The 56655-nt window shown below is 32.5% G+C and carries 65 protein-coding genes, 9 pseudogenes, 1 riboswitch and 1 other annotated feature; of the genes and pseudogenes, 20 read left to right on the top strand and 54 right to left on the bottom strand.

What is annotated here, in order from left to right; all coding sequences use genetic code 11:
* A pseudogene (locus F8162_RS21810) lies at positions 1 to 819 on the top strand (collagen-like triple helix repeat-containing protein); the annotation flags it as partial.
* A gap of 70 nt (positions 820 to 889) precedes the next feature.
* Here F8162_RS21810 and F8162_RS21815 read toward each other — a convergent pair.
* Genes F8162_RS21815 through F8162_RS21860 form a run of 12 tightly spaced genes read right to left on the bottom strand, consistent with a single transcriptional unit; the run spans position 890 to position 5179 of the window.
* Positions 890 to 1372 (bottom strand): nucleoside triphosphate pyrophosphohydrolase family protein, encoded by a 483-nt coding sequence (locus tag F8162_RS21815; RefSeq protein WP_151630511.1) that lies wholly within the window; start codon positions 1370 to 1372, stop codon positions 890 to 892.
* A 19-nt stretch (positions 1373 to 1391) separates the two neighbouring features.
* Positions 1392 to 1643, bottom strand: a complete 252-nt coding sequence (locus F8162_RS21820; protein WP_098537854.1) for a helix-turn-helix domain containing protein — start codon at positions 1641 to 1643, stop codon at positions 1392 to 1394.
* A gap of 25 nt (positions 1644 to 1668) precedes the next feature.
* Positions 1669 to 1836 carry a DUF3954 domain-containing protein gene (locus F8162_RS21825; RefSeq protein WP_098520256.1) on the bottom strand — a complete coding sequence of 56 codons (168 nt, stop codon included), beginning with the start codon at positions 1834 to 1836 and terminating at the stop codon, positions 1669 to 1671.
* Between the two features lie 19 nt (positions 1837 to 1855).
* Positions 1856 to 2215 carry a cell division protein SepF gene (locus F8162_RS21830; RefSeq protein ID WP_151630510.1) on the bottom strand — a complete coding sequence of 120 codons (360 nt, stop codon included), beginning with the start codon at positions 2213 to 2215 and terminating at the stop codon, positions 1856 to 1858.
* On the bottom strand, positions 2208 to 2486 hold the full coding sequence (locus F8162_RS21835; protein WP_151630509.1) for an AbrB/MazE/SpoVT family DNA-binding domain-containing protein: 279 nt from the start codon (positions 2484 to 2486) through the stop codon (positions 2208 to 2210). Before F8162_RS21835 ends, F8162_RS21830 begins: the two co-directional genes overlap by 8 nt.
* 16 nt (positions 2487 to 2502) lie before the next feature.
* The gene (locus F8162_RS21840) at positions 2503 to 2697 is read right to left on the bottom strand and encodes a hypothetical protein (protein WP_098650617.1); all 195 of its coding nucleotides are present in this window, start codon (positions 2695 to 2697) and stop codon (positions 2503 to 2505) included.
* A gap of 15 nt (positions 2698 to 2712) precedes the next feature.
* Positions 2713 to 3588: an ATP-binding protein gene (locus tag F8162_RS21845; protein ID WP_151630508.1), complete on the bottom strand. Its 876-nt coding sequence runs from the start codon at positions 3586 to 3588 to the stop codon at positions 2713 to 2715.
* Complete coding sequence (locus F8162_RS21850; protein WP_151630507.1) at positions 3527 to 4273, bottom strand: DnaD domain protein; 747 nt, start codon at positions 4271 to 4273, stop codon at positions 3527 to 3529. The genes F8162_RS21845 and F8162_RS21850 overlap by 62 nt, the downstream gene beginning before the upstream one ends.
* A gap of 4 nt (positions 4274 to 4277) precedes the next feature.
* Positions 4278 to 4454 carry a hypothetical protein gene (locus F8162_RS28830; protein ID WP_192797651.1) on the bottom strand — a complete coding sequence of 59 codons (177 nt, stop codon included), beginning with the start codon at positions 4452 to 4454 and terminating at the stop codon, positions 4278 to 4280.
* A 29-nt stretch (positions 4455 to 4483) separates the two neighbouring features.
* Entirely contained in the window at positions 4484 to 4648 is a 165-nt protein-coding gene (locus tag F8162_RS28835; RefSeq protein ID WP_098230264.1) for a hypothetical protein, read from the bottom strand.
* Positions 4648 to 4914, bottom strand: coding sequence for a helix-turn-helix domain-containing protein (locus F8162_RS21855; protein ID WP_151630506.1), 267 nt, complete (start codon positions 4912 to 4914; stop codon positions 4648 to 4650). The genes F8162_RS28835 and F8162_RS21855 overlap by 1 nt, the downstream gene beginning before the upstream one ends.
* A gap of 40 nt (positions 4915 to 4954) precedes the next feature.
* Positions 4955 to 5179, bottom strand: a complete 225-nt coding sequence (locus F8162_RS21860; protein ID WP_001192731.1) for a helix-turn-helix domain-containing protein — start codon at positions 5177 to 5179, stop codon at positions 4955 to 4957.
* A 185-nt stretch (positions 5180 to 5364) separates the two neighbouring features.
* Here F8162_RS21860 and F8162_RS21865 point away from each other — a divergent pair, with 185 nt between their 5' ends.
* Positions 5365 to 5715, top strand: a complete 351-nt coding sequence (locus tag F8162_RS21865) for a helix-turn-helix transcriptional regulator (RefSeq protein ID WP_063224928.1) — start codon at positions 5365 to 5367, stop codon at positions 5713 to 5715.
* Positions 5716 to 5978: 263 nt separating this feature from the next.
* Here the strand turns inward: F8162_RS21865 and F8162_RS28840 are convergent, their stop codons facing one another.
* Together F8162_RS28840 and F8162_RS21870 are read right to left on the bottom strand one after the other, a co-directional pair.
* Positions 5979 to 6134 (bottom strand): hypothetical protein, encoded by a 156-nt coding sequence (locus F8162_RS28840; protein WP_192797670.1) that lies wholly within the window; start codon positions 6132 to 6134, stop codon positions 5979 to 5981.
* 26 nt (positions 6135 to 6160) lie between these two features.
* Positions 6161 to 7357, bottom strand: a complete 1197-nt coding sequence (locus F8162_RS21870) for an AimR family lysis-lysogeny pheromone receptor (RefSeq protein ID WP_151630505.1) — start codon at positions 7355 to 7357, stop codon at positions 6161 to 6163.
* 602 nt (positions 7358 to 7959) lie between these two features.
* On the opposite strand from F8162_RS21870, the gene F8162_RS21875 reads away from it, so the two are divergent.
* Positions 7960 to 9069 carry a tyrosine-type recombinase/integrase gene (locus F8162_RS21875; protein WP_151630504.1) on the top strand — a complete coding sequence of 370 codons (1110 nt, stop codon included), beginning with the start codon at positions 7960 to 7962 and terminating at the stop codon, positions 9067 to 9069.
* Between the two features lie 83 nt (positions 9070 to 9152).
* Here the strand turns inward: F8162_RS21875 and F8162_RS21880 are convergent.
* Together F8162_RS21880 and F8162_RS21885 are read right to left on the bottom strand one after the other, a co-directional pair.
* A pseudogene (locus tag F8162_RS21880) lies at positions 9153 to 9809 on the bottom strand (pPIWI_RE module domain-containing protein); the annotation flags it as partial.
* Positions 9810 to 10106: 297 nt separating this feature from the next.
* Positions 10107 to 10367 (bottom strand): annotated as a pseudogene (locus F8162_RS21885) (thiaminase II); the annotation flags it as partial.
* Positions 10368 to 10623: 256 nt separating this feature from the next.
* On the opposite strand from F8162_RS21885, the gene F8162_RS21895 reads away from it, so the two are divergent.
* Positions 10624 to 10902 (top strand): hypothetical protein, encoded by a 279-nt coding sequence (locus tag F8162_RS21895; protein ID WP_151630501.1) that lies wholly within the window; start codon positions 10624 to 10626, stop codon positions 10900 to 10902.
* A 156-nt stretch (positions 10903 to 11058) separates the two neighbouring features.
* On the opposite strand, the gene F8162_RS21900 is transcribed toward F8162_RS21895, so the two are convergent.
* From F8162_RS21900 to F8162_RS28855, 7 genes and pseudogenes are all read right to left on the bottom strand, one after another.
* Entirely contained in the window at positions 11059 to 11283 is a 225-nt protein-coding gene (locus F8162_RS21900) for a hypothetical protein (protein ID WP_151630523.1), read from the bottom strand.
* A 126-nt stretch (positions 11284 to 11409) separates the two neighbouring features.
* Positions 11410 to 11631, bottom strand: coding sequence for a hypothetical protein (locus F8162_RS29355; RefSeq protein WP_318826073.1), 222 nt, complete (start codon positions 11629 to 11631; stop codon positions 11410 to 11412).
* Positions 11632 to 11655: 24 nt separating this feature from the next.
* A complete protein-coding gene (locus F8162_RS29480) occupies positions 11656 to 11964 on the bottom strand; it encodes a tail fiber domain-containing protein (RefSeq protein ID WP_413226579.1) in 309 nt (102 codons plus the stop codon).
* A pseudogene (locus F8162_RS21910) lies at positions 11915 to 12157 on the bottom strand (phage tail spike protein); the annotation flags it as partial. The pseudogene F8162_RS21910 and the gene F8162_RS29480, both read right to left, overlap by 50 nt.
* 45 nt (positions 12158 to 12202) lie before the next feature.
* A pseudogene (locus F8162_RS28845) lies at positions 12203 to 12286 on the bottom strand (site-specific integrase); the annotation flags it as partial.
* Positions 12275 to 12379 (bottom strand): annotated as a pseudogene (locus F8162_RS28850) (ArpU family transcriptional regulator); the annotation flags it as partial. The pseudogenes F8162_RS28845 and F8162_RS28850, both read right to left, overlap by 12 nt.
* 27 nt (positions 12380 to 12406) lie before the next feature.
* Positions 12407 to 12577, bottom strand: a complete 171-nt coding sequence (locus F8162_RS28855) for a hypothetical protein (RefSeq protein WP_192797652.1) — start codon at positions 12575 to 12577, stop codon at positions 12407 to 12409.
* A 323-nt stretch (positions 12578 to 12900) separates the two neighbouring features.
* On the opposite strand from F8162_RS28855, the gene F8162_RS28860 reads away from it, so the two are divergent.
* Complete coding sequence (locus F8162_RS28860; protein WP_179866093.1) at positions 12901 to 13077, top strand: hypothetical protein; 177 nt, start codon at positions 12901 to 12903, stop codon at positions 13075 to 13077.
* A 908-nt stretch (positions 13078 to 13985) separates the two neighbouring features.
* Here F8162_RS28860 and F8162_RS21920 read toward each other — a convergent pair.
* The gene (locus F8162_RS21920; RefSeq protein WP_151630499.1) at positions 13986 to 14192 is read right to left on the bottom strand and encodes a hypothetical protein; all 207 of its coding nucleotides are present in this window, start codon (positions 14190 to 14192) and stop codon (positions 13986 to 13988) included.
* A gap of 15 nt (positions 14193 to 14207) precedes the next feature.
* Positions 14208 to 14924: an NUMOD4 domain-containing protein gene (locus F8162_RS21925; RefSeq protein ID WP_151630498.1), complete on the bottom strand. Its 717-nt coding sequence runs from the start codon at positions 14922 to 14924 to the stop codon at positions 14208 to 14210.
* A 204-nt stretch (positions 14925 to 15128) separates the two neighbouring features.
* Here F8162_RS21925 and F8162_RS29115 point away from each other — a divergent pair.
* From F8162_RS29115 to F8162_RS29360, 5 genes and pseudogenes are all read left to right on the top strand, one after another.
* A pseudogene (locus F8162_RS29115) lies at positions 15129 to 15330 on the top strand (hypothetical protein).
* A gap of 151 nt (positions 15331 to 15481) precedes the next feature.
* Positions 15482 to 15646: a hypothetical protein gene (locus tag F8162_RS28865; protein WP_192797653.1), complete on the top strand. Its 165-nt coding sequence runs from the start codon at positions 15482 to 15484 to the stop codon at positions 15644 to 15646.
* A gap of 170 nt (positions 15647 to 15816) precedes the next feature.
* Positions 15817 to 16536 carry an exosporium leader peptide-containing protein gene (locus tag F8162_RS21930; protein WP_151630497.1) on the top strand — a complete coding sequence of 240 codons (720 nt, stop codon included), beginning with the start codon at positions 15817 to 15819 and terminating at the stop codon, positions 16534 to 16536.
* 294 nt (positions 16537 to 16830) lie between these two features.
* Complete coding sequence (locus F8162_RS21935; RefSeq protein WP_151630496.1) at positions 16831 to 17688, top strand: exosporium protein D; 858 nt, start codon at positions 16831 to 16833, stop codon at positions 17686 to 17688.
* A 470-nt stretch (positions 17689 to 18158) separates the two neighbouring features.
* Positions 18159 to 18500, top strand: a pseudogene (locus tag F8162_RS29360) (exosporium leader peptide); the annotation flags it as partial.
* 368 nt (positions 18501 to 18868) lie between these two features.
* On the opposite strand, the gene tenA reads toward F8162_RS29360, so the two are convergent.
* The 5 genes from tenA to F8162_RS21965 all read right to left on the bottom strand — a co-directional run bounded on the left by tenA (position 18869) and on the right by F8162_RS21965 (position 24763).
* Positions 18869 to 19558: a thiaminase II gene (gene tenA, locus F8162_RS21945; RefSeq protein ID WP_151630495.1), complete on the bottom strand. Its 690-nt coding sequence runs from the start codon at positions 19556 to 19558 to the stop codon at positions 18869 to 18871.
* 124 nt (positions 19559 to 19682) lie between these two features.
* Positions 19683 to 19788: riboswitch (TPP riboswitch) on the bottom strand.
* A gap of 72 nt (positions 19789 to 19860) precedes the next feature.
* Positions 19861 to 20775, bottom strand: a complete 915-nt coding sequence (gene ddlB / locus F8162_RS21950) for a D-alanine--D-alanine ligase (protein WP_151630494.1) — start codon at positions 20773 to 20775, stop codon at positions 19861 to 19863.
* 4 nt (positions 20776 to 20779) lie between these two features.
* Positions 20780 to 22228: a PLP-dependent aminotransferase family protein gene (locus F8162_RS21955; protein WP_151630493.1), complete on the bottom strand. Its 1449-nt coding sequence runs from the start codon at positions 22226 to 22228 to the stop codon at positions 20780 to 20782.
* Between the two features lie 165 nt (positions 22229 to 22393).
* Positions 22394 to 23434 (bottom strand): homoserine dehydrogenase, encoded by a 1041-nt coding sequence (locus F8162_RS21960; RefSeq protein ID WP_192797654.1) that lies wholly within the window; start codon positions 23432 to 23434, stop codon positions 22394 to 22396.
* Positions 23435 to 23521: 87 nt separating this feature from the next.
* A complete protein-coding gene (locus tag F8162_RS21965; protein WP_151630491.1) occupies positions 23522 to 24763 on the bottom strand; it encodes an esterase/lipase family protein in 1242 nt (413 codons plus the stop codon).
* Positions 24764 to 25030: 267 nt separating this feature from the next.
* Here F8162_RS21965 and F8162_RS21970 point away from each other — a divergent pair, with 267 nt between their 5' ends.
* The gene (locus tag F8162_RS21970; RefSeq protein ID WP_151630490.1) at positions 25031 to 25372 is read left to right on the top strand and encodes a DUF3914 domain-containing protein; all 342 of its coding nucleotides are present in this window, start codon (positions 25031 to 25033) and stop codon (positions 25370 to 25372) included.
* Positions 25373 to 25446: 74 nt separating this feature from the next.
* On the opposite strand, the gene F8162_RS21975 is transcribed toward F8162_RS21970, so the two are convergent.
* The 6 genes and pseudogenes from F8162_RS21975 to abc-f all read right to left on the bottom strand — a co-directional run bounded on the left by F8162_RS21975 (position 25447) and on the right by abc-f (position 32285).
* Positions 25447 to 26118, bottom strand: coding sequence for a lipoprotein BA_5634 family protein (locus F8162_RS21975; RefSeq protein ID WP_151630489.1), 672 nt, complete (start codon positions 26116 to 26118; stop codon positions 25447 to 25449).
* A gap of 66 nt (positions 26119 to 26184) precedes the next feature.
* Complete coding sequence (locus tag F8162_RS21980) at positions 26185 to 28116, bottom strand: ABC transporter permease (protein ID WP_151630488.1); 1932 nt, start codon at positions 28114 to 28116, stop codon at positions 26185 to 26187.
* On the bottom strand, positions 28091 to 28861 hold the full coding sequence (locus F8162_RS21985; protein WP_151630487.1) for an ABC transporter ATP-binding protein: 771 nt from the start codon (positions 28859 to 28861) through the stop codon (positions 28091 to 28093). The genes F8162_RS21980 and F8162_RS21985 overlap by 26 nt, the downstream gene beginning before the upstream one ends.
* A 307-nt stretch (positions 28862 to 29168) precedes the next feature.
* Positions 29169 to 29669: a DUF3267 domain-containing protein gene (locus tag F8162_RS21990; RefSeq protein ID WP_151630486.1), complete on the bottom strand. Its 501-nt coding sequence runs from the start codon at positions 29667 to 29669 to the stop codon at positions 29169 to 29171.
* Positions 29670 to 30044: 375 nt separating this feature from the next.
* Positions 30045 to 30636 (bottom strand): annotated as a pseudogene (locus tag F8162_RS21995) (GNAT family N-acetyltransferase).
* Positions 30637 to 30656: 20 nt separating this feature from the next.
* The gene (gene abc-f / locus F8162_RS22000) at positions 30657 to 32285 is read right to left on the bottom strand and encodes a ribosomal protection-like ABC-F family protein (protein WP_151630485.1); all 1629 of its coding nucleotides are present in this window, start codon (positions 32283 to 32285) and stop codon (positions 30657 to 30659) included.
* A 515-nt stretch (positions 32286 to 32800) separates the two neighbouring features.
* Here abc-f and F8162_RS22005 point away from each other — a divergent pair.
* Positions 32801 to 33790, top strand: coding sequence for an aldo/keto reductase family protein (locus tag F8162_RS22005; protein WP_151630484.1), 990 nt, complete (start codon positions 32801 to 32803; stop codon positions 33788 to 33790).
* 72 nt (positions 33791 to 33862) lie between these two features.
* On the opposite strand, the gene F8162_RS22010 is transcribed toward F8162_RS22005, so the two are convergent.
* Positions 33863 to 34762 (bottom strand): LysR family transcriptional regulator, encoded by a 900-nt coding sequence (locus F8162_RS22010; protein ID WP_151630483.1) that lies wholly within the window; start codon positions 34760 to 34762, stop codon positions 33863 to 33865.
* Positions 34763 to 35129: 367 nt separating this feature from the next.
* Here F8162_RS22010 and F8162_RS22015 point away from each other — a divergent pair, with 367 nt between their 5' ends.
* Complete coding sequence (locus F8162_RS22015) at positions 35130 to 35756, top strand: DUF6518 family protein (protein WP_151630522.1); 627 nt, start codon at positions 35130 to 35132, stop codon at positions 35754 to 35756.
* Between the two features lie 430 nt (positions 35757 to 36186).
* Here the strand turns inward: F8162_RS22015 and F8162_RS22020 are convergent, their stop codons facing one another.
* From F8162_RS22020 to F8162_RS22030, 3 genes are all read right to left on the bottom strand, one after another.
* A complete protein-coding gene (locus F8162_RS22020) occupies positions 36187 to 37170 on the bottom strand; it encodes a sensor histidine kinase (protein WP_151630482.1) in 984 nt (327 codons plus the stop codon).
* A complete protein-coding gene (locus tag F8162_RS22025) occupies positions 37167 to 37874 on the bottom strand; it encodes a response regulator transcription factor (protein ID WP_151630481.1) in 708 nt (235 codons plus the stop codon). Before F8162_RS22025 ends, F8162_RS22020 begins: the two co-directional genes overlap by 4 nt.
* Positions 37875 to 38001: 127 nt before the next feature.
* On the bottom strand, positions 38002 to 38916 hold the full coding sequence (locus F8162_RS22030) for an acetamidase/formamidase family protein (protein WP_151630480.1): 915 nt from the start codon (positions 38914 to 38916) through the stop codon (positions 38002 to 38004).
* Positions 38917 to 39072: 156 nt separating this feature from the next.
* On the opposite strand from F8162_RS22030, the gene F8162_RS22035 reads away from it, so the two are divergent.
* Positions 39073 to 39501, top strand: coding sequence for a cell wall hydrolase (locus tag F8162_RS22035; protein ID WP_151630479.1), 429 nt, complete (start codon positions 39073 to 39075; stop codon positions 39499 to 39501).
* A gap of 57 nt (positions 39502 to 39558) precedes the next feature.
* Here F8162_RS22035 and lysS read toward each other — a convergent pair whose 3' ends face one another.
* Entirely contained in the window at positions 39559 to 41112 is a 1554-nt protein-coding gene (lysS, locus tag F8162_RS22040) for a lysine--tRNA ligase (RefSeq protein ID WP_151630478.1), read from the bottom strand.
* A gap of 77 nt (positions 41113 to 41189) precedes the next feature.
* Positions 41190 to 41446: a binding site (T-box leader), on the bottom strand.
* Between the two features lie 65 nt (positions 41447 to 41511).
* Positions 41512 to 41682 (bottom strand): DUF2197 domain-containing protein, encoded by a 171-nt coding sequence (locus tag F8162_RS22045; RefSeq protein WP_142313113.1) that lies wholly within the window; start codon positions 41680 to 41682, stop codon positions 41512 to 41514.
* Positions 41683 to 41911: 229 nt separating this feature from the next.
* On the opposite strand from F8162_RS22045, the gene F8162_RS22050 reads away from it, so the two are divergent.
* Complete coding sequence (locus F8162_RS22050; RefSeq protein WP_151630477.1) at positions 41912 to 42613, top strand: class I SAM-dependent methyltransferase; 702 nt, start codon at positions 41912 to 41914, stop codon at positions 42611 to 42613.
* A 155-nt stretch (positions 42614 to 42768) separates the two neighbouring features.
* On the opposite strand, the gene F8162_RS22055 is transcribed toward F8162_RS22050, so the two are convergent.
* The 6 genes from F8162_RS22055 to F8162_RS29490 form a co-directional block, all read right to left on the bottom strand.
* Positions 42769 to 44247 carry a UDP-N-acetylmuramoyl-L-alanyl-D-glutamate--2,6-diaminopimelate ligase gene (locus F8162_RS22055; protein WP_151630476.1) on the bottom strand — a complete coding sequence of 493 codons (1479 nt, stop codon included), beginning with the start codon at positions 44245 to 44247 and terminating at the stop codon, positions 42769 to 42771.
* A 281-nt stretch (positions 44248 to 44528) separates the two neighbouring features.
* On the bottom strand, positions 44529 to 45158 hold the full coding sequence (locus tag F8162_RS22060; RefSeq protein WP_151630475.1) for a class I SAM-dependent methyltransferase: 630 nt from the start codon (positions 45156 to 45158) through the stop codon (positions 44529 to 44531).
* A 221-nt stretch (positions 45159 to 45379) separates the two neighbouring features.
* The gene (locus tag F8162_RS28870; RefSeq protein WP_192797656.1) at positions 45380 to 45544 is read right to left on the bottom strand and encodes a hypothetical protein; all 165 of its coding nucleotides are present in this window, start codon (positions 45542 to 45544) and stop codon (positions 45380 to 45382) included.
* 200 nt (positions 45545 to 45744) lie between these two features.
* The gene (locus tag F8162_RS22065; RefSeq protein WP_151630474.1) at positions 45745 to 46353 is read right to left on the bottom strand and encodes a zinc-binding dehydrogenase; all 609 of its coding nucleotides are present in this window, start codon (positions 46351 to 46353) and stop codon (positions 45745 to 45747) included.
* 121 nt (positions 46354 to 46474) lie between these two features.
* Complete coding sequence (locus F8162_RS29485; protein ID WP_115735470.1) at positions 46475 to 46525, bottom strand: KxYKxGKxW signal peptide domain-containing protein; 51 nt, start codon at positions 46523 to 46525, stop codon at positions 46475 to 46477.
* A gap of 8 nt (positions 46526 to 46533) precedes the next feature.
* A complete protein-coding gene (locus tag F8162_RS29490) occupies positions 46534 to 46671 on the bottom strand; it encodes a hypothetical protein (RefSeq protein ID WP_192797657.1) in 138 nt (45 codons plus the stop codon).
* A 111-nt stretch (positions 46672 to 46782) separates the two neighbouring features.
* On the opposite strand from F8162_RS29490, the gene F8162_RS22075 reads away from it, so the two are divergent.
* Positions 46783 to 47025 (top strand): hypothetical protein, encoded by a 243-nt coding sequence (locus F8162_RS22075; protein ID WP_151630473.1) that lies wholly within the window; start codon positions 46783 to 46785, stop codon positions 47023 to 47025.
* Positions 47026 to 47052: 27 nt separating this feature from the next.
* Here the strand turns inward: F8162_RS22075 and F8162_RS22080 are convergent, their stop codons facing one another.
* The 3 genes from F8162_RS22080 to F8162_RS22090 all read right to left on the bottom strand — a co-directional run bounded on the left by F8162_RS22080 (position 47053) and on the right by F8162_RS22090 (position 49146).
* On the bottom strand, positions 47053 to 47256 hold the full coding sequence (locus F8162_RS22080) for a hypothetical protein (protein ID WP_098094898.1): 204 nt from the start codon (positions 47254 to 47256) through the stop codon (positions 47053 to 47055).
* A gap of 151 nt (positions 47257 to 47407) precedes the next feature.
* On the bottom strand, positions 47408 to 47755 hold the full coding sequence (locus tag F8162_RS22085; protein ID WP_151630472.1) for a carboxypeptidase regulatory-like domain-containing protein: 348 nt from the start codon (positions 47753 to 47755) through the stop codon (positions 47408 to 47410).
* 11 nt (positions 47756 to 47766) lie between these two features.
* The gene (locus tag F8162_RS22090; protein ID WP_151630521.1) at positions 47767 to 49146 is read right to left on the bottom strand and encodes a PLP-dependent aminotransferase family protein; all 1380 of its coding nucleotides are present in this window, start codon (positions 49144 to 49146) and stop codon (positions 47767 to 47769) included.
* A gap of 127 nt (positions 49147 to 49273) precedes the next feature.
* On the opposite strand from F8162_RS22090, the gene F8162_RS22095 reads away from it, so the two are divergent.
* Together F8162_RS22095 and F8162_RS22100 are read left to right on the top strand one after the other, a co-directional pair.
* On the top strand, positions 49274 to 50212 hold the full coding sequence (locus F8162_RS22095) for a DMT family transporter (protein WP_151630471.1): 939 nt from the start codon (positions 49274 to 49276) through the stop codon (positions 50210 to 50212).
* Positions 50213 to 50229: 17 nt separating this feature from the next.
* Positions 50230 to 51921 (top strand): M3 family oligoendopeptidase, encoded by a 1692-nt coding sequence (locus F8162_RS22100; RefSeq protein ID WP_151630470.1) that lies wholly within the window; start codon positions 50230 to 50232, stop codon positions 51919 to 51921.
* A 14-nt stretch (positions 51922 to 51935) separates the two neighbouring features.
* Here F8162_RS22100 and F8162_RS22105 read toward each other — a convergent pair whose 3' ends face one another.
* Positions 51936 to 53030: a helix-turn-helix domain-containing protein gene (locus F8162_RS22105; protein ID WP_151630469.1), complete on the bottom strand. Its 1095-nt coding sequence runs from the start codon at positions 53028 to 53030 to the stop codon at positions 51936 to 51938.
* Positions 53031 to 53223: 193 nt separating this feature from the next.
* Between F8162_RS22105 and F8162_RS22110 the strand changes: the two genes are divergently transcribed.
* Complete coding sequence (locus F8162_RS22110; RefSeq protein ID WP_151630468.1) at positions 53224 to 54171, top strand: phosphotransferase enzyme family protein; 948 nt, start codon at positions 53224 to 53226, stop codon at positions 54169 to 54171.
* Between the two features lie 84 nt (positions 54172 to 54255).
* On the opposite strand, the gene F8162_RS22115 is transcribed toward F8162_RS22110, so the two are convergent.
* Both F8162_RS22115 and F8162_RS22120 read right to left on the bottom strand, forming a co-directional pair.
* Entirely contained in the window at positions 54256 to 55005 is a 750-nt protein-coding gene (locus F8162_RS22115) for an aminoglycoside phosphotransferase family protein (RefSeq protein WP_151630467.1), read from the bottom strand.
* A 116-nt stretch (positions 55006 to 55121) separates the two neighbouring features.
* On the bottom strand, positions 55122 to 55916 hold the full coding sequence (locus F8162_RS22120; protein WP_151630466.1) for a VOC family protein: 795 nt from the start codon (positions 55914 to 55916) through the stop codon (positions 55122 to 55124).
* A gap of 250 nt (positions 55917 to 56166) precedes the next feature.
* On the opposite strand from F8162_RS22120, the gene F8162_RS22125 reads away from it, so the two are divergent.
* A complete protein-coding gene (locus F8162_RS22125) occupies positions 56167 to 56610 on the top strand; it encodes a carboxymuconolactone decarboxylase family protein (protein WP_151630465.1) in 444 nt (147 codons plus the stop codon).
* Positions 56611 to 56655 lie beyond the last annotated feature (45 nt).

The following is a 56655-nucleotide window of genomic DNA, read 5'->3' on the forward strand; positions in this document are numbered from 1 at the left end:
ACTGGACCTACCGGGAATACTGGGCCCACTGGTGACACTGGACCTACCGGGAATACTGGACCCACTGGTGACACTGGACCTACCGGCGCTACTGGACCTACCGGTATAATGCAACCAAATCCATTTGAAGTATTCGTTCAGTCCGGAGCCGTTGGTGGGGATGGAACACAAGCAAATCCATTTGGCACTATCCAACAAGGTATAACAGCAGTATCACCAACAGGAATAGTGCATGTATTAGCAGGAACATATCCACTTTCTGTAACAATAGCAATTAATAAAACTGGAATTACCCTAAAAGGCTATCCAGGTACATTAATCAACTTACAAGCAGCCGTTATCCCTTTTATTGTTACTGGAAATGGAATTACTATTGATGGGCTAACAATAACAAGTGATAATCCATACGCTGTTGAATTTATTCAAATTGGTGGAACTAATCATAATATCATTAATAATGTTATCTTCGGTCCACCACAAGCTGGCCCCTCTACAGGTTGGGTCGTAAACCGGGGATTTGTCACTCAAATTGGTAATATGACTAATCTATTAGCTCGAAATAACATCTTTTACTCTCTACGCCAACCTGCTTATCTAAATCCAAATACTAATGGATATATTATTGATAATGTTGTTTACAATACAAGAGGGTTTGTTGTTGACCAATCTGTATTTCAATTTTCCGGGAATTCATGGGGGAGTCCAGTTAATGCCGTTGATATAGCATTATTAGTTGGAACTATTTCAGGGCCTCCATATGATCCACTAACAAATTTATCCACTAACAACAGTAGTGCTGTAATCAGTGACCAAAGATAAACTTGTAGAAGTCTCTTAAATTTTTAAAGAGACTTCTATTCTTTTTTTATAATAAAATTCAAATTTGATCTTACTTTACATCGACACGCGCTTGACTTGCTTCTCGACTAAATCCATCCGGATATCTTTTAGCTAATTTTGCAATATTCATTTCAGCAACATCTTGTAACGTATATCCTAATTCGTGCGCCATAATCGATACATAATACATAATGTCCCCAAGCTCTAAGGCTAATTTATAAGTGTTTCCGTCCTCTTCTCCTGGACAATGCGATGGTTGGAAGCCATGTCCATGATAAATTGCTTTTTTAACAATATCAGCAACTTCACCTGCTTCACCTGTAAGTCCTAAAGCCGCGTTTGAAACACGTCCTCCAAAATCAGTTTTGTTATTCCAAGTACGTAATGTTGCCTCTTGATAATCGTTTAATTCACCGATTGATAAAATGCTTGCAATCTGCAAAACCGTAGCTTCATTTATAACCTGTTCACCTTTTTTTGCTTCACTAATTAATTTAGTTGCTTCCAATACACCATTTTCCATAACGTTCATCTTGTTTTCCCCTTCCTATTTAGCAAATCCCTAACCCTATCGGACGATTTTTAATTAAATACTTATCAGCCTGATCTATTACAAGGAGCGCAACCTCAGCATGGTGTCTCCTTAGCGCTTCTGCCATCTCTGGTAAACTCATACCTTGATTCCACATTTCACGAAAACGAATTACATCTCTTTCATCCCAAATGAAGTTAGCTTCTTCTAAAGCGATGTATATTTTTAAACGCGATTCCTTCATCGCTTCGTGATTTCTTGCTACACTCATAAGCGAACCCACCTTCTAAAAATGATTATTTTATCTTTTCAGTAAACTTAGTATCCACACGATCAACTTTACCGTTTACCCAAACCGCGACTTGCTCACCGAATCCACTGATTGGTGGATTAACTGCCGTAACATTCCCATCCTTGACTATATAAAGTTTGTTGCTGGTAACATCAATTTCTATTTTTTTCATATGTCCATCTCCCTTTTTACTACCTCATGTACTCGACAACATCAGGTTTAAAACCACTTCCTAAATAAATCCGCACTGGAATAGTTTCTTTTTTATCTCTTGCTGCCTTACACAATTCCTCAGCTGTATCCCAATTGAAAAACTTATCTACAGCTCGTTGAAACCTCCAAATCGCCATTACATATTGTTCAAAGATGTCATAACGATCATCTTGTTTAGTAGTGCGTGGTAACTCATCCGTGCTCTTTGCATTCCTTGGAACTTGGACGCGTACATCAGCGTATGTATTGCGCCCAGTTCCTTTCTTAATATTTGCTTTCATTACATCGAACTTATAAGCTGCTGGCTCTACATCGAAAATATTTAGTTGCTTAGACATGTGCCTTCACATTCTTTTCAAGAACATCAAGTAACTCAATTGCTCCCACCTTACTCAAAAACATTCGACCGCCCAATAATTCCATGTTTGATTCGGAAACTTCACCTGTTACAAAGCATGACTTTTCTTGTTTGCTTAAAATGACGTTTTCCCCATCAACATGAAAGTCTAGTGCTGTTCCTTCAGCAATCCCCAAAGTTCTGCGTAACTCTATCGGAATTACTACACGCCCTAGCTCGTCCACTTTTCTTGCAACACCTGTATTTTTCATAGCTTTCTCCCCCTTGTTAACTAACTTTTTGTTGTTTATTACGTTGTAACTCTTGTTTCATTGATTCGAATTTTATTAACCATGCTTGCCAACGCTTATCATTTTCTGCTTGCTGTTGCCTTGCTACTTCGCAATTACAACCGTTCGTTTCAATTACACCTGGATAAGTTTCTTTACGAATAATTCCTGTATTACGGCATAATACACACATGCTTATTCCTCCTTATTAAAAACCTAAATTAGCAAGTCTTTGGTCAGCTGTCGTAAATTTCAATACCTTTGAATCACCTAATAAACGACTAACCGTTTTAGCATCGTATTTATTAAAAAGTTGTTTTCCCGTAAAGTTTGTTGTTGTAAATGTACTCATTCCCTGTCTAGCATTTGAGACCGCATATAACAGACGTTGTATGAAATCGGAAGCTTGTCTATTTGAATCTGTTGAACCACTTTCTGCCCCAAGATCATCTAATACTACAAAATCAGCTTGTCCAATTAATTGAACGAAATATTGAAGTGTATATTTACTGCTCTTATCATCGAAAGAATCCATAATCATTCTTGTTATCGCTTCTAATTCAACGTATAAGCAACTTCTCATAAGATGATAATTTTCTTCTCCCTGACTGATATCCCAGAAATATTGATTTAATTCATGAAGCATGCTGTATGCCAGAAAACTCTTTGCCGTCCCTTGATTTCCTGTAAATACAACTTTTCTAATTTCTCCGTTTTTTAAATCCTCCAAAGTTTCTTCTACAGCTTTCTTATGACTAATCGTTTCATCACACTCTATTCTGTAATCAGATAATCTTGAATGAGGAATTTTCTTATTTGTAATAACACTTGCCTTTTCCAGCATGTTGAATTTCTGCAAGCGATTAATCTTTTTATAGTGAGCATTAGCCTGTTCTTCCAAGACTTTGTTGTTTTGTTCAACTACACATCTAGGGCAAACAACTTGTCCTTTGTACTCAATCATTTGAACTGGCTTAATGATTTTTTGTCCACCTATTTCATAAGAGTGATTCATACATTGATCAGAATGGTAAGTCACCTTCGATTCCAGGGATTCCGCCAGTTTTTTCATTGGTGTTGCCATTTCTATTCGCTCCTTTTTTACCTTTGTTTTTAAACTCTATTTCTGCTACATTCACATCAGCTAAAGTACGAATGTTTTTGTTAACCCACTGTTTTAAAATGCCCTCAGCATAATTCCATTTCTTCTGCTGTTTCAAAGCACGTTCCATAGCTGCCTGTACAAGTTCTTCGCTTGTATCGTTTACCCAATGAGCAATACTTTCGGCTATGAATGAATTTAAAATACCGAAAGTATTTTCGTAGAAAGAGAAGATGCTACTACTACTTTGTTTATTAGTATTTTGTTTATTAGTACTTAGTTCTTTAGTACTTAGTAGTGTTGGATTTTCCACAAATGGAACTTCCACTTGTGGTTTTTCCATATGTGGATTTTCCATATGTGGAAAAACCACTTGTGGAACTTCATAAATAATCGTCTCCCAGTTAGTTATCTTTCCCTTTTCGTTTTTCACAGGAAATCTTCTAACGTAACCGTATTTTTTCAGTTCTTTCATTCCTACCCTTAAACTATCAATGCCATCTTTTGCATGAGTAGATATTTCCTCCATGTAAAACACCCAATCATCTGGTAACGATAAAATGTAAGCCAATATCCCTTTTGCTTTCCAACTTAAACGTTCATCTCGAAGACCTGTGTTATTAATGGTTGTGTAATTTTTACTTTTATTTACTCGAAATGTTGCCACCTGTTTACCTCCTCGTACAAACTGCAACATATGCTTGTCCACTTTTGATGATTCGTTGAATTTCATAATGCGAATAACCATTTTCGAAATACTGCTCAATTATTTGCTTCAACTCATCTTTGCTTTTTGCTAAGTCCCAAAATTTATTAGGTAATAGCACCTGATATTCAATTAAATTCATGTACTATTTCCCTACTTTCCGTGGTATACTTATAAAAATTTGTTTTTTCTAAAAGACCCACTGCCATGGGTCTTTTTATTTTGTTCTACATCACTCCAAGCCCATTTTCTTATTGGCTCATAAGTGATATAAAGTAGCCATGAACCACCTGTGATTGACAATCCAAATATAGCTAATGATATTGTATCTTCCACTAGTTCACCTCCTTTTGTGCTTCAAGCCAATCTTCTAAATCCTTTTGCAAGAAAAGAAGTTTACGCCCTTCTCTTATTACTGGGAACCTAGGGTGATTTGCTAATTCGTACATTCTACAAACAGCAATGTTGAGGTAAGCTGCCGCTTCTTTTACTCGCATAACCTTATTTGGTTGTGATTGTTGTTGTAAGTCAGCTATTGCTGATCTAATTTCCTCTCTTACAATTTCACGGATAGATTCTTTTATAAATTGTTCTAAACCCATTTTCTTTCACTCCTTTTAAATAAGTTTCATTGTATGAAACTTATTGTTTAAAATTTTTTTCTTGTTCCTTAAATAATATAGTTGTTTCTTTTCCCAATACTTTAGATATATTAACTGCTACATCATAGTAAACCCTTAAATTCCAGTTAATTATTTTATAGCAGTATGACTTCGATATCCCTACCCTTTTAGCTAGTTCATGATATTTAAGTCCAGATTCTTCAAATGCTTTTTGAAGTTCTGTTTTAGGCGTATCGGTTTGCATCTGATCACTCCCTTCTGATGCTTACAAGTCTATTATATGTTTCATTGTATGAAACTTCAAGTGTTTTTTATAAAAAATTTCAGAACAGGAAACTTTTTTGCTCTTTACGTTTCTTGTCAGGAAACTTTATAATAAACTTAATAGGATTTAGGATTACCGAAAAATCTTAATAAGGGGAGTTTTTTATGGATATGAAAGATAGAATAAAACAAATTCGTTTAGAACATAAAATGAACCAAGAACAATTTGGTAAAGAAGTAGATCTCACTAAAGGTACCGTTTCAAAATTCGAAAATGGAAAAGCCTTCCCAAGTCGTGAGACAATAGAAAAAATAGCGAAAAGATTTGCTGTTCCTGTGAATTACTTATATGGAGAAAATAACGAAGCAAACCAGGATGAGAATAAATACGAGAAATTTAAAGAGATTATGGCATGGTTAGAACCTCTTCCAAAAGATAAAGAAGATATGGCATTAGACCAGATGTTAGCTATCGCTCAAGCTCTGAATAAGCATCATAAGAAAATGGAAAAATAGCCTCTCGAATTAGGATCGGCTATTTTTTTTAATCTCCTCAATATATTCCTCTAATTTTTCAGGAGCGAATTCCTTTACTGTATTTAAGAATAGCATTACAATTTCTTCTTTTGTCACCACTAGTTCCCCCTTGCATCCTGTTATTTATACGTGGACTTTCTAAAAGTGGAAAGTTTTTGTCGTTACAATTAAAATGTTTCCATTGCCTTTAAAGCAGAAATGACACTATCTATTAGATAGTGTCATTTCTTGCATTTATATAATTATCCGCCTCCAGGACCTGGATCAATCATGTATAAAGTTGTTTTTTTCTCTTTAGCGCTTTGTATTTTATCTTTTTCTGTCACTTGAAAAGCTGTAATAGAAAGACAAGATACAGCCATAATAGATAACACTACTTTTACAAGCTTATTTTTCAAGTGTTTCACCACCTTTTATGTATAGTTTAATTATAGCATTCCAATGCTTCTTTTGGTAGAAACATATAGAAGAAATCACCTGATTTAGAAAAACTTTCAATAGATAATTCTAAGTATTTTTTCCCTTCTTTCCCTCCAACCGCGAGCCCCATATAGTACAATTGAAAACTACTAAGATATCCGTTGTTATTTTTTAAATTCTGTAAAATTTTAATCGCTTTTTCATTCTCACCTAACCTTACATATAAAAAAGCTCTCTCAGCTTCATCTAAATCTTCAAAATTAATAGTATGTAAATCTTTCTTATGGTGTATTCTTAAAAATAAAAGTGTATTAAGTACTTTTTCTCTCCTTATTTCTAGTTTCTTATTAGCTGGATTACCAATAACTTTTAGTGATTTTTCCATATACTCTTTAGCTTTCTGATAATCAGAGAAAACATAACTTTCTCCAATTTTACAATACGCTACTGCCTTAGTACTGACATAACAATTTGTCTCATCGTTTATTATGTCAAAACATAATTGACGAGATTCTTCTAACTTATTTTCATGAAGGTTCACAAAAATCTCCATTTCTTTTATTCTTAATAAAAATGAATCTCTTAAAGTGTGACATTTAATTTTTGTAATATCGGGTAGTAATTGTTGAATATATTCATTAACCATCTTGTAATTACCTAAATCAAAAAAAGAATATATTGTGTTTAGAATTGATATTATAACAAGTTCATTATCAGTGTATTTTTGATTTTTCCTCATTTTATCAACTTGCTCAAAAAACACCTTAGCCGTAATCTTATTTTCACTTCTCTCTCGCAATGTTTGGTATAAAGGAACCAAGCTTAAGTTTATTCTTAATGTTTTCGAAATACCCTTTTTCTTTTCTGTTTGATGGCCCTTAAATTTATATATCTGTTGAATAATCATATCTTGAAGTTCATATTCTCCAAACATGTCTAACACTTCTAATGCCAATTTTAAATTTTTGTGTGAAAGTGTTGGTATGCACTCTTTGATGCAGTTTCTTCTGAACTTAATATCTTTAGGCTTATATAACCTAAGTGCATCTACAAAGTGCATAAAATCAAATTTACCCTTTTTATTAAAATAACTATTCACAGTAGTGTGTGTTACTTTAAAACGCGTCGCTAACTTCCTATTTGTATAACCGGATGATTTTAGACTTTCTTGCATATCATTAAAATCCAATAAAACTTGCACAATTTTTGTCCTCCTTTTGGACAAAAGACACGTCACCCCTAGTATTTTACATTTACAGAGAAACGTGTCATTATATCTAAGTTGTGTGTTATACTGATGTACGAAGACTTATGACAGGTGTTTTCCCTACTGTGGTTAGGGAGACAGTATAAGGGTGTTGCAGCACTACTTACACAGTCATGGGTCTTTTTTATGTCCGTTTTTTAGTTATTTTCATAATATCACAAAAATTAAGAATTTTAGTTATGTGCCAATCTGAAAATTATTGAGAAAGTTTAATAATTAATATAAAAAAGTATTCTTTTATATTGTAAAACAATAATATCTCTTCCCCCCTCATTAATCAGCTTGACTTTAGTACTATACAATCACCTGTTAATCAATTAGTTATTCAGGCAGCTATTTATCAAACGCTTTTAATTTTATTTCCATGAATACAGCAAAGAAAAAGCCCCTATGGCTCTTTTTTTATTCCTTAATAACAATCTAAATATGGTAAAATATATCCATCGCTGATATGTCCAAACATGTAATTTTCATAGCAGCAAAATTACAACTAGACTTATACAACATGATTCAAAACAAATGAAGGAGTGTTTTAAGTGAAAGGACATATTCGAAAAAGAGGAAATAAGTATTGTATTGTTATTGATATCGGACCTGATCCAGAGACAGGAAAAAGAAGACAGAAATGGTTTTCTGGATATAAGACAAAAAAAGAAGCACAGGCTGATGTTGCGAAGAAGATTACAGAGTTGAATGAAGGGACTTTTATAGAGCCGTCTAAAGTTACCTTAGAAGACTACCTAAATCACTGGTTAGAAATTAAAAGTATGAGTATAGAAAGGAGTACCTTTGTCGGCTATAGGGCATTTATCAACCAACATGTTATACCTAGTATTGGAATAATCGCACTTCATAAATTAAATGTTATGCACATTCAAAAGTGCTATAAAACCGCGATAGATAAAGGTATTGCAAACAATTCTGTTCTGCTTATGCATAGAATTTTAAAGAGCGCTTTAAATCTCGCTGTAAAACAAAATATTATTTCTCGAAATCCAGCTGATTTTGCTGAGATACCTAAAAAAGAAAGAACCTCTATCCAAACTTGGACAGAGGAAGAAGTAAAAAAGTTTCTTTTGCATTCACAAGAATCACGATATCACATTGGGTATCTTCTTGCAATAACTACAGGTATGCGTATGGGTGAAGTTCTAGGCTTACGATGGCAGGACGTTGATTTTGAAAAACATACCGTTACAATAAACCAAACATCTGGCCATGACAATAAAGTCAAAAAAACAGCAAAAACAAATTCGTCAAAACGCACCATTCCTGTACCTAAAGAAACTATAGAATCCTTAAAAAAGCATAAGGTTTTAATTAATCAAGAGAAATTAAAGCTTGGTTCTGCTTATCAAGATTTTGATTTAATTAATTGTAATGAGTTTGGAATGATTATAAAAAAAGCAAATTTCAGAAAAAATTTTATTAGAGCGATACACAACGCAGGCGTAAAAGAAATTAAATTCCATGATCTAAGACATACACATGCAACTATACTATTAAAGCAAGGAGTTAATCCTAAAATTATCAGTGAAAGATTAGGTCATACAGACATTTCAATGACATTGAGTGTTTATTCTCATGTTTTACCGAACATGCAAGAAGAAGCCGTTAAAAACTTTGGTAAAAGCATCTTTGGATAACTTATGTTTGCAAAATGTTTGCAATTCATAAAAATAGGTCAAACAAACGTTGTTATATCAAGGTTTGTTTAACCTATCATCTTATATTCTTGATAAAATCTCCGAACTCCTATTGAAACATTTAATAATGGAATATTCTCGCCTCCGCGCGTTATACATTCAAACCGATATACATAGGCGAAATAATCTTGTGTTTTTTTGTCTTTAATAGGCTCTGACATAGCCTCACAAATATTTTGTGATCTAAGAGGAGAAAAATATATATTTTCTTCGTGTATGTTTTCTAATTGTAAAGGACGTTCACAAAACATATGTGAAATTAAAGCGGGCACCCACTTAGAATATATTTCATTATCATGTAATACTGTTAAATTAGAAATTAAATCGTAATGCCATTCATATTTTGGCGATTCTATTAATTTATTAGGTTTCCAATCATGAATAATTTCATACCAACTTTGGAAAATATAATCAAGTTGTTCTTTTCTAATAGGTTCTTTACATACAATCCACGGCGTATTTTCATTTAATACATATGGATTATGCTGAATAAATAATATATCAGAAAACATATCATATAACCTTTCATTCAATCGTTTCAACTTACTCGTTAATAGAAATGTCTTATAATGTATCTCTACAATATCAAGCCATTCAATAGGAAAATATATAAATGATACGCTTTCGTTTAAAAGAGGTTCTACTATATTTTCAAATGTTAACAACTTTAATTTTTCCATAAAATGATTACTTCCTCTCTTCATTTTTCTTGATCACAAAAAGCTAGAAAAATTATCACTTAATCTAATTATTTAAAAGAAAAGCAAAGACTGCTTATCTGAATAACATATGAATGAAACGACTCTTATAAAAGTTAAAAGTAATTATCATACATATCCCTCCTTTTACATCATAAATATATTACATTCGAATTATACAATATATATTACGTATTGCATTTGGAATTTACAATAATTTTACAAAAGAGTATAAAAAGAGGTATTGACCATACCTATGTATAGCAATACCTCTACTCTTTATCCTATTACATTTTTTACTTCTGTATTCACTGGCCACTGTTCTAACGTATAAACCATTTCCCAAAATCAATATTCATATTGACTACTAATAATAAAATGCTGTTTCATTCGCTTACGGTCAGACTCTGTCACTTTTTCAGCTATTGTATCTAACCGTGTAAGTTGCTCTTCAACTAATGTACGGAACCAATCAGATCCGTAAGCAGAAATCCATTCATTATAAATTGTCTCTTCTGGCTGACACTCTTTTAAACATTCATCAAATTAATAAGTATACATTAGAAAATCCGTCCATAGAATGGCGTTATTTTTCACTTCACATATACATTCGTTTTATTTACAATAAGGTAGATTTTATTTCCCATAAATATTATTATACTAATCTAAAATTTCCCAATTTATATTTTTTCTTTTTATCTCATAATTTAAATTGGGAAAGGGATACTGAATACCTTATTAAAGGAGAAATTCCTAGTAAATATTTTAACATTAAGAAGTGAGAGGGATATTTGCTATGAAACTATACTTTAAAGATATACATTTAGGAAACATTTCAAATGCAAATGGTGATGGTTTTTGGATGTATGGAAATATTAATTTCACTAATAACATTTCGGATTTCAAAGAGTTTCTTAACAAAATGGTAGATGAAAATAATCCACCTTTAGATGATGTAAATCCAATCCTATTGGATGAAAACAATTGGTTTGTATTTAAAAATAATCAATTAGAGGGAATTGGAATACCTGCCGTCTACTTTGGTTCAAATGAAATAGAATGGCGTTGGAGATAAATAAGCACCACCTTTTTGGCGATGCCTTTGAATCCCACCTTATAAAACTATAAATACTTTCAGTAATACATCGATACGATCCATCTTTTCACTCCTTATTTATAATAAAAAAGAGAGACGCTTGTCTCTCTATATAAGTACTTTTACTTTTATATTTTAAATCATCCCTTTTAATATTAAACCCAAAACTGACATAGTGATTGCGCTAATAATAATTCGCAAAATCCAAGTTGTATTCATGCTAATCTTTTCTAATTGCTTATTAATTGTTGCTATGTCTTTCTCATTAATTGTTGTGCGAGTTTCTAAATTACGAATATCTCGCATAATTTCTTTTTGCTCTGCTTTTAAATTGTCAATTTTTACATAAACATCTTCCAATACGTTCACATCCTTTTGTAATCTTAATAAAGCAATCTTTACATGATATGAGACAACCTTATTCATGGTGAATTCATCGCGGGAAATTCCATACAAAATCCGTATTTTGTGCAAAATAAAAACAGCTTACAGCTGCTCTGATTTCTCATCTATTAATTTTTGAACTAACTCTTCTAATGTTGCTATCTTGTTGTTCATTAATGTAATTTCTTTATTATGCTTACTTTCCATTTCTTCTATTTTCGCATTTTGATTTTCTTCAAGTTCCTGCAAAGCTTTGATTGTAAGTGACGCATATGAGTATAAGTGACGCATATGAGTATAAGTGAACTCCTTTACCACTTTCATCGATAAACACCTCATCAGATTCATCTACAATTGCCCCGTAGTATATTTTATCAATGGTGGGTTATTAGAATCTTTCGCTTCTCTCATTTTGTAAAGCTCGTTTACCACGTTCTTATAGTTAAATTGTCTCACTCGTACGTTCCTGATTTTTTCTAAGGAGGAAAATGATACATCACGAATATTAGACTTATATTCTCGTAGTGAAGGGCTCATGAAATTACCTTGAACAGACCCCCATCCATTCTGAGTAACAGGTGACTTAACTTGGATGATACCTGTATACGAACACACGACCAATTGATTGCGCTTCAACTTCATAAAAGACAGACGCATTTACACGTTTTTTTAACTCTGTATTCATAAGAGTCATTAAACGCTTTGGATTCATATCTTGGTCTTCTGTCTCCGGACTATAGAATCCAAATTTATGCTGCCCCTTCTCACTCCATCTTTGGAATGCATCGTTGTCCACAAGATAAGGGAGACCATTATTTATTTCTGTAATGGTAATAAACTCACTGTATTCGTTGGTGGCCTTCTCTGACGAATGGTTGAATATCTCCATGAGTTATGCTATGTTTTTCGTTTGCATGTACATATGATACCCGTACGTCTTTCTCAACGTATGTGTGCCTATTTCATCTAATCCAAACTGCCTATATAAACGTACACTTTCGAGAACACCTTCTAATTTTTTCTGTTTTGCTGCTCTATCGATTTTTTGTAAGAAAGATAATTGTTTAGTCATGTAAGACCACTCCTCTTTATTTTTAAATTACTTTTGTCTTAATGCTCCACGTCTAAGTTCATAACGTGGTCCATGAATTCCCATTAAACCTTCAATGTCACAAGTGCTTAACTTTTCTTTTCGTTTTTTCTTAGTTTTCTTTTTCGCTTGATTCGATTGCTTTTTCCATTCACGTAACTGATCCTTTAACACCTTCATTTCCTTATCTCCCTTTTCAAAATAAAAAGGACACCTATTCCTAAAACAGCTTTAATTGCTGCTTTAATGAATTGGTGTCCTCTAATTTTCTAGCCGGACTATACTCTGCTTGCTTTCACTTTATAATAATTATTTGTTAACTGTTCTATTAAATTACTCTATTCATCGTTCCCTTCCAATTCTGTTTATACTGTAACTTCAAGTTACATACCACTTATATTAAAAGGATTATTTTGTTTGAATTCTCATAAAACACTTTTTAAATCCCACAACATTGGAAATAGCTATATAATAAAAAAGATTCAATGTTAGGAGTATTATAAATGTCTGATTTAATTAAACTTTGTATTGTAATAGCCGTTGCCTTATTTTTAATGTTTTCCATAATATCAGAGTTTAGGAAACCTCAAAAAGATATGTTTTGGTTCTCAATTGACGTAATGTTTCTCCTTGCAGCTTTTTTACTAATAAAAGACTATATTGTCAAACATTTAACCTAATCGTCTGAATAAAACTCAATATTCCGTCAATAATATAGATAGGCGATGGCCAGAACTCATTTAATGAAGTCCCTAACCTTTCTCCTTTCCCCCTGTTGGAGAACCATCTGAGCAGTTAGTTTTTGCTAGCTGCTCTTTTATTTATGAAAAAAGATAAAATTCTTTATAATGATTCTTCTTTATTTCTCAATATAAAGAGCCTTGGATTTCCTTTAACAATCTTGTAGTATATGGCAAAGAGTAAGGTAAGAGTTACTCTTTGCCATTTTAGGGAAGGTCCTGTTGGTGACAACAGGGCCTTTTTACATATAGAGATAGTTTTGTTTAATTTTTCACCATTAACCGCAAAAATATCTTATAATCGTTATATATTAAATCAATCAATTGATTAGGAGTAGATCAAATGCCAGTTACACTAGAACTTATTCTTTTCATTCTTCTAGCAATTTGTGCTGTTGGCTATTTAGTAAAAGAATTTCAAAAAACTAGGAAAAGAACACTTGGAATTTCCCTAGAATTCTTGGTTCTTTTCTGGTCAATATGGAGAATATCGACTATCATAATCTGATTTATAAAACATGAAATCCTTCGAATAAAAATCAATATTATGTCCATAATGTTGATAGGCTGTATACCAAAATCCATTTAGTTTTCTCTGTATCTCCTTGTATTGAGCAGTTAGCTTTTGCTAGCTGTTCTTTTATTTATGAACTTTAGAGACAAGTTTTCATATAATGTAATCATTCCTTTCTTATAAATTAATCTCGTCACTTAGGCTATAAAAACAGGAGTATCTCCTATAACCTTTTCAAAAACCATTCATATTTTATTTCTGAAAAGGGTGCTCTGTTTTATAAAAAGGTGGTTGCGGAAACAGCTACCTTTTTATTTATGACAAAATGAAATTTTTATTGACTATTCCGTTCATCAAACTCACGCATCTTATCTACGTAATAATTATGATTAGCTCTTTCAGCTAATGTTGCTAACAAGTCCACCTTATAACCAATGTTAACATCCTCACTTTGTAAGAATGAAACTACTTCATTTACAACCTCATCATCTGTAGCGTCAGACCATATTAACTCAATTAATTTCTTAATATCTTTTTTCATCATCACTCTCCTTAATTAAGCGTATTGTTCGTATTCCTCGGCAAACATGAAGATATATCCACCGCTTGTCCGTGATTTATGATTACAGTTATCCAGTACTGCTTGATAAGAAAGATAACTTTTCCTTCCAACTTCTCTTGCTGACCTAAATTCCCCGATAATTTCTTTTGTTTTCATATCCAGCTGAACAACTGGTTTGCTACGAGATCTAAAACCTGTTAATTTTACTAGTTTTTCTTTTGAAATGTATTCAAGATTTCCAACAAATGTATCTGTCTTTATTCCGTTCTTATATCTAACTGACTCCCCTTGTTTGGGAGCTCCAAGAAAGTGGGCGGCTACTAATTGCGCTATTATATAATTCTTGTACACGCCTTTGTATTTCACCTTAATTTCTAAGTATCCGCTCTTCTTTTTAAGTATCGGGAGAAGGAACCACATTTTCTTCTTACCTATTCGCTTGAACCTGCCGTAATTAGAAATGAGAAATGCATCATCAGGCCCTTTAATCGTTTTCCAAGTTTCATTATGATACTTTTCCTTTTCATACCATTCTCGCCTCTGCTGCACCGTCAAATCATCTTTAGCAAGATAGCAACCAATACTCCTAATCCTCTTCCCTTTGCTCCGCGCACTCATAAGAGAACCTTTCATCATTCCTGTTAATTCAACTAAATATTCATAAATAGTTTCAGATAATATGTTTGTTTTAGAATCATATAAAAGGACCATCCTATCCCTCCTTTCTACTCAAATAGCGTTTTGGTTCAACTATCTTCTTCAATTCTTCACATTCTACAATTCAATATGCAATATTACATATTGTGTATGTTAGATTTATAAACATGTAATAATTTATAAAATATTTAAAATTAATATTGAAAGGAGAATACTAAATGTCTTTCTTTTCTTGGTCTCCTCTTATTTTCTTAATAGTTGTTGCAATCATCATTTCTATTAAAAAGGCTAAGAAACAATAGCTTTAGATGTTTACAATAATTTATTATTAGGAGGTGTAATTATGTCATTTGCAGCATGGAGTGCAATTTTTATGACTGTAATCGGAGCAATGTCCGGGGTAATCTTTGGTACAATTTCCTCTAGAAATAAAAGAAATAATGCCAACTTAAAAACCTAATAATAAAAATTAACATCTATTTTAGTGATAGCTGATACGACCTTAATATTTCAACTGTCATTTCCTGTTCAAATAAGGGTTTTATTAAAAACTTACATGTATTTATTTTTCGTTATATAATTAAAGTATCCACATATTAGGAGTGTTAATTATGTCAGGAACGATAATGATTTTGTTATACATTTGTTTCGGATTAAGTGCAGTTTTCAGCTTAATAAAAGAATTGAAAAAGCCACAGAAAAACCAGTTCTTGATTTTAGTTGATTCTCTAATTTTGCTAGGAGCCTTAATCTTAGTAGGTACTACCTTCATCTAAAATACATAACTAGAACTCCAGTTGGGAGTGGAGCAGTTAGCTTTCGCTAACTGCTTTTTATAAATTAACTATTTTGTTAGATTATATAAATACAAGCGCTTGTCCATTTCATTTTGTTCTCCTCCTACATTTAATATTAGTAATACTAACTCTTCAGAGGTGAAAATATATTGGACAACTTTTTATCTTCTGCTGCAATAAACCCTAATTTAATTGGACCGACTTTACCACCTGTTCCACCATTCACACTTCCGACTGGGCCAACTGGGCCAACTGGGTCAACTGGGCCGACTGGGCCGACTGGACCGACTGGGCCAACTGGACCGACTGGACCGACTGGGCCGACTGGGCCGACTGGACCGACTGGGCCAACTGGACCGACTGGGCCGACTGGGTCAACTGGGCCAACTGGACCAACCGGACCAACCGGGCCAACTGGATCACTCTCAGTAGCTTACGGAACTTTTTGGCAAACGGAATTCATTACAGTCCCTTTCGAATCCCCTTTTTCTTTTAATCAGGCTGACCCTATGGTAGGGGGAATTTCTCTGTTAAATCCAACCACAATTAATATCACACAAGCTGGGGATTATCGAATTTCTTTCATTTCCTCGATTAACTTGACTGTAGCCCTTTCATTCCCTTATTCGCCTACCATTTCTATACTATTAAATAACAGTCTGATTCCAAATTTCAAAGCTACTTTCGGTCTTTTAATACAAGATTCAGAGGATGTAGATTGCACTCAACTCATTGGGGACACTATTTTATCCATCCCAGCCAATTCAACACTTCAACTTATTAATAATAGCTTTGTAGGCGACACAGACATTCGTACATGCGATAATGGAATAAATGCTTTGGAATTAAACATTATCAAATTAAACTAGTACAAGTATTCCTTTAAAACTAGATGCTATTATGGCATCTAGTTTTCAGTTTCTAATGAAATTTTTGTACAAAGAATATACACAAAATCAAAAAAACTTCATAAAACATTTTATATTCTTTTGTTTTTAGAATGGATAGTCTTTACAGAGCACTTTCCCAAGTGCTCTTACATTTACATATCAAATAACGTTTTTAATTAATTACGAGAGCGGATTTTATTATTTTGTACAAGCAATCTATTCTTTTTTTAATAAAATATATAGATATCTCAAAGAAAGGAGAGCAACATAAGTATGGCTGATTATTTTTATAAAGATGGTAAAAAGTATTATAAAAAACAATTGTACACTCACCATCAAAAAGATAACTGTTTTATCGAAACCCATACAATAACTGGTTCGAATACAGCTTTAAATTTCAACGTACCAGCTAACACTACAAGAACTGCTTTTGAAGATTTCACCAATAACCACAATAAAACATTACTTGATCTTCGCATTCCCGGTACTTCCCAACCAATTGAAGTAACTATCCGAACAAGAAGTTCTCGTCTGCCGATTAATGTAACAATAGTTGCAGGTGAAACCAGGGTATTCCAAGTAGAAGATTTCCATAGCCTCACTCTCACAAATAATACTAATATCAATAGCAATATTGGTATATTCATTCAAAAAACATTTTGTATCTGTTGCAATAATCAAAATGATTATTGTAAAAAGTATTATAATGAACCATCATATTCTCACCGCCAAAAAAATAACTGCTATATCGAAACTCATACCATAGCTGGTTTAAATACCACTCCAACTGAAAATTCACCTTTAACTATTATCGTACCTCCAGCCGCTTCAAGAAGAGTTTTCGAAGATTTTACCAATAACCACAATAAAACATTAATTCAAATATCTGTTCCCAGTGATGTCAGCTCAATTGAAGTAACTATTCGAACAAGAAGGTCCCCGACACCAATTATCGCCATCCTTGTCCCAGGTGAAACAAGAGTATTTCAAGTAGAAGATTTCCAAAGTCTTACCCTCACTAATAATACTGAAATCCTTGATTTTATTGATATTTTGATCCGAAAAACATTTTGCATCTGCTGTAACGATAATAACGATTCATGTGATGAATATTACCACGAGTGCAATTAATAGATTAAATTACGAGAAGAACCCCTCATTTCGTATTAGAATTGCGTTTTCGTTCACTTTTTTGATACATTTATAAAACATTCACATGTTATCTTCAGTACGTTCTTTTCTTTTTATAATGTCGTGTGAGATATACCATGACTTGAAGCCCTAGACCCCTAATCCTAGGGCTTCTTCATTTAAATAAGGATTTTAGTAAAAATAAATTCACTATTTATTTACAAAGTCCATATACTTATATAGACTTTAAAAAATACAAAACATAGTTCTTGGTCCAAGAGCACCACACTCTCTGTTGGTGCTCTTTTCAATTAAATAATGCTTTTATGAAAATTCCGTTGTCTAATTTTTCACTTGTCCATTTCACTTTTCTTTATTTCCGCATTTATTATTAGAAACACAAATTTTTTAGAGGTGAAATTAGTATGGACGAGTTATTATCTTCCGCTTTAATAAATCCTGATTTACTCGGACCTACTTTACCAGCTATTCCACCATTCACACTGCCTACTGGACCTGGATATATAGAACCCCTACCAACTTTCACCCAAATCGTCTATGTAAACAAAGCTGGTGATGACGCTACTGCTGATGGTTCTGAATGTGCACCATTTCCGGATCCTTTAAATATAACTAAACGTTATGCAATCTCTATTGGACCTGGCAACTATATCGAACCATTAATTCATTTAAAGACTAACATTCAATTAGTAGGAACTAGTACTTTATTAACTAGATTACAAAGTCCTTTCGATATAAACGATCCGTCTTGGTTTGATTTGAACTTTTCCCAGGATCCTAGATCTGATTTTGATTATTTTTCTTGCTATGTAACACAAATTAAATTGTGCTATATGAATCACTCCTAACAATCATTAAGGCTTAACGCTTGTAGTTCTTGTTGAAACTTATTCATTTTCATGACCTCCGTTTATACATTTCAACCTTTTCAATTCTTTCCTATATTTCTGTTCGTTAAATCTAAGTAGAAATAGCACTATAAACAAAGTTCAATACGTACACCTACAAAATATGACCTATCAGTAGATGATACTCCTTGTTCATAAACCTATTTTTAGGTTATTCTTTCCATGGGCTCATTTTATAAATTGAAAAAAGACGCACTTAGAATGATGCGTCTTTTTGTGATACTTCTTTTGTAAAATCATATACATAGGTATTATCCAATTACATCTTTTACTTCTGTATTCACTGGCCACTGCTCTAAAGTATAAGCCATTTCCCAAAATGAATATTCATATTGACTACTAATAATAAAATGCTGTTTCATTCGCTTACGGTCAGATTCTGTCACTTGTTCAGCGATAGTATCTAATCGTGTAATTTGCTCTTCAACTAATGTACGGAACCAATCAGATCCATAAGCAGAAATCCATTCATTATAAATTGGCTCTTCTGGTTGACACTCTTTTAAACGCTCACCAATTTCATAATATAACCAATAGCAAGGTAAAATAGCTGCAATGATATCACCTAAATGTCCTTCATACGCAGCACGATACATATGTGAAGTATATGCGTATGCAGTTGGAGCAGGAGTAAAATTATCTTTTTCTTCTTGTGTAATCCCTAGTTTCTTCGCAAAATTCTCATGTAAAGATAATTCTGCTTCATATGTATTTTGAGCATGGTGTGCCATACGAGCTGTCGTTTCTAATTCCAGTGCTTTTGCAGCTCCTAACGTTTGTACTCTAGCGAAATGACTCAAATAATATGAATCTTGAAGGACGTAATAGCGAAAACTAGCTAAATCTAACGTTCCTTCACCAAGTTTTTTTACAAAAGGATGATGAAAACTAGCTTCCCAAATTGAATCTACTTCTTTACGTAATGATTGTGAAAAAGTCATGTAAATCCCTCCAAGTAATTTATTTAATAGAAGTATTTATCCACAGTTATTAAAGCTTTAAAATAAAAAAACTTTCTTTACAGACGTAAAGAAAGTGAAATTGACAGTGTTTATTCATGAAATAGCAATGTCTTTCCCACTTCCCTACGCTGGCATTAACCAGATCAGGTACTAAGAGTCTCAAATTTCCATTTGATCTCAGCCTATAATAGGCCCCCCTAGTGGATAAATATTTAATTTTCGTATTGTATTCATCATATCATACTTCATGTTACTGTCAAAAGTATTCATGATACCAGTGCTTAAAATCCTTCTTCTTTTCTTACTCTCAATGAAGTTTCAATAATCATATCTAATAATTTACTATAATGAATACCAGCTGCATCTGCACTTTTTGGTAGTAAACTTGCTTGTGTCATCCCTGGTAATGTATTAATCTCCATTACATATGGAATACCGTCCTTCACCATCATATCAACCCTTGCATAAACGCTGCATTTCAATGCTTTATAGCAAGCCAGTGACGCTTTGTTTACACGTTCCTTCAGTTCAGCTGGAAGTTCGATAACTTCTTCAATCGTACTAGCATCATCATATTTCGCATTGTAATCAAAGAACTCAGCCGCATGCCGAATTGAAATGATAGGTAACTGTTTCCCATCAAAAATGGAACATGTAATCTCGTCACCTTTTATATATTTCTCTATTACTACTTCAGAATCCCATTCGAACACAGTTTCCAGCATTGAAATTAATTCGTCTTTATTGTAGACAATCTTTACTCCAACACTTGAACCACCAGAGTTTGGTTTTACTACTAACGGAAATCCTAACTTATCTAATTCATCAACATTAAGATCCTCCATTTTTGTAAGTTCAATCCAATCTGGTGTTTCTATTCCTTCATAACGTAAAATCTTTTTCGAAATATTTTTGTCCATACATATACCGCTAGATAACATATTGCTGCCACTATAAGGAATACCTAAACTTTCAAGCGTCCCTTGAACTGTCCCATCTTCTCCGTATTTTCCGTGTAATGCAAGTAGCGCAAAATCAATGTCTTTCGCTTTTTCGATTAAATCCATTTTTTCATTTAATGTAATTGGTACGATTTCATATTTATTTTTATCTAAATTTGCAATCATTTCGTTTCCAGTCATAATTGATACTTGTTTTTCAGAGGATACTCCTCCCATAATAACGCCAATTCTCATTTCCTCAACTCCAAATTTCATTTTTTATTGTATCACCGATTATTTTGATTCCCCGAACTATTTCTTCTTCTTTCAGACGGGAAAATCCTAATCGAAACGTGTTTGCTCCTCCTCCATCAGAGAAAAAAACATCTCCAGGAGAAAATGTAACCCCTTGCTCATAACACTTTTGTAAAAGTGTGCGGGCATGAATTTTTTCTTCTAACTCTATAAATAAATGAAGTCCACCATCACCGGTCATTCTTTGAAACGGAATGTACTCGTTACACGCCCCAACAGCTAACTCATATTTTTTCTTATAAACAGACCTTGCCTTTTTTAAATATTTTTCAAAATATCCTTCATGTAAATATTGAAATAAAACCGCTTGATCTAGTGTTGATGTGTGTATTGTTCTTGCTCTTTTTACACTTTCTAAATGATGGATTAGCTCTTTATCTCCGATGATCCATCCTACACGTAAACCAGGGAAAAGTACTTTCGAAAAGCTACTAATATAAATCACATTATTACCAGCGCCAGCAAAAGTTAATAATGGCGCTAAATGTGAACCAGAATAACGTAGTTCTTCATTAAATCCATCTTCTATAATAGGAATTTTATATTTTGAAAATAAGCTCATCAGTTCTGTTCTTTTCTCTGAACTCGTAACAATACCGGTTGGGTTATGATAAGAAGGAATTAAATATGCAAAATCAAACTCTTTTTCACGCAAGCTTTTTTCAACTTCGCTCGTATCAATACCATCTTCATTCATATTCATTCCATGAACTTCAAGTCCATGTAAGCGAAACAGCTTCAAAGCAGCATGATGTGTCGGATTCTCACAAATAACTCGCCCTGATTTCTTCGATAACGAGGATAGTACAATGTCTAATCCTTCTGTAAATCCATTTGTAATTAATATATCTTTATTTGAAATATCTACACCTTTCATTTCCATATAGTGAAGTAGATAGTTCATTAACGGTCTATAACCTTTTGCGTAGCCGTAATTTAATACGACATCCCCTTCAATGGACATTCGAGTAAGAAAAGCTCTTTTGAAATTTTCCACATCAAATAGCTTTTCGTCCGGAGCAATGCTGTTAAAAACAATCATTCCTTTTTCCCAGCGAACACCATGTTTCATTAAATCTAATTCATCCGCTAATAAGGTAACGGTATTAAGTTTATTTTTCCAATCTATTTCAACAGACGAAGTGTTTGAAATATCAACCTTCGCAACAAAATTCCCTTTTCCTTTAACTGCATAAATGAGTCCTTCTTGTTCTAAATCCGCATAAGCAGCAAGAACAGTATTTCTGCTCACACTTAGTAATTCACTTAGTTCCCTTGTTGAAGGGATTTTTTGATCCCCGAGCAAATGCCCTTTCATAATCATCTTTTTTACATAATCTTTCAATTGTATATAAACAGGACGCTCTTTCACAACTTTAAAATCTTTAAACAATTCCTTACCCCCTGCATTCATTTTTGCATATTTATTACATTCTCAAAAGGTCCACTACATATGTATTTTTTATAAAGGGCGGTACGGTCTTATAGGGTGCAGCTTTAATCAATGGGAGATTCATGCCGCACATTTATTATTAACTCTCACCACTCAGGAGTTTTACTACCCGTTAATACGTGACAAATCTTTACGATATAAGTTAATTATATCTTTTAAAGCTGCTGCTGCGGCTCCGCGTGGATTAGAAGCACCACCAATTGTAGTAACTTGCCCCATCGTATCTGTAAAGAACGTAATCCCTTTTTCTGTCCTATTTACTTTTGCCAGCGGATGATCTTTATCTATTTCGCGCGGTTCCACATGAAGAGCCACATTTCCAAACTGATCCTTATATGCAGAAGCTATTAATTTAATATATTTATTATGTTCCTTAGCATTTCGAATTTGTTGTAGTGTAACATGTTCGATTCCTTTTATATGTATATCTGAAAGCGCATTCTCTGTTCCCATTAAACTGTTTGTTAAAAGTAACAATTTACACGCACTATCAGAACCACTTACATCTAATATTGGGTTCGTCTCAGCAATTCCTTTACTTTGCGCCTCTTTCAGTGCTTCTTCAAACGTAATATCTTCCTCATTCATTTTCGAGAGAATATAATTTGTAGTCCCGTTTAATATTCCTTCTATTTTTTCGATATGGCATCCAGCTAAACTAAATTGCCCAATATCTAGTGTCGGTAATGCCGCAGCAGTTGCACCACTATATCGAATTCGTACATTTGCGATTTTTGCTGCTTCATTTATTTCTCTCCAGTTTGTAACGAGCGCACCTTTTGAAATTGCTACTATATCCATATGTTTCTCAATCGCTTGTTTTATATATTGCTTTCCTGGATTTCCATCTTTAAGATTTGTAACAGTCGATTCCACCAGTACAGTACCACTTATGTTATCTGTTGCTCGTTCCTTCGGATAATGTTCAATATATTCTTCAATAGCAGAGCTACCGCCACCATACCTTAATAAGTGATGAATAGATAAGCCATCCTCATTATGAATTGCAACATTTCTACCTAACACGCCACTTACAATTAATTGAATCCCATATGTTTCATATATATATGAATATTTTTCGTTTAATAATTTTACAAACTCTCTGCCAACTGTTCCATATCCTGATAATACAACTTGAATTTTCATAATATCCCCCCATATTTTTCTACCAAATCCCTCTTTCAATATAATATAAAGCGCCCTCGAATTCCATCGAGAGCGCTTTATTATTATCTATTTTGGTAATCTTGATAACTTTTCTGCAATTGTTCTATAAAACTCTTGAATGCTAGAAAAACCTAACATGTCTGAAACACTAAGTCCTACCATATCGAGATGGTCCCAATTTGCTTTCGTTTCTATATGATTCCATTTTCCAATCTGTAAAATCTCATTATTATTTACATCAGTATTAGAAGAAGGCGCGATCATAGAATTTGTATTTACTACACCGTCATTTTGCCACCAAGAAGTATCAATGAATGGACGGTTTTCTTCATATCTTGCATAAGAACCTAAGAAAAATGCATTCCCCATTAACACTTTATTCATCGTTATATGAGGTAGATGTAAACCTGTTATAGGTGCCGCCTGTGATGCATGTCCACTATAGGATAAGTAATACACATCAGATTGCGTCTTTACCCAATTATTAAGCTCCTTTGCACCATCTGTACTTAAATCCCATTGACTTATATCTTTTGTATCTTTCCAAAGTGAACTATTTCCAATACGATCAGTGTATTGGAAAAAAGACTCTCCAGTATTCTTTTTTATACCCCATTGATCCAATTTAAAATCATATAACGATAAATTATTATTCCCTCCCAAACTTGCAGCTGTAATGAGCAAATCTTTAACGAACGGTACTAGAAGACTACCATCCGCAAGTGTCGTACCATTGTGAGGAGTTGCTAATGTTGTCACACTATGAACAAATGATTTCTTGCCCTCAAATAGTGGTGAAATATTCGTGTTCGGATGATTTTTTACATAATTTTTTTCTTCAAAACTACCTTCTTTTAATAGCTGTACTAATGTTCTAATCGTTTGTCCACCCATGCTATGCCCAACTAAATGAACTTTATTTGTTTCACTCCAATTCGATGCAAAACCACTATAAGTTCTGCCAAAACGATTATGTCCATGTTTCTCAGCATGTGCGGCACCGTAGTCTACTGTACCACCATTAATTTGCGCATATAATTCACATGCACGATCCCAGTTACTCGAAACAGGTCCAACAGCAGCAGTATGTACTGTATATCCACTTCTTTTTAAATCTTCTTGTATATCATGAACACCACCCCAATATTTAACCCCTAACATTTCCTCTCTACCCCACCCTGCAAATCCATTCACTAGTATGATAGGATAATTATTTTGTTGCTTCTCTTCAGCATATGTTGTTTTTACTGTGAACGAAAAAACAGTCACTAATGCGAAAAAACATATTTTTAAAATTAACTTCCCCATTCTTTTTCCCCCTTAATAAAACGTTTACATATTTCTATAAAAAAAGAGTTCTTAACTTAAACATAATGTAAAGTATTTTATATACATTGTATATATAGAAAACATACACAAATGTTGATAAATATTAAATCAAGTAAGTATTTACTTTTTAGAATACAACTTGCAAATCTTATTATTCGAATTTATAATTATATTTAGTTTCCTCAAGTTAAATAGCTTTAAAAATCATAAGAAAACTAATTCATTACTTTAGGAGGAGGAAAAGGCATGCAAATCGGATTAAATATTCATACATTATCTCAACCTACTAAAATAACTCCATCTAATCTTGAGCACAATACTATCTCTTCTACTAAACTTGAAGATAAAAAATCAAATGATCCAATCAAATTTGATATTCGTTCATTTGAAAAAGATATGAAACAACCTGAGCATAAATTTAATGAATTAGATTTATGGAAAATGTTAAAAGATAAAGGTGTTCCTTTATGGATCATACTTGAAATGCTACAAAAGGCTCGTAAAGAAAAAGAAGCTCAAAATAATTCAGTTCAAAATTCAAATGCGATTGAAGAAACGAGCGATACTCGATTAAATGAAGTAATGTAAACTATGTTATTTAAATGCCCTAAACTAAAAAGAGTTCGAGGTTGATAAAGTTTCTATCAACCTCGAACTCTTTTTTAAGATTTTTCTCCAATCGTTACAAACTGAAATGATACTTCCCCTTGATGATCTTTAATTAACTTTTCTACTTTTACTTTTTCATTTATTAATGTATTATCTGTCGACATTTTAGGTTTTTCATCACCTAAAGACTTGTTCAGGTGAAGAAGATGCATTTTCGTTTCATTTGCTTTTAATTCTTTATACACACTATCTTTTGCTACAAGTACATACGCTTGCGTTGGATATTTACGAGTGTTACCTATCCAAGCATCACTACCGTATTTAACAGCAATCTCCTTTCCTTCTAATTCAATACTTTTTAAATTTTTTTCATCTTCTTGTGCCAACAAAAGCGATCCTTCTTTTGGTAACTTTGGTAACGTATCTATAGGTCTAAATTTGGATCCATTCTCTCTTTCACGAAAAACCTTTGTTTTAATCAACGCTTGCGCTGTAGATTCATTTAAAATTACTACTTGTCCTATTCCAAATGTACCTGTCTTCACAGAAAACACTTCATTTTCTTTCGTAATTTCCTGATAACGATTCATAATTGATAAAGTATTATTTTCATCTCCAATGATTAATACACCGTTAGCCGGAAATCTGTTTTCATTTTTAGAGCATGCACTTAAACTTATTAACATTAATATACTTAAAATGAAAATAGATAATATTTTCTTCATCACAGTTCCTTTCATAACTCAAATTGTTTTTACATGCTTTTATGCAGTCTTACTTGCTCATATTCCCTACTGTTCCATAGTTTTATAAAGCTTTTGTAAATAACGCCAACGAGTTATATAGAAATATAAAACTTGTATACAGATAAATGAAATTAAAATTACAATAGAACTATTTAAAATAGAAAAATCGACTAATTGTTGCAATGCCATATAAGCAACCACTGTGTGTATTACTGCAATGATAATCGGTAAAAAGAACATTAATAATAACTGTCTCGTTACAACTTTTTTCAACTCTCGTTTACTTAATCCCATTTTCGAGATCATTTTATATTGTTGTTGATCGCGATCCAAATCAGTATATAACCGGAAGTAAATAAAACTAGCGGCAAATGTGAAGAAGACGATTCCAACTAAAACACTTGCCATAAGTAATAATCCATTCGTTTGTTTTGCCTCTAACAAACTTAAAGTCAAAGCTTGAAAATAGAAATTACCTTCTCTTGCATCTTCATCGAATATACTATTTAATTGATTTGAAATTTCTTTCGTCTTTATCCAGTCATCTACAACAAATCCGTATGTACGATGTTGAATAACTTCATCATCTTGATTGATTTTAAAAGGAATACCATCATATACACGATCTTGAACTGCAATAAAAATACCGCTAGTATCATGTGGTAAAACTAAATTTTCTACTGCTTTTTTCACACGAAATGTTTTTGTCCAATCTCCTTCAATGACTTCAATATTCTTTATATAATCACCATTTTTAAATTCTTGTTTTTGTGAAACCATTCCAGGGATTAGCAATATTTCATCTTCTTTTTCAATTATTTCTTGTTGATATCCTAGTGCTCTCGCAAGGTCGTTATATTCACTTAACTTCATTACATATACATTATTTTCTGTATATTTATAAGAAGATGAAGCCGTTCGATATGGAATATTCGCATCAGCAAGATGTTTTTTTATAATCGAGAGATGTTTATCCACCATTTTGTCTTTTTCAGGTCCTACATATAGAAACGTATATGGGTTTGTCATCCTTACCAATTCTTTATTCCCAATAGCAGCTGTAGTGCCAATTGCTGTAAAAGCAACCGCTGAAATAATAGACACTATAAAAAACATCGTTGCATTATCTTTCATACGGTAAATTAATTCTGAAAACGTTAATATATTTGTTCTCTTTAAAAAGAAAGATTCACTCCTTTTCGCAAGATGCAATATATAAACGCTACATTGTGTATATAAAAAGTACGTTCCTATAATTACTAAGAGCACACCCATTCCGAGCATAATAAAACTATGATTTTGAATAAAGCGAAATACTGAAATATATCCATACCCTATACTAATTAAAGAAAGTAACGATAATATTTTTGAAGCTTTCGGTTCAGGCTTTGGCTTTTCTCCAGCTTGAATAAGTTCCACAAGTTCGGTTACTTTAACCGTTTTAAATGTAACTAACGAAACGATTAAAAATAAGACAAGAAACGTGAAAACTGTTAATAATACAGCCTGCACTGGTATATAAAAAGGTAAGCCATTACTAATCATTAATACACTGGCACTGATTAATAAAACTAGTTTAGAAAATATGAGGCCGATGAGTATCCCAATACAAATCGAGCCAAGTCCGATTAACATATTTTCAATTAACAATAACTTCTTAAGCTGTCTCATTGACATACCTTGCATCATTAAAATGCCAAATTCTTTCTTACGCGTTTTTAAAAACGAGCTCACTGAATATAGAATGAAAAAGAATGAAAAGACAAAAATCAAACCTTGGGATACTTGAAATCCTAATGTACCAAATGTACTTATTGTTTTACTTGTCGATTTCAACTCCCCCTGTAAATCAGGATGGAATAATAAAAGTGCATATGTAAAGAAAATCATAATCGAAAATGCACTACTTAAAAAATGGGCAGCATATGTACGCTTATTTCGAAAAATATTATTAAATGCGAACTGACGAAAAGTCATGCCTTTTCCCTCCTAACAAAGACAGGACATCCATAATCTTTTGATAAAAGGTTTGCCGACTTTCACCACGATAAATTTCGTTATATAGTTGACCATCTTTAATGAAGATTACTCGGCTGCAAAAACTAGCTGCATACGGATCATGTGTAACTAACATCATCGTTGCCTTTTCTTCCTTATTAAGCGTATCGAGCATCTCCATTACATCATTTGAAGATTTAGAGTCTAAATTCCCGGTCGGTTCATCGGCAAGTAATAATTGCGGCTTATGAACAATTGCACGAGCAATTGCTGTTCTTTGAGCTTGTCCCCCTGAAATTTCAAACGTTCTTTTATTCAATATATCTGTAATATTTAACTTTTCTGCAATTTCTTCTACTCTTTTGTTCATTTCTGGCACAGAAACACCATCTAAAGTCATCGGCAATACGATATTTTCCTTTACTGTAAGTGTGCTAAGTAGATTAAATGATTGGAAAACAAATCCTAATTGTTTCCTGCGGAACAAAGCTAAATCCTCTGATGATAACTGGAAAGGATTTGTACCATTTATTAAAATTCCTCCTGAGGACGGAGAATCAATAGTAGATACCATATTTAATAGCGTAGTTTTCCCGCTACCGGATGGCCCCATGATTCCTATAAATTCACCTTCTTGAATTGATAAATCAATATCTACTAATGCTTTAAAAGGTATTTTCCCTTTATATACTTTACTAATATTTTTCGCATGTAAAATTTCCATTTCTATTCTCCCTTCATTTGCACTTCTCACAATAGAGTGTAAATGAATTCTCTTATAGCTCATATTGATTCATCTTTCATTTATCTTACACGCTTGTAAGATTTCTAAAAAAACTGACAATAACACTATTTACAAATTAAAATTAACGCATAACTATCTTATAATAATTGTATAGTGGTAGGAAATACAATATCCTATCTTTATTATACGAAAAAGAAAAGACCGATTACTTTATCGGTCTTTTCCTTCCCAAAGTTATATTTTTAACTTATGCCTTTTTTAATTGAAATGTATTTGACTCACCATTTTAATTCTCTTTCACTTTATAATACCCTCTACAAAAAATTGAGTGCTTCGGTTTAATCGCAATTAACAAAGAATTGTATATATCTGAAGCAGAAATCATTGCGTTTATCCAACATACAAATAATAAGATTGATTTAATATTTCCTGATACAAAAGATGAAATTATGGCCGGAACAACTGATAATACAATAATGGGTAAACTCATAAAGATCCAAAATCTCGCTTTGGATAGAATTGCATTCGTATTTAGCCAAAAAAATATTCCACTACGGGTTAAGCTAATATCACCTTTATTATTTATAACAATAATATGTAGACATTCATGAATGATGAAGACCAAAATGCCTATGATGATGAGATAAAATATATTAAGATCAGTGAAACTTGCCCTAAAATAATGCGGTATTAGAAAAATAATGATTTGAAGTACATATACAAACTTCATATAATGGTTCCTATGCCAATTATTCTGTATAAAAGGATTCCATTCTGATAAATCCATACTTATTTGTGGTAAGTTACGAAACCAAATTATAATACGCTTTCTCCCCCCTCTTTTAAACTATTTCATACTTTAAAAAATGTAATCCACTAAAGCTTTACCGTTAATTTTAGTTACAAACTCTTTTTTCCCTTTATGCTTTTATTAAAGCTTAAAGTAATTCATTTACAGAATAATTCGATTGAAAATTTAGTGTTTTCACAGATGAATACATTCGACAAAATTTCCTAAATCCCTTTTCGAATATATTGTTTATAAAATGGTTCTTGCTTGTACAACTTGATACATCTGTTTTTGGTGAAAAGCACACAATGTAAAAAAGCTTAGAGTTTTAGCTCTAAGCTTTTTAATGATTTCATTACATTTTCGCTCCTTTTAAAGAGCACTATTTTTTATCCATTCCGATTTACTCAATACATAATGATTATAAATTTGGTTTTCTATCGTCTGTTGACTCAAATAAGCAAACCCGCATTTTTCAATAACTTTATTTGACGGTACGTTAATAATTAATGCAATTGCGTTAAGGACATCCACATTTGTATTTTCAAACAAATAGCCGATCAAGCCTTTTGTTGCTTTCGTTGCATATCCATTATTATGATATTCACTTGAAACAGCATACATAATTTCTCTATTCGGTGCGGGAAGCTCATCTTTCATACTTGTGCAGCACCATCCAACAAATTCACTAGTCGTTTTCTTAAATATTCCTAGTCTTAATATGTGATCATCTATGTTAGTCGTAGTTCTAACTGCATGAAGAAACGCTTTGTTTTCTGGTATTTCATCATTTGTAACCCAATTAACTCTTTGTTCTTTCGTTGATTTCCAGTCCGGTAAAAACTTTTCTATCTCCGGTTGATTGGATATTTTATAAATACTTTCTGCATCTTTGAGCGTAAACTCTTGTAGATATATCTCCGCAATCTATTTTAAATAACTTAGTCAAACTCTCTTCTCCCAAATTAAGCCCCCTTACTTACGTTAAAGTGCCTTAATCTGCTTCGTAAGTTCCATAAACCGTTCATCTAGTTCTTTATATTCTTTGTCTTTAGAAGTTAAAAAGCTTAATTTCCCTAATACTTCTTGTCTTTCTGTTTCTAACGTTAAACGTAGCTCTTCAATTTCATCTCTAGTTTTCGTAGGTTCTTCGAGCTGCTTTTGTATCGTATTGTTTACAAATACGAGTTTTGCGGTAGTTGTTTTCTCCAGAAAATATCGATCGTGAGAAACGATAACGAGTGTTCCGTTATACTCAGCTAATGTGTCTTCAAGCTGTTCACGTGACGGCAGATCAAGGTGATTTGTCGGTTCATCTAAAATAAGTACATCTTTTTCATCTAAAATATAAGCCATGAGCTTACATTTTACTCGTTCCCCCATACTCATATACTCAATCGGCTCTTTCCATTGAGAAGCTTGGAAACCTAAATGTTTCATTAAATTTTGGACTTTTCCTCTTTCTTCAAATGTTTCTTTATAAAATAAATCTTCTGGTGTTTTATCGAGTGGTAAATCAAATACTTCTTGAGTTAAATAACCGATGTTTGCTACTGGTGAAATCCATACTTCTCCTTCAACAGTTTCTGTTCCCATAATCATCTTCAGTAAAGTTGTTTTCCCGCTGCCATTTGGTCCAATCATCGCAACCTTCTCACCGTGCTGGATTGTAAAATTAACATTTTCAAATAATGTTCGATTATTAAATTCTTTCCGTAATTGTTTCACTTCTAAGAAACGTTTTCCTACTTTTTTACTCGCTTGAATAGAAAATTCAACTGAATACTCTTCTTTCACACGTTCTACTTTCGTTTTCTCTAGCTCTTTTTCAAGACGTTTTCGTTTCGATTTAACTTGCGCGTCCATTCGCTTCGCCTTTACACGATAAAATTCTTTAACACCTTCTTGTTTTGTAGACTGCGCATGTGCCTTTTGTGACCATGAACTTAATTTTTTTATATGAGTTTCTACTTGTTCTATCTTCTTTTGTTGTTTTTCATATTCACGCTGCTGCGTCATTCTTTTATGCTCACGTGCTTTCATATAAGTCGTATAATTCCCGCTATGGTCAATTAATTTCTTATCCTCAATTGACCATATTCTACTTGCGACAACATCTAAAAAGTATCGGTCATGCGATACGACGATAACTGTACCCTTCATATTTTTTATTTGTTTAATGAGAAATTCCGTACTCATCTCATCTAAATGATTTGTCGGTTCGTCTAATATTAATACATTAGGATTTTCAGAAAATCCTTTTGCTAATCGAACTTTTAGCTTTTCACCACCACTTAAAGTTAGAAAATCGTTCGTTGGCACGCCCCATTTTGCAAGGAGTTCCGCTTCTTTTGCTACTATATCCTTACTAAAAAATGATTCTTTTTCTTGTTCAACATATGCTGTTGTCATATTCATTTGCATCCATTCAACAGTACCTTTTGATGGTTCAATTTTCCCATTTATTAATTGAAGTAACGTTGATTTACCAGCCCCGTTTTTACCAATTAACCCGATAACATCCCCTTGTCTTACTGTCACATTCATTTTCTCTAATAAAGTATTTTCCTTTATTTCAACATAAACATCATTTAATTTTAATAGTTCTTTCATAATACCGATCCCTTTCATTAAGGGAGAATAAAAAAATCCTCCCAAATAAATTTGGCAGGATTAGTCGTTAAAATATTTATACCCAAATATGCTATTGCGCAACATAAATAGCAATACCGTTGTATGGAAATTGGGCAGACTAATCCTATTTTTTAGAAATTGAAATTTATTGAATTTCAACATTTAAAAATAAGATTAGTTAATCATCGTCCACCCATCATTCCTTTCCGTCGTTAGTAACCATATTGTACCATACTAGTACTGTATGAGTAAATGCAATTATACGTGCTGTTATAAAGTTTGCTTTCTTCAAGGGCTATTTATCATTTCTTAACTTCAAATTGAACAAGTACAAATTACATTTGTTGTACTATTTGCTTTAGATTTCCCCAGTAAGAAACTTCTAACCACCCCTCCCATATAATTTTTATATAAATTTAAGGTTAATTATATATTATACAGACTACATTTCAGTTCTTATAATAAAGTTATCATTTTTAAGGAGGGACTCTACAATGGAATTTAGCAAACTCGGAAACAGTGGATTAACAGTAAGTAAGATTGCATACGGTAACTGGATAAACCATGGTGGAAAAGTAAATGAAGATACTGCAAATGAATGTGTGAAAGCCGCATTAGATGTTGGAATTACAACGTTCGATACTGCAGATGTTTATTCGGACACTATCGCTGAGGAAGTACTTGGTCGTTCTTTGAAAGGAATACGCCGAGAAAGTATAGAACTTTGTACAAAAGTATGCCATCCGACCGGACCTGGAAAAAATGATCGTGGATTATCACGAAAACATATTATAGAAAATTGTAATGCATCGTTACAACGGCTACATACAGACTACATTGATGTCTATTATGCACATCGATTCGATACTGCAACTCCTCTTGAAGAAACGATGTTAGCTTTCTCAGATCTTGTAAGACAAGGTAAAGTCCTTTATTTAGGTGTAAGTGAATGGACATCGGAGCAAATCACACGCGGTGCAGCACTTGCCCGAGAATTGAACATTCCTCTTATTGCTAGCCAGCCTCAATATTCGATGTTGTGGCGAGTAATCGAAACAAATATAATACCTACATGTCAACGTGAAGGACTTGGTCAAGTTGTGTGGTCTCCTCTCGCACAAGGTATTCTCACTGGAAAATATCAACCAGGTAAACCAATCCCTGCCCAATCACGTGCTAATTCAGATGCAGGAAAACCGTTTTTTAACAAACTAGTACAACGTTGGATGAGTGATAATGTACTTACCGCTATACAAAAACTTAATCCTATTGCAAAAGACAATAATCTCACCCTACCTCAACTCGCAGTTGCTTGGGTATTACAAAATCCAGCTGTTTCATCTGCGATTATTGGCGCTTCAACTCCGGAACAAATAAGAGAAAACGTTATTGCTTCTAGTGTTACATTGCAACCTGAAATTATGGATCAAATTGATAGTGTACTTAAAGGTTTCATTGAGTATGATCCAAGTAAAACAGGTTAAATCGACAGTGAGTTAACAATAAATATAGTACCTTTCCCAAATCACTACTGCCCATCCAATCAAGATGGGCCTTTACTTTTCAAATTCAAATTGTGAAGTCGTATAAACCTCTCTAACAACTGCTAAGAAGTTCTCGAGCACGACAGACTTTTCATCTTGTCTCCATCCAACATATAAGTTTATCTCCGGTGTATGTTCCTGAATGTCTTTATATATAACTCCCGATTTTTTATAACTTTCCACCGATGATGGAACGACAGAAATCCCCATTCCTGATGCAACTAAATTAACAATCGTTTGCATTTGAATTGCTTCTTGAACAATATTTAAACTTACTCCATGTCCCCAAAAGTAACTAATAATTAAATCATAAAAGTTAGTACCAAAATGGCGAGGAAATAAAATGAATGGTTCATCCACTAGTTCTTTAATAGAAATATTAGGTAATGGAACTAAAGGGTGATCTTCATGTAATACCAATTTTAAGCGCTCCTCAGAACAAACTTCGGAAGATAATATTTCATTATTTTGCTCAGAGCGAATAAATCCAATATGAATTTGTTTTTCATAAAGCGCTTTTATTTGCTGGTCTGTTGTCATCTCGCGTAATATGAGCTGTATTTTAGGAAAACGCTCTCGAAATTTTTTAAATATATCTATAACTGTTTCTGTAGAATCGACAAAACCAATGATTAAATGTCCTATCTTTCCTTCATCTGCAAGCTGTGTTTCTTTAATAGTTCTATCTACTTGAAGCAGCGTTTGTCGCGCACCTTCTAAAAATATTTTCCCGGCATCGGTAAGCTCAACCATTCGCTTTGTCCGGTAAAAAAGTTGAACCCCTAATTCATCTTCTAATTTACGAATCTCTTGGCTTAAAGGCGGTTGTGCCATCATGAGACGCTCTGCCGCACGGCTAAAATTTAATTCTTCTGCCACCGTTATGAAATAATTCATTTTTCGAATATCCATTACAATCCCCCTAACATTCACAACTAGTAAAAAAGCCCTCCTTCTAATAAATTGTAAATAAAAACAGGAGGAAACTACATCAATCCCTTTTCGTTTCTTTTTTATCATAAATCATTTCATCAAAATACGAGAGATTTACACTAAGTTGAATTACATGTTTTGGGCAATTTCATTACTTGCATATATTATTTGATTTACCAATTGCTTGAGTAACGAGTTCTTGATATTTTATTCACCTAATTATAAAAACAAAATGTTATTCGTTATCCAATAATCACTTATTGTTTTTCGATAAACTTTTATTGATTATTTCCGATTGATGAGCTATTATATGTTTGCAGAAAATATTAATGTAGGGATTGAATTTATGGACAGAACATTAAAAATCACAAAGTTAAATATGTTTTTAAGGATTTTTCTCACCCCGATTATAGTAGGGATAATTGTTGGTATACTAACTAAATTGGGGCAAGGTATACTTCCAGGAAATTGGAATTCATTAGCTAATCTAGGAAGCGTTTGGTTAGTTCCATCCTTTTTTGTGGCTAGCTTTAGTTATTCTAAGCGTACAGCTATACTTTCTGGTATCCTTGCACTACTCGGTATGGTAATAGGATATTATGGTTATGCAATAGTTATTAATAATGTAGCTCACTCTATTTATTTTATATCTGTATGGATTGTATGTGCATTTATAGGAGGAACTATCTTTGGAATTGCAGGTTTTCTATGGAAAGATACTACAAATCCACTTCATAAATTCGGGAGCGCACTAATTAGTGGCGTTTTTGTAACGGATGGACTTCACATTCTTTTAAATTTTGAAGACTATAGTCACATGTTACCTGTTGGATATACCGAAGTGATAGTCGGGATTATCTTGATTCTTGTATTAGAACGCTCTAATGCTACTCGAATTTCTTCTTTCTTAATGATGGTTCCTATCACTATTTTAGGATTAATTGGATATAAATTATTAAGTTTGTTTGCTTAATATCATGAAAAAAACAAAAGACTAATTCTATTATAATCCACAATACATATCACGAATTCAAACATTATACTTATTAATGTTGATACACTTATTCATAGGATGGATTCATGAAGCTATCTCTTTCAAAGAGATGGCTTTTTTTACAAAAACTATTCATCAGCTTTATACTAAATCCTTCTAACTTAACAATCGTATTTATTAGTGTGTCATTATACATACTAAGATGACTTTTTACCATTTCATATAATTGCTATCAACTACCCCCACTAATTATTAGCCCTCACCAATTGTACTTTTATGGGCAGCCCGTCCCCCACCTAACTTCTTTGCTTTCGCTGAATTTTGAAGTGGGGGTCTTACTGCCCATTAAAGCGGGATAAAATAAGGCTAAAAAACTTATCTCCAAAGTTCTTTAGCCCAGATCACTTATTTACACATTAAAAAATATAATTCGTACAATGGTACCTTTACCAACTTCTGAATGAATTTCTACACTATGTCCTAATTGTTTCGTAATTTCATATACAAGATATAGCCCCATTCCAGTTGATTCTTTAAAATCTCTACCATTTTCTCCTGTAAAGAAAGGCTTAAACACTCTTGGTAAATCTTGCTTCGGTATACCTACACCATTATCAGCAATTTCAAGTATGACTGTCTTACCTTCCTTACAAGCTTGCACTTTAATCTTTTCTCTACTACCTGATGAATATTTAATCGCGTTCGATAGTATTTGTCCAATTAAAAATTGTAACCATTTCGCATCACTTTCTACAGCAATGTCCTTATCTATTTTAAGCTCTGGATATACAAAGTTTCGGATAAAGAAGCGTTTATGTTCATGCACGGAATCATTCACAATTTTATGTAGCTGTACTTTCTTTACATAAAAATCTTGTGTAAATGCTTCAAAACGTGCAACATACAGAGCCATCTCTAACCCCTTTTTCAATCTATCTGTTTCCTCATTTATACTTTCAAAACGTGGATCGACTTCATCCTGTGTAATTAATTCTATTACAGATAAAGGTGTTTTCATTTGATGTATCCATTGATTCATAAAAGTTAAATGATCATTATTTTTTCTCTCTTGTATCTGGAGTTGATTTTGATAATGGCGATATTGTACCTCAAGCAAGTCTTGAAGCGCAGTAGATAAAACTGCAAAATCTGATTTTTGAACAGACTCATCTAAAGAGTGCAACGGATTTGCTAATCGTTCATAAAAAGAGCGATGTGTAAAGTAACGAAATACTAAATAACTCACCATAAAAAATGCACCTAAAAACATTGCATATAATGCCGTTGCAATATGGTTATGCCCATCAAACCAATATACAAGAAATATGGCTAGTAGTTGGATTGCTGTAAAACAAATAAGTGGTATATGATCTCGAATAAACAATCTTATCATTTTTCCATACCAGTATCCCAAGTAATATGTAATCTATAACCGACACTACGAATCGTTTCAATTGCATCTTCAATCTGTAACGTCTTTAACTTTTTTCGCACACGTGTTGTATTTACACTTAATGTATTATCATCAACATAGGATTCGCTATCCCATAATTTATTTAATAGCACTTCTCTACTCACAACACGCGGATAATTCTTCATTAATATTTCTAATAAAATAGCTTCATTTCTCGTTATATCAATTTCTTGATTCTTAAGCTTCAATACAAGCCTTTCGGGATATAAACAAAGACCTTGTTGCTCAATCATCCGTTCTTCTATTTTCGGTGCATAATCCCCATAAGCACGTCTTAAATGACTACGAATTTTAGCCATTACCACTTCGTAATGGAAAGGCTTCGAAATAAAATCATCGCCACCGTTTTCTAGCGCCATAACTTGATCCATTGTGCCTTCACGAGCCGAAATAAATAATATCGGACATGTAGAAACTCCGCGAATTTGACGACACCAATAATACCCATCAAAACTTGGTAAATTAATATCTAATAAAACTAACTCTGGTTGTTCATCTAAAAAAATGTCTAATACATTTTGAAAATCCGATACAATAATTCCTTCATACCCGTATTTCACAACATGTGTTGATAATAGTTCTGCAATTTTCATATCATCTTCTACAATCATAATTTTAACCATTGATTAACTCCTTTTTCGATCCACAATCTTATATTTAATTATATAAAATAAATACTACCTTTTTTTATATAATCCGTAAATCAAAAAAGGATACTTTTATACAAAAGCATCCTTCTTCTATTATTTCCTATTTAATATGAACTTCACTCAAAGTAAATCCCAATTTCTCCACATAATTCATACCTAGTTCCATCCGAGCAGTCTTCAGCGGATCCACAACTTGGCATACTTTTAAATCCCCGGCAGCTGATAATAAAAGTGTTGCATCAGCTTTAGACATTTCTAATTCTTCATGTAAAAATGTCACCATATTACGTACAGCACGATTCGCTGCATCATCTAACAATTTCTCTGAAGCAATCGTCATTACTTTTTCTTTTTGGATAGCCATTGGTAATGGCCATTTCTTTCCTTTTATAATCTGAACAGTTACCGTCACCTCACCAGCAACCTCTACTCCACTAACACCAATTTCACCATCACCCATCGCTGCGTGTAAATCACCTAATGCTAATAGAGCACCAGGAACATTTACAGGTAATAATAACGTTGTCCCTTCTTTTATTTCTTTACAATCCATATTCCCGCCGTGATCATGCGGTGTGCCACATGAAATGCTTTCTTCTTTCGGCGCAGTACCAATAACACCGATCATTAGATTAATCGGAATTTGTAGTTCATTTGAAAACAAAACATGTTCATTATGTATTGGGACAATTTTCACTGTATTTTCGTTTAGATCTTCACCCATTACGCCAAGATTCGTTCCTGTAGTTAAAACACCTTGCTCTGCAATATTAATCTTTTCAATCATTACAACTAATATATCACCAGGTTCTGCACCTTTAATATATACTGGTCCAGTTGCTGGATTTATGCGGTTCCAATCTAATTCTTGAAACGCAACATCTTCAGAGTCAATTTGATTTTCAAAACAATCATATGTTTCAAATACAAGACGACTCCCTTCTTCTACTTCCATACAAGGCTGATTATCTGGTGACATTGCGTAAATGATATGTTCTTTATGAATGCGATACATTTTATCTCTCCCCTTTTATATTGGTCTACAATTACTAATTAGCGTTTTTTATAAAAGCTCCTTTTAAAAATTAATAAATTTACATATAGAAAAGCACCTAGCTTATTTTCATACATACACTCTTTACTATAACAGGTAAAGAAAGGTGGTAGCACTATGCCCCTTATTCCATATAACGAAAGCGATGTTGATTTACTAGCTCGTTTAATTCGTGCTGAGGCTGAAGGTGAAGGACGACAAGGTGAACAACTTGTTGGCTGCGTAGTAGTAAATCGTGTATTTTGTGATTGCTTAGATTTTAAACAACTTCGAACTGTACGTGATGCAGTATATCAAAGTCCCGGTGGATTTGAAGCAGTTCAATACGGATATTTTTATCAGCGCGCTCGTGATTCTGAAAAAGAAATTGCCAGAAAGGTTTTACAAGGTGAATGGCGATGGCCAGCACGATGGGCTCTTTGGTATTTCCGTCCAGTTGGAGCTTGTCCGCCTGAATGGTATAACCAGCCATTTGCAGGGCAATTTAAAAGCCATTGTTTTTATGAACCACGTGGTGATGAATGTCCGAAAATGTATTCACGGTAGCAAAATTTGAAACGCAAGTACTTATATCTCTTAGTACTTGCGTTTCTTTTAGTTTTGTTAGAAATCTAATAATGCGATGAACTTTTCAACTCCTACAACATGTATTAATAACGGTATACGAGGGCCGCTAGACTGATTCATTATGAGTCTATAAATTATTATAAATAATTGTTTTTGATTTTCTTTCATTATTTTTTTATTTTCATGATGACAAATCGAATACAATTGTTCCATTAAGTTAGAGTAATCTATGTTAGAACGAAGTATTTTACAAACTTCTACTAGCCATTCTTTCTGTCTTTCATCTAATGTGTTATAAAACTCTGTATTTCTCTCTTGATTTACCGCAATTAATTTTTCAGATTGAAAGTTTCTTATCCAATACTCTACGCGGTTACATATCGCTATCATAGCATCTAATGTATAACTTCTATCTATTTTTTCTAATGTATCTTGTAAAATAGATGAATCAAAATTTAATAATGGTAAAGTTCCAGCTACTTGATTAAACTTTGGATATTCTTTAAACCCGCTATCAACTCTAGAGAGTTTAATTGCATCAAATAAACCTTCATTTTTGAGTGTTTTATTTTCATAACTATCTTTCAATCGTTCATATTCTGTATAATTGCGAATCACATCTTCATCAAGACCGATATGAAAAGCTGCGTTTGGTCTGTATTTAGCAAACATAAATAGAATCACTTCTGGTAAATACACTTTTAACAACTCATTAGGTGTAATACTATTCCCTGAAGAACTAGACATTTTTTCATGATGCCCTTTTATTCCAATGAAATCATACGCAACGTAATGAGGAGCTTCACGATTGAATATTTTCCTTGCAATTTCCTTGGATACATTATAACTACCCGTTTCCGATGAATGATCTCTTCCGCCCGGTTCAAAAATAACATCCTCTATCATCCACCTCATCGGCCAATCGATTTTCCAATTCAGTTTCATTTTATTTGTATTTAATACCGATAATTCATTTTGATTTCCACATATACATTCATACCGTACTGTTTTTAATACTTCATCAAAATGTGTAATCATTGTTGCATCTTTCTCGCATTTCTCACAATATAACGTAATAGGATAAAAACCCTCTCGCTCTTCTTCACTACACTCTCCAGTTTTAAAACTCATTAAAATATCGTATATTTCTTTTCTTCTATATAAAGCCTCTAATATATTTTTGTTATACCTTCCGCTTCTATACTCAGCATGTTGATATATGAATTCCGCTTCAACTCCAAATACTTGAAGTGATTTCTCAAACTCTTTTTCAAAATGCTCTGCATACGAATTATGACAGCCATATGGATCTGGAATATCACAGTATGGCATACCAATATATTTTGCGAAAGATGGATCAATATTTTTAGGGACTTTTCTAAACCTATCATAATCATCCCATGAAAAGATAAAACGAGTCTTTTTCCCTAAATCTTGAAGTGCTCTTACAACGAAATAAGTCGTTATTATTTCTCGAAAGTTCCCGATATGAACAGAGCCAGATGGACTGATTCCAGATGCGCAAACAAAAGTTTCTTTGCTTGGATGTTTTCTTATTAATTCATGCGCTACTTCATACGCCCAATGCATATACTCACCTCAATTTTTTTGTTTTCACTCTTTCAGTTTTATACAATAAAAAAACTCCCACCCCCAAGATTATTCATCTTGAGGACGAGAGTTGTTAGCTTCGCGGTACCACCTCAGTTTGTCAATACGTCGCCATATTAACCTCTTCAGGTACGGCAAAATATGCTTATACCCTATCTCTATAACGGGAGAACCCGTCGCACCATCCCTAAACAAATTAGTTCCTTGCGCAGCTCCAAGTCTTTTTTCATTAAGATGTATACCGCTCTTTCTCAGCTACCAGAGCTCTCTGTACGTATTCTTTCTTAACTACTCTTCTCTTCCATGCCATTTTATATATTAGTTTTTCATATAATAAATTATAATACTTTTACTGTCAAACTTTTCCGAATAAAATCACTATCTAAATAAATGCTTTATCGCTTCTAATTGAATTTTATGACTACATTCATCACAACAATATACACCTTTTGGCTTTTCTTTAAATCGCTTATATTTTTCACTGCCCTCGTAAACACGGAATATATTTTTACAAGAAAAACAAACAATTTCATAAAACATCATATGCATTTTCCTCTCCATGTTTATACGTTTTTTAATCACGTGAGAAAATCAGTTTTCCAAAGTACAAATCTTAATATCTTCCGACTAAAGGTTTATCTCTATTCTTATCGAATTATATAAATATCTTATAAAGCGAGGTGAACATCTTGCTCAGTAATATAGAATTAGTTTTAGATGCTAAAGCTAGTTTAGCTGAAGGGCCATGTTGGACTGAAAATATTGGAGCTGAAATTAAATGAATCGTATCGATCACATAAGAAACGAAGAAAAGAAATATCATGACCTTTGCTATGAACAATACAAACTATTTGAAACTGGCTCTTGGCTTTACAAACCTGTTAAAAACGTTATGGACTTGATGGATTACTTTGAAGGAAAAAATAACTGGCAAGTGCTTGACCTCGGCTCTGGCGTCGGAAGAAATAGTATTCCAATTGCACAAAAAATAAAAAATACTAGCGGCACTGTTATATGTGTGGACTTACTGGATTCCGCTTTAACAAAATTACAAACTTATAGTAAAGAACTTGATGTATTTGAAGTAATAAAAACAGAACAAGCAGCAATTGAAAACTACAACATCCAACCTAATACATATGATTATATCGTTGCAGTATCCAGTTTAGAGCATGTTAAATCAGAAGAAGATTTAAGAAACGTGCTCCATTCTATGAAAAAAGGCACAAAAACTGGTGGTATCAATTGTTTAATTATTAACTCGAACATACAAGAAATTGACTTACATACGAAAGAAGAATTAGATGCTTTAATTGAAATTAACCTTCCTACTGAAGATATGCTACATCTATTAAAAAGTATTTATAATGACTGGCAAGAAATAAAAGTTGAAATAAAAGAATTAGTCTATGATATTGTTCGCGATGAACGGCATATTCAATTAAAAACGAAGGCTATAACATTTGTTTTTCAGAAATAAAACTATAAAAGGTAAGGTTTTCCCCTCATATATTCATAGAAACACCCTTACCTTTCAATTATAAATTCTTCATACAATTGCTTCGTTATTAGTTTTAGTTTCATCTAAAACATTATTTTTATTAGATATACTATCCAGCTATTAATTGAATTCATTCATTTATTAATAATTGCTTGTCGAGCTTTTTCTTTATCATCAAAATGAATAGTTGAATCTTTTAAAATTTGATACGTTTCATGCCCCTTCCCAGCAATCAAAACAATATCATTAGAAGATGCCATGTTTATTGCATGATTTATAGCAAGTTCACGATCTACTTCTACTTTATAATTCAAATTATTATTCTGTGAAAATCCTTTTTCAATATCTTTCATTATTGCCTTTGGGTCTTCCGAACGCGGATTATCAGAAGTAATATAAACAAAATCACTATAACTTCCAGCAATTTCACCCATTATAGATCGTTTTTTTGCATCTCTATCTCCACCGCAACCGAAAACAGTAATAATTTTACCTTTTGAAAACTCGCTAATTGTAGAGAGGACATTTTCTAACGCATCTGGTGTATGAGCATAGTCCACGATTACAAGGAAATCTTGATTTTCGTCTATAATTTCCATTCTACCTTCAATGCTCTTTACACTAGATAAACTGTCACTAATGTTTGTAAGCGGAATACCTTCAACCAATGCAGCTGTTATTGCTGCTAATGCATTATATACATTAAAACGGCCTACCAGATTTAGATGGGTTTCTATTTCTCCATTAAAAGATGCAACTACAAAACGAATTCCTTTTGGGCTTAAAGTTATGTTCTTCGCTTGAACATCAGCTCTATTATGTATCCCATATGTAATAACCTCAGCTGAAGTGATTTTTTTAAAGTATTCTACCGACGGATCGTCTGCATTCAATACAACAAATTTTTTATCTGTAGTAGAAAAATCATTTCCTAATCTTGAAAATAGAAGACCTTTTACATGCTTATATTCCTCAAATGTTCCATGGTAGTCCAAATGATCTTGAGTTAAATTTGTAAAAACAGCGGTTTTAAAGTTACATCCTTTAACTCTTTCCATATGTAAACCTTGTGACGTAACTTCCATAACGCAATAATCTGTATTATGATTTTTCATCGTTTGCAAATTCCGCTGAAGTATTGGTGGTTCTTGCGTATTAATGTCAGTAGGGTACCATTTCGAACCAACTTTCACTCCGCTATTCCCCATAAGCCCTGTTTGAAATCCATAATCAGTCAAAATTTTTTCAAGTAAATATGAAGTAGTTGTTTTACCATTTGTTCCTGTAATTCCAATTAGCTTCATTTTATTAGATGGGTAACCATAGAAATGTGACGCAATAACTGCCATAGCATACCTTGCATCTTTAACAATTATTTTAGGTATTTCAATAGTTATATCTCTTTCTACAATTAATGCCACAGCGCCATTTTTCACTGCATCTTCAACAAATTGGTGTCGATCTTCAAGAAAACCATCGATGCCTGATACACATATAAATAGATTTCCACTAGTTATCTTTCTAGAATCCATTTCTAAGCCCGTAATTTCTACATCCATATCCCCAACTGTCTCTTTAATCAATAACAAATTCGCCAGTTCTTTAAGTTTCAAATCCCCCGTCCCCCTTATACATCCTCTTATTCATTTTACCACCTTACCCAAAGTTTATGGTATTAAATTCCATATTAGTTGAACGAAAGATAATCATCTTAAATAAACAAAAAATAAAAGAGCACTTGTTTCCGCAAGTGCTCTTTTTGGGGATTTTGAGATATCCTATTAACGAAAGTTAAGGTTACTTAAAGTTAAAAGGTATTTATATTATATGCTTGTCCTTTTTAGTTGTGCATAATCAATATATAAACATTTTTAATACTATTTAATAACTTTTTTTATAGTTCTTTCTTACATTTTATCATTAAGAAATTAATTGCAGGTTTATTTTCCATGATCTTATTTGGTTCATCAATCTCCGAAACTTGTACTAATCCATATTTATTAAAATCATTTTTTACAGATTCAGAGTCATAGAAGAACATTTTTACGCCCTCCATTACCTCATAATAGTCTTTATCCAACTGGTTTCCTTTTCCAAACATAGGAGCTTTTTTAGAAACAGTTGTGAACACCATATATCCACCTGGTTTTAACTGATTATAACAATCTTTAATAAATTTCTCTCTATCCTGCTCATTCAACAAATGAAGAAGTGCATGACTAAATATCCCATCATAAAGTTTATTATCAAAAGGCATTTCGTTTACCGAACCGTGATACATACTAACATCTTCTAGTCCGTTTTCTCTTGCTAAATCAATTGCAGTTTTTGAAATTTCAATACCAGTTACATTTATACCATTTTCGATAAATACCTTTGCGTTTCTACCATATCCAATACCCGGAACTAGTATATCTTTAACGTTCTTTTCTAGAAAAAAATCTTTTGTCAAAATTGCAGATTCTGTAGGTTCAAAACCCCACATCGTTTGTTTCTCAATAAAGCTTGATTCCCAAAATTCCATTTTATTTTTATCTCCTTATTCTTATCTCATGTATAGCATCACATGAAAGACCTATTAATTTTAACGCTGCTTTTTTCACCACAGTCACTATAGGTCCATTGAATATAGCATATTAATAAGCCTATATCTATTTTAAAGATTGGTTGAATATTTTTTCTAAATATTAACTTTTACATTTAGAAAAAATAAAAAGCACCCGGATGGATGCATATAAATTAAACTTATTCATTATTACTTTCTCCACTTTGATCTTCAACTGATTTCGAGTCTAACATGCTGCCTATATCAGGTGGTAAAGCTAACTCTATTCCAGCTACTGGCTGATTATCTTCATTAAACCATTGTTTCTTAAATTTACTCAATGCTTCTTTCTTATTTTCATCCATATTACCCCGCCTTTTACGTACATGATATTAAACACTTTACTTAATATGTACATCGAGAAAGATAATATACTATTTGTTCATAATGAAAGAGCAAAAGATCTTCTCTGTTTACAAAAAAATCCCCATAAATGTTACTCCTCGTTTTGTTATCATATTAATAACGAAACATACGTGAGCTATGTGACATGTACCTGATCATTTTATTCATATGAGACAAATACTTTTAAGGGGGTAATTATCCCTTCACTCAATTCCTCAAAACATTTTTCAAGTGCAGTATAATGAATATCATGTTGAAAAATCTCTTCTATCCATGGAGTTCTTTCTATTTGACTAAAAAACCAATCTGCATGTTTTTGATAATCATATCCGTCACTTGAACCAATGATCTGCAATTCTTTTCGATAAAAGTCGTCGGTTAATGTTAAGTCTTCTATATTACCATCAGAAAGAATACATATTGCCCCATTACTATTAATAGCCTTTTGCAATATGTGAAACCCTCTATTTGTAGCAGAACATTCCAAACCGTAATTATATGTTTCTATTATTTGCTTTTCTGAATCAAAGAGGTTTTTCGCACCAAACTTCTTTGCAAATTCTCTTCTATTTTGGTTAGGCTCAACAACATCCACATGCTCAACACCTACATGGTAGTTTAAAAAATAACAAACGAGTAAACCGATAACTCCCATTCCAGTAATAAGTACTTTTTCATCCTGTCGCGGGTCTAGTTTCAATACCCCTTTAGCAGCATCACACGAAAGAATAGATAATAAAGAGACTTTAGGTTTTATATAACTAGGCACTCGAATTACTTTATCTCCCTTAACTATTCCTATCGTTTCATGTCCATAAAAAGAGACTACTTTATCACCTACGTTTAAATTTGTTACTTTATTACCAACTCGAATTACTTCACCAAAACTTTCATATCCAGTTTTTCTTGGATAAATAGGATTTGTATCTGTAACATCCGATTCTTTATACTATGGTAACTCTGCTCCAATACTTATTGCACCTGCGATTGTTTTTACTATAACCTCATCATCTTGTATAGACTTAATTTCATCAGTCTGCCAATTCAATTGTTTAGGCCCTTCTAAAACTAATTTATTTTGTTCCATTTATAACCCTCACATTTTATAAAAAAATATTCTCACTACATTTCAAACAATGTACAATAGATTCATCTAAAATTTAAGCTATAACGTTGGCTAGCACCCAACAGTTATAACATGATAATTGAATTTGATGGATATGGAATTAATGAGTATGTTCTAGGCCATAACTGTTCTATTAAGAAATTAAGAACAATGTATTTAAAGGTAAAAAATGAAAAAATATCTAGTGAAGATCTTCTAATCTTATTTTGTGTGCGGTACCACTATGAAAAAATTTCAAAATTACTACAAGAAGACGTCTTGAGCGATGTTGTCATTGATTTAGATACGGACTACATTTATATTCCTAATAGATAACAGTAAACTAGATGAAATGAATAGAAATTACGATTCAGCTAAGTGTTTAATAAAATAAGTGACCGCCCAAATAAATGTTGCAAATTGAGTGACAAAATACATTGTCCATTCAAAACCAGTCAATTTTCTCTCTCGTCTTACCTTTTTTAAATATCTGTAAAATATAAGTGTACTTAAAAACATTAGTAACAACGATAATTGCTGTAAATCATCGACTATACGTACCGCCATGGACTCCATCATCCTCCTATTCAAAATAAATGCTTTACTTTAAGGATATCATCTATTGGTAGTTTATTTCCATTTAAAACAGTTATGTCCTAAACAAAAAGAGCACTCAGCAATTGAGTGCTCTAAAAAGTATTAACGTAACACTCTTCTTCTACTTTTTATCACTCAGTTCTATCACTTCCGATATATGATTACTATCATATTTCCTTGTATATATTTCTCCATTTGGAGTAACTAATTGTAATACAATCTCACCACAAACACCATGTGGTATTTCAAATTTACCTTCTGCATTTGAAATACTGCGTTCCTTACTTTCAATTGAATCTTCATAAATTTTCACATTAGATATAGGTTCGTTATTTTGATCTACGATAATGCCTCTTGAATACTTACCAATCGCGATACATTGATCATCTTTTTTATAATAATTAATTAGAACGACAGCTCCAATTATAATAGCGATACACACAAACAAGAGAATTATTTTGCGTCTCACAACAAACCTCCTTATTTATTTTTTTCTTTTTTAAATTGAAAGGTTATACGTTCCACTTGTTTGATTTCCTCAATTACTTTACGAATTCCTTCTTCAATCCTATCTTCCTTCACATTCGATACGTTTAACTTTAATAGTCTTTCTTTCGGAAAACCTCTCACATAATTTTTATCAATCGTATCAATGCTTATTTGCATTTCACCTAGTCTTTGTAAAAGCATTTCTGAAATACTCGTTTTATGTAATTCTAAACAAGTGTGGATTCCAATTGTGTTTTGCTTTGTATATGTAAATAAAAGCTGATTTTCATTATGCATTCTTTCTAATGTTTCTGCTAGTTTTTTAGATCTATTGTGATAGGAAGATTTAATTTTATTTTTATGACGTTCAAACATGCCACTCTTTATATAAATTTCTAAAGCAGCTTGGGATATCATAGGGCTATCGATATCTAAAATCTTTTTATATGTATGGAAAGCATTCGCAATAACCGGTGGAATTACTGCTACACCAACTCGTAAACCTGGAAAAATAATCTTCGAATAACTTTTCAAATATATGACATGATTGCCCTGATCCAAGCTATATAACGGGTCAGCTTTTGGATCTGTTTCTAAATCTGCTAAATAATCATCTTCCACTATAAATACATTATATTTCTTAGCCAGTAGCACGATTTTTTCTTTCTCATCTTTTGAATAAGACGTTCCAAGTGGATGATGATATCTTGGTATTGTATAAAAGAATTTTATTTTACCCGTTCGAAAAATTCGTTCCAATTCATTTAAGTCAATACCTTCATTCGTACGTTTAATACCGATTACAGGAATTTTGTTTATTTCTAGATATTCAATATATAGATGATATGTTGGTTGTTCAATTAATATCGTTTCATTTTCATTTGGAAATGGTATAGAAGTTAATATTGCTAGTGCCTGCTGTACACCTGACGTTATAAAAATATTTTCTTCTTTAGTGAAAACTTGATAGTTTGCCAGTTGTTTTTGAATAACCGGAATTAAAGACGGTAAACCTTTCGGCGTCCCATATACAAATAAGTCATTTTTATATGTATCAATGGCTTTATTAATACAATGTTGAAAATCTAAATATGGAAAAACATCTGGATCTGGTGCTGAGGAAGCAAAATCAATTATCTCGTCGTTTTCTATAGCACTCCCTGATTTTCGAACAACGTAGTATCCACTTTGAGGGACGGAATAAATAATATGACGCTTTTCTAATTCATGTAGCGCTCGTATAACTGTTGCCTTATTACACTCATATTGCATAACGAGTGTCCGAATAGACGGTAGTTTCTTTCCTTCTTTTATCTCCCCATTTTGAATCATACTTTCTAAGCCGTTGAAAACATGTAAATACTTATACATCATTACCACCTCATCATTTATTTTGTACCGGTACAGTTTGCATTTGTTCACATTGTAGCACTAGATCATAAAGATTACTATGTACGTATACTGGCCAGTAAGAAATCAATTACTATGAGGTGAAATTATGAAACTTACAACAAAGGCATATTTATCAGCTTTACTCTATTCATTTATTATTGGATTCTCCTTTATGTTTGTGAAATTAGCATTAACAGTTACGAGCCCACTTGATACCCTTGCTCATCGTTTTACAGTTGCTTTCGTAGCTGCAAGCATTCCCATTGTTTTCGGTTTTGTAAAGTTAAATATGTCATTCAAAAATATACTTGCCCTTTTACCACTTGCAATATTTTATCCAGCACTATTTTTTGCTTTCCAAGCATTTGGCTTAGTGTATACAAGTTCATCCGAAGCGGGAATTATACAAGCGGCGATTCCTATATTTACGATGATGTTAGCTTCCTATTTTTTAAAAGAGTATACAAATACATGGCAAAAAATATCTGTACTCATTTCTGTCATCGGTGTCATTTATATATTTATCATGAATGGTATAGGGAATCATGAAACTAGTTTCATAGGAGTTATTCTTATTTTGCTATCGGCATTATCATCTGCTTTCTATAATGTGTTAGCTCGAAAAATGACGAAGAAATTCAAACTAATGGATTTAACTTACACAATGACAGTAATCGGCTTTATTAGCTTTAATTTAATCGCGATCGCCAGCCATATAAGCAAAGGTACAATAGCGGCATACTTTGAACCGTTTACGAATGGAACATTTCTTATCTCCATTTTATATTTAGGGTTACTATCTTCCTTGCTGACGGCATTGCTATTAAATTATTCCTTATCCTATATTGAAGCCGCTAAAATAAGTGTTTTTAGTAACTTCTCTACACTTATTACAATTATCGCAGGCGTTATTTTTTTACACGAGAAAATTTCTTATTTTCATATCATTGGCACAATAATGATTATATTTGGTGTAATAGGCACAAATTTTTTGGGTAAAAAAGGAATTGTAGTGAAAAAGAAGAATATCTCTATGAATAAATAAAAAGTGAGGGATATGTCATGCAGCGCTTAAATACAATTGATATTAGTAACGTTCTAGAATTAGAAAATGCTCTTTCTACTTTATTAAATGAAGTGATTTCTTCAAAACTAGAGCTTGAAAACTGGTTAAAAAAACAATCTACAGTCATTTGGGAAATCGAAGAACAATTAAGATCGCACTATATCGCCTTTCAATGTAATACAAAGAATCAAAAAATAAAAGATACTTTTGAATATGACCAACAATTTGTAAGACCTCTTTTGAAACGTTATCAAAATTCATTTGATAATAAATATTTAGAGTCCCCTTTTCGAATGGAACTTGATCCAAAGACGTATAGCTTACTAGATAAAAAAATTAAGAATGCGCAAACTTTATTTTGTGAAAAGAACATTGATTTAGAAGTGAACGAAGACAAACTAGTAACCGAGTACTTCGAAATTACAGGTGGTTTAACCGCACAATGGGACGGTGAAGAGAAAACAATTACTGAACTACAGTCTTACTTACAAGATCCAGATCGTCACATACGAAAAAAAGCAAAAACGCTCATTTCTGAAACATTCTTATCTGTTGAAGATAGATTGCAACATATATTAAATGAATTAATCGTAATCCGTCATCAAAAGGCCAAAAACATTCAATTAGATAATTATCGCGATTATATGTTTAAAAAACATGAACGTTTTGATTATACGCCTGAAGATTGCTATGAGCTTGCTGAATCTATTCGTAAATACGTTGCACCGCTTATCGATAAAATATTTAATGAGAAAAAATCTGAACTTCAAGTAGATAGTCTTCGTCCATGGGATTTAAAAGCAACATCACCAAATCAAAAAGCATTAAAACCTATCGAAGACGCGAGTGATTTGATTGAAAAAAGTTCTCATGTTTTACACAAACTAGACCCTAAATTTTCTATACTACTGAATCGTATGCATGAAAATAATTGCTTAGATTTAGAAAGTCGTAAAGGAAAAGGACCAGGGGGATTTTGCGAATATTTACCTGCTTCTCAATTATCTTTCATTTTCATGAATCTCAATCATACACATTATGATGTTACTACTTTCCTCCATGAAATGGGCCATAGTATTCATAATGAATGTATGAAACAGTTAGAACTTCAAAAATTTGTAGAAATCCCTTCAGAATCAGCAGAACTCGCAAGCATGACGATGGAATTATTTTCGATGGAGTATTGGGATACATTTTATGAAAATAGCGAAGAGTTTATAAAAGCAAAATTAGATTTCTTTAAAGATATTGTTAAGTATTTACCACAAATGCTTATCGTTGATCAATTTCAACATTGGATGTATGAAAATCCTAACCATACCGCTAAAGAAAGAAATGAAAAGTATTTAGAATTACATAACACTTACCAATCAAACGTCGTAAATATTGAAGGGTATGAAAATTGGATCGCAACTGGCTGGTTACCTGTACTACACATATTCGAAATACCATTCTATTACATTGAATATGCTATCGCACAACTTGGTGCGTTGCAAATGTATAAACAATATAAAGAAAATCCTAAACAAGCAATAGAAAATTATAAAAAAGCTTTATCATTAGGTAGCTCTAAATCTTTAACGGAAGTATATGAAACAGCTGGAATTCGGTTTGATCTTTCTGGAGAAACGATTAAAGAACTAATGTTATTTGTAGAGGGCGAATTAGCGTTACTTGAACAATTGTAAGAAAGAAGCTGTTCCTATATTTTAGGTTCAGCTTCCTTCTTTATATTATTTATTAGATCTATGTACTGAGTATCACCATATCCGATTGTTGGAAAAAGTTGAAACAACTTTGATAATAATTCCTGAGTTGATAAATCTTTATTTTTGGAGATGAATCTCACTACGATATTATCTTCTTTTAACATATTTAAATATAAATCTATGGCTTGATACATTACAGGTGGTACCTTTTGAGACGTTTTTTTATGATGTACTACTACTTCATCGAATATAGAAGTATAATTTCCTAATTCCAGCTCATGTTGACTTACTTTAAATTCATCTTCTCTGAAGCTATTTAAGTATACTTTCCCTTCATAACAAGACTGTTCAAGGTATGAAAGTAAAGTAAGTAGATTCATTTGGCAAAACATATCTTCACCGAACCATAAAACAATACATTTATACTTTTTCGTAAAAAGATTTTCTAATGGATCTATAACCTTTTTTGTATAACTTTCTACTGAACTGTTATGACCTTCTGCTCTTATTTTAATAAACTCTTCATTAAAAACTTGTGTAGTAGCGGGATTCACACACATAGCTTCGTTAAAAGGCGCATAATCAGACTCACCCATTAACTTTTCGGTTTTAAATTCTTCATACATAACTTGACCATTTAATATGTTAAGTACGTCTTTATCAAATAACTCACTATTCTTATTACGTAACTGTTCTACCACTATTTTTCTAGAAATATTCATCTTAAACTCCCCTTCTTTATTTAAATTGAGTTTAACAAATGATTGAATAGGCATGTTGTTAAGCTTAAATTCTCTTGGATTCATTCCAAAAACAGTCTTGAAAGCTCTACTATAAGCCTCTTGCGAAGAATAATCATAATCCAATGCAATATCTATTATCTTTCTATCATTCTTCAAATCCTCCGTAGATAAATACAGTCTTCTTAAAAGAATATAGCGCCTAATACTAATGCCCGTTACTTGATGAAATCTAAAAGAACAGTAATACGGAGAATAACCCATATAATGGGATAATGCATTTAATGAAAATTCTTCATTTAAATTGCTCTCAATCCAATCAATCATCCGCTGTATATGTTTATTCATTTCCTTCACTCCTTATATAAAAGTATAAAAGAGATTCGTTTCTTTCTTTTGATATTTCTTGTGTTTTATAACATGAACCATTCATTACATCATGCTTCATTTTAAAGGATATCAAAAATAAAACACGAATGTTGTAAATTACGAATCTTTTAGTTCTCTAGTTAAAAAATTTAAGGTTAGAAAGGACGTTACAATGAACAAGCTAGAAAAAGAAATAATCCAATTCATAAATGAACGATATCCATTAAATTTTATTAACATTAAACCTATAACGAATGAAATGTATCAATGTCACGCACAACAAGGTACATACTTCATTAGAATTACAAACTACAAAACGTATGAAGAACAGTTAGAAGAAGTTACATATACAAATTTTTTATATCAAAATGGCCTAGGTGTTCCACCAATAATCCCTTCTTTACAAGGGAATTTTGTAGAAAAGTTTCCATTAGACAAGGAGATTTTTGCTGTATTATATAAAGCTGCGCCTGGTATACATTTACCGAGGTGTGATTGGAATTCTAATGTATTTAAAAAGCTTGGTAAACAAATTGGAAAATCACATCGTATTTCTAAAAGATTTGAACAGATTAAGCTGGTTAAACATATAAACGATTGGTATGAAAATGAAGAATATAATTTTCTTAAGTATATCCCAATAGAAGAAACTACTATAAGAAAAATTGCATCTGACGTTTTAATTTCTATAAAAGAGCTACAAAAATCCCCTTCAAATTATGGCTTAATTCACGGAGATTTATGGTTGGAAAATATTTTAGTTGAAAACAATTCAAACATAACAATGATTGATTTTCAAGACTGTGAAAAACATTTTTACCTATTCGATTTAGCAGTTCCTATTTATAGTGCGATAGAATATTCATTTGCTGGAAATGGGAATATCGTTGAATATGAGCATTCTATTACAAAAGCACTATTTGAAGGATATCAAGAAGAAAATGAACTACCTAAAGAGATGATAGACAAGTTTCCATTATTTATAAAATTAAAGGAGATTTTTGAATATAGCTTAATGCATATGTATTGGGATAAAGAAGAATTAACTGAGGAACAAATACGGATAATAAATCTTTATAGGATGAAGATCGAAACTAAATATACCTATATCAATGTTTAAAAATGCTGTTGTTTAACTACAAGGAAACTTTAGTTAAACAACAGCATTTATTAATTGGCTACTAAACAACCTTTGTTTTATTATTTATACATACTTAGTCAATAATCTGTTTAAATACACTTCATTTTGTGGAGATACTTTTTCAGAAAATCTAGCTGCAATCATAATAGGAGCCCATTGAAATATCTCATCTCTTGTTAGATCAGTATTACTGCAATATATTTGCAAATACATTTCTGCTAATTCTATATAAGACTGCGCATACAATAAATATGTACGAAACACATCTGCACGAATATCACCTGAACTAGCATCTACCCAGTCTATAATATTTACATTCTTTTCACTCAAAATTAGATTAAATGGATGGAAATCCCCATGGCATAATCTAGATTCAAATTTGATTGAATGTAACTTATTCAATATATCTCCCTTTTGTTTTTTATTTAATTTATGTACAGTTGTAATTTGACGCTCTAACCTTTCCCCCATTGCTTCCATTTCATCCGTATTCACACGTATAGCATGAATCTTTTTTTGCTCATTGACACAAATATTTATGTAATGCTCTGCTTCATTTAGATTGTTTAGCAGGAGATTACCTATACTGTCCCCTTTTACGTATTCCATAATAATTGCCTGTCTATTTTTTATCTTTGTCACTTCAAATACATTTGGAACTGATAGTCCGCATGAATAAGCATATTTTTGTTTTTTTGCTTCATTCATAGACTCTGTATCAGGCAGATATTCATTAAATAATTTTACAACCTTAGTATCATAGAGATAGATTTCTGCTGTATTCCCTTTAGCTATCGGATTTCCTAAATTCAATTCATTTCTCTCCTTATTGTAAATTAAGCTGACACATTATACTCCCTTATAAATTCAGTGTAATTATGCTGAAACCCTTCTCCACGAAAATATAAAAAACTTACCACTTTCTATCCTTAAATAGAAAGTGGTAAGTTTAATTTACTAGGAATATCAGAAGGGAAATTTGGTGTATGCACAATTGAAAATGCATATCTCTGCTCAATAAATGATACTTCATTATGTTTACATTGAAATGGGACATTATTTTTCTTAAAGTTTATTTGGATTTGCTGTAAAAATGCAGGGTCCGGTGTTCCGAATGAAACGTGTACTTTTGGTGGTAAAGCTTTCATCGCAATTGGGATCCAAGGTCGCTGCCACCAAGTTGCAACAATGTAAGCAGTGCCACCAATAACAAAGTTAAAAATATCCCCATCTTCCATCGTTTTCATATTTAGATTTGATTTCAACCATTCTGTAAATACAGGCACACTTTTAACGGGAAGACCGATTTCCCTTACATATAAAATGTTTAAAGGTGACTGCGGTACTAATACATCTTCTTTAACATAACTATGTGCGATAATTTCGAGTAGATTTCCATCCCCGTCTTTAAAGTATACATTGAATAAACCTTTCTCTTCACCAATTACATTTCCATTTTGCCATTTCACAATGAGTAATCCAGAATCCTTTAGCCATCTTGCTGTTTCATGAAATTTTGAATATGGAATCTCAAAAGCAAAGTGCGCAGGTGTAATTGGTTCATACACTTCTTGGAAACTAATCGTTGTATATGGTGTTACTTCAAATTGAATAAATGATGCTGTTTTTTTTTTTATTGGAAAAGATAATATGTCCTTATAAACTTGTTTTACCCCTTCTATGGAAACCGTTTGTAGTTTTATATCTGATATATGTGTAATCATTGTAATAAACCTCCAAATTCATTATATCTATTAGTATTGTATTTCAAAAACTAACAGGAAGAATCCATCTGGAGATTGAAACTTTAATTAACAAAATAATACTTTTGTATTAGAGCAGTTACTTTAACATTTTCGGCTAATGCAATCAAATTTTAACTTCAAGCGTTTTGCGCTATAGTTCAAATAATTGGTATAAACGACCATACCAAGATATAATGAACAATATCTTAAGCTAAAGGAGTGATGTTTTGTGAACCAAAGAATTTCTTACTATGATACTGCACCTGATGCTATGAAAATTATGATGGACATGGAAAAGTACACAAAGCAATCAACGATTAATCGAATGACTAGAGAGCTTATTAAAATTAGAGTTTCTCAGATCAATGGCTGTGCTTACTGCATAGATTTACATACATCTGATGCACGAAAAATGGGAGAAACTGAACAAAGAATTTATTGCTTAAGTACTTGGGATGAATGTACTTTTTATACAACAGAAGAAAAAGTCGCTATTGAACTAGCTGAGCATATTACACTTATTCCTACTAAAAGAGTTCCTGAGTCCCTATATAAACGAGTATGTGAACATTATGATGAAAAACAATATATTGACCTTGTCTTGATTATTAATCAAATTAATAGTTGGAATAGAATTTCTATCGCAATGGGAAATACACCTGCTAAAAAATAACACTCTAAGCAAACATCTTACTTACTCTATACATTATTTCTTTAT

The organism is Bacillus sp. CH140a_4T (assembly GCF_008923725.1).
Lineage (GTDB): Bacteria > Bacillota > Bacilli > Bacillales > Bacillaceae_G > Bacillus_A.

Bases quoted from the DNA above. Each gene is read 5' to 3' on its own strand.
- F8162_RS21815 (WP_151630511.1), bottom strand. From the start codon at position 1,372: ATGAACGTTATGGAAAATGGTGTATTGGAAGCAACTAAATTAATTAGT.
- F8162_RS21820 (WP_098537854.1), bottom strand. From the start codon at position 1,643: ATGAGTGTAGCAAGAAATCACGAAGCGATGAAGGAATCGCGTTTAAAA.
- F8162_RS21825 (WP_098520256.1), bottom strand. From the start codon at position 1,836: ATGAAAAAAATAGAAATTGATGTTACCAGCAACAAACTTTATATAGTC.
- F8162_RS21830 (WP_151630510.1), bottom strand. From the start codon at position 2,215: ATGTCTAAGCAACTAAATATTTTCGATGTAGAGCCAGCAGCTTATAAG.
- F8162_RS21835 (WP_151630509.1), bottom strand. From the start codon at position 2,486: ATGAAAAATACAGGTGTTGCAAGAAAAGTGGACGAGCTAGGGCGTGTA.
- F8162_RS21840 (WP_098650617.1), bottom strand. From the start codon at position 2,697: ATGTGTGTATTATGCCGTAATACAGGAATTATTCGTAAAGAAACTTAT.
- F8162_RS21845 (WP_151630508.1), bottom strand. From the start codon at position 3,588: ATGGCAACACCAATGAAAAAACTGGCGGAATCCCTGGAATCGAAGGTG.
- F8162_RS28830 (WP_192797651.1), bottom strand. From the start codon at position 4,454: ATGAATTTAATTGAATATCAGGTGCTATTACCTAATAAATTTTGGGAC.
- F8162_RS21855 (WP_151630506.1), bottom strand. From the start codon at position 4,914: ATGGGTTTAGAACAATTTATAAAAGAATCTATCCGTGAAATTGTAAGA.
- F8162_RS21860 (WP_001192731.1), bottom strand. From the start codon at position 5,179: ATGCAAACCGATACGCCTAAAACAGAACTTCAAAAAGCATTTGAAGAA.
- F8162_RS21865 (WP_063224928.1), top strand. From the start codon at position 5,365: ATGGATATGAAAGATAGAATAAAACAAATTCGTTTAGAACATAAAATG.
- F8162_RS21895 (WP_151630501.1), top strand. From the start codon at position 10,624: ATGAAACTATACTTTAAAGATATACATTTAGGAAACATTTCAAATGCA.
- F8162_RS29355 (WP_318826073.1), bottom strand. From the start codon at position 11,631: ATGAAAGTGGTAAAGGAGTTCACTTATACTCATATGCGTCACTTATAC.
- F8162_RS29480 (WP_413226579.1), bottom strand. From the start codon at position 11,964: ATGCGTCTGTCTTTTATGAAGTTGAAGCGCAATCAATTGGTCGTGTGT.
- F8162_RS28855 (WP_192797652.1), bottom strand. From the start codon at position 12,577: ATGAAGGTGTTAAAGGATCAGTTACGTGAATGGAAAAAGCAATCGAAT.
- F8162_RS28860 (WP_179866093.1), top strand. From the start codon at position 12,901: ATGTCTGATTTAATTAAACTTTGTATTGTAATAGCCGTTGCCTTATTT.
- F8162_RS21920 (WP_151630499.1), bottom strand. From the start codon at position 14,192: ATGAAAAAAGATATTAAGAAATTAATTGAGTTAATATGGTCTGACGCT.
- F8162_RS21925 (WP_151630498.1), bottom strand. From the start codon at position 14,924: ATGGTCCTTTTATATGATTCTAAAACAAACATATTATCTGAAACTATT.
- F8162_RS28865 (WP_192797653.1), top strand. From the start codon at position 15,482: ATGTCAGGAACGATAATGATTTTGTTATACATTTGTTTCGGATTAAGT.
- F8162_RS21935 (WP_151630496.1), top strand. From the start codon at position 16,831: ATGGCTGATTATTTTTATAAAGATGGTAAAAAGTATTATAAAAAACAA.
- tenA (WP_151630495.1), bottom strand. From the start codon at position 19,558: ATGACTTTTTCACAATCATTACGTAAAGAAGTAGATTCAATTTGGGAA.
- ddlB (WP_151630494.1), bottom strand. From the start codon at position 20,775: ATGAGAATTGGCGTTATTATGGGAGGAGTATCCTCTGAAAAACAAGTA.
- F8162_RS21960 (WP_192797654.1), bottom strand. From the start codon at position 23,434: ATGAAAATTCAAGTTGTATTATCAGGATATGGAACAGTTGGCAGAGAG.
- F8162_RS21965 (WP_151630491.1), bottom strand. From the start codon at position 24,763: ATGGGGAAGTTAATTTTAAAAATATGTTTTTTCGCATTAGTGACTGTT.
- F8162_RS21970 (WP_151630490.1), top strand. From the start codon at position 25,031: ATGCAAATCGGATTAAATATTCATACATTATCTCAACCTACTAAAATA.
- F8162_RS21975 (WP_151630489.1), bottom strand. From the start codon at position 26,118: ATGAAGAAAATATTATCTATTTTCATTTTAAGTATATTAATGTTAATA.
- F8162_RS21980 (WP_151630488.1), bottom strand. From the start codon at position 28,116: ATGACTTTTCGTCAGTTCGCATTTAATAATATTTTTCGAAATAAGCGT.
- F8162_RS21985 (WP_151630487.1), bottom strand. From the start codon at position 28,861: ATGGAAATTTTACATGCGAAAAATATTAGTAAAGTATATAAAGGGAAA.
- F8162_RS21990 (WP_151630486.1), bottom strand. From the start codon at position 29,669: ATGGATTTATCAGAATGGAATCCTTTTATACAGAATAATTGGCATAGG.
- abc-f (WP_151630485.1), bottom strand. From the start codon at position 32,285: ATGAAAGAACTATTAAAATTAAATGATGTTTATGTTGAAATAAAGGAA.
- F8162_RS22005 (WP_151630484.1), top strand. From the start codon at position 32,801: ATGGAATTTAGCAAACTCGGAAACAGTGGATTAACAGTAAGTAAGATT.
- F8162_RS22010 (WP_151630483.1), bottom strand. From the start codon at position 34,762: ATGGATATTCGAAAAATGAATTATTTCATAACGGTGGCAGAAGAATTA.
- F8162_RS22015 (WP_151630522.1), top strand. From the start codon at position 35,130: ATGGACAGAACATTAAAAATCACAAAGTTAAATATGTTTTTAAGGATT.
- F8162_RS22020 (WP_151630482.1), bottom strand. From the start codon at position 37,170: ATGATAAGATTGTTTATTCGAGATCATATACCACTTATTTGTTTTACA.
- F8162_RS22025 (WP_151630481.1), bottom strand. From the start codon at position 37,874: ATGGTTAAAATTATGATTGTAGAAGATGATATGAAAATTGCAGAACTA.
- F8162_RS22030 (WP_151630480.1), bottom strand. From the start codon at position 38,916: ATGTATCGCATTCATAAAGAACATATCATTTACGCAATGTCACCAGAT.
- F8162_RS22035 (WP_151630479.1), top strand. From the start codon at position 39,073: ATGCCCCTTATTCCATATAACGAAAGCGATGTTGATTTACTAGCTCGT.
- lysS (WP_151630478.1), bottom strand. From the start codon at position 41,112: ATGCATTGGGCGTATGAAGTAGCGCATGAATTAATAAGAAAACATCCA.
- F8162_RS22045 (WP_142313113.1), bottom strand. From the start codon at position 41,682: ATGCATATGATGTTTTATGAAATTGTTTGTTTTTCTTGTAAAAATATA.
- F8162_RS22050 (WP_151630477.1), top strand. From the start codon at position 41,912: ATGAATCGTATCGATCACATAAGAAACGAAGAAAAGAAATATCATGAC.
- F8162_RS22060 (WP_151630475.1), bottom strand. From the start codon at position 45,158: ATGGAATTTTGGGAATCAAGCTTTATTGAGAAACAAACGATGTGGGGT.
- F8162_RS28870 (WP_192797656.1), bottom strand. From the start codon at position 45,544: ATGGATGAAAATAAGAAAGAAGCATTGAGTAAATTTAAGAAACAATGG.
- F8162_RS29490 (WP_192797657.1), bottom strand. From the start codon at position 46,671: ATGGAACAAAATAAATTAGTTTTAGAAGGGCCTAAACAATTGAATTGG.
- F8162_RS22075 (WP_151630473.1), top strand. From the start codon at position 46,783: ATGATAATTGAATTTGATGGATATGGAATTAATGAGTATGTTCTAGGC.
- F8162_RS22080 (WP_098094898.1), bottom strand. From the start codon at position 47,256: ATGGCGGTACGTATAGTCGATGATTTACAGCAATTATCGTTGTTACTA.
- F8162_RS22090 (WP_151630521.1), bottom strand. From the start codon at position 49,146: ATGTATAAGTATTTACATGTTTTCAACGGCTTAGAAAGTATGATTCAA.
- F8162_RS22095 (WP_151630471.1), top strand. From the start codon at position 49,274: ATGAAACTTACAACAAAGGCATATTTATCAGCTTTACTCTATTCATTT.
- F8162_RS22100 (WP_151630470.1), top strand. From the start codon at position 50,230: ATGCAGCGCTTAAATACAATTGATATTAGTAACGTTCTAGAATTAGAA.
- F8162_RS22105 (WP_151630469.1), bottom strand. From the start codon at position 53,030: ATGAATAAACATATACAGCGGATGATTGATTGGATTGAGAGCAATTTA.
- F8162_RS22110 (WP_151630468.1), top strand. From the start codon at position 53,224: ATGAACAAGCTAGAAAAAGAAATAATCCAATTCATAAATGAACGATAT.
- F8162_RS22120 (WP_151630466.1), bottom strand. From the start codon at position 55,916: ATGATTACACATATATCAGATATAAAACTACAAACGGTTTCCATAGAA.